Raw genomic sequence first — 55604 nt, 5'->3', positions numbered from 1 at the left:
CCGGGTGCATAAGCTGTATCAGGTGCTCCGGGGAGATAAACAGTGTCCTCCTTGACACTCGGAGTGTCGCAGGGGAAGGCCTTGCGCATATCCTTGAGCAGCTGCAGGCGCTCCTGCCTGGCTCGTTCATCCTTGGCGGCCTGCTCGCGGCGTTGTCGCTCCTGTTTGGCAGCTTTTTCTGCGGCGATCTGTTCTGATGTTTTACAGCTGGCGAACAGCACCAGCAAAAAGATTATCCATCTCATCTATATTTGTTTTTTGCTTTATGCGCGGCAATACGCCGCATCTGTTCAGAAAATGTTTCCTTCGTCAGCTGCGGGTGGCCATCGAGCGACAACACGGTCGCAGATTGTGTCCCGCGGATGACGATTTTACGCTTGCCGGAAAGCAGCCCATCGATGATCTGTGCGGCCTGCTCTTCGGTTATTTTCTCGCGGTAAGCCAGGCTTTTAATTGCACGGTCTTTTACTTCGTAGGGTCTCATGGTTGAACGTTTACGGTTACTGTGTCGGATACACTCACGCCGGCCACGTTGGTTCCCGTTACCCGGAAGACATATTCCCCCTCGATCAGGTTGCTTACCTGTGTTGTAGGCTGGCTCGGGTTTGCAATCTGGATGCCATCGGCAAGCTCAACCGGCCCCAACGGTTGCAACTTTCTGAAGCCCTGGGTGACTGAGCCGGAATTAGGCAGATAGAAGTTCGTTTTGTCCACGTCGGCCAGCGCTTCCGTGCGGAAGGTTGTATTTGCATCGGCGCCGGCCAGCGGGAAGGTGACTATGTTCTCGTACCCATAATCCTGTGGGTTTTCTGTGTAAACATAGTATGGTACGTAGTTATCGCCCGTGCCGCTATCGTTATGGATGGCCATCAGAATGTTTTTCTTCATGATGACCATCGGCAGGGGCACCGTAATCATTTCGCCCGGATTCTGTGGGTCCGGTACTTGCTGCGTAGGATTGGCGCCATTCTCGGCCGTCTTATTGTAATAGCCGTTCACCCTGACCAGCGAGCCCAGGTTTTTGCATCGAGAAACTGTGTTGCCCTCAAAAGTGATCTGCGCCGGGTTGTATTCGGAGCCTACATACCCTTTTCGACCGGCCAGGGTGATAAGATCGCCGCGTATGGCCGAGGCATCGATATTGTAGCACAGGTTGTTTTTGAAAATATGGCCCGGCCCTGTGCCGAAAAACTGGAACATCTCACCCCACGCGTCGTGAATCATATTGTCATGGACATTCGATAGCTCACAGCGGCCGCCAATTAGAATGCCTCCCATGTGGGCCTCCCGTGCAACATGCACAACTGTTGCCCAGTTTGTTACCTCATTGCTGGCAACTTCGATGTTTTTTGATGCCGCTATCTGGATACCATCCCTGCCGGTATTGCGAACTACATTATAGCAGACCTTGACGCCGTTCCACATGATGGGCGTTTTGAAGTCACCACCTGGTGCAGCGCCATAGGTTGTATCTCCTGATGGTGCATTGGTGATGGGGTTGTGAAAAGCAGACGAGTGGCCGATATATGCGCCTTCGCTATAGGTGCCATCGATAACGTTGTTGGAAAGAATGAAGCGTGAAAGCTCCCGATTAGGGAACCACGTTTGCGGATCGTCTATTTTGGGTTCAGTTTTCGCCACAACTCCGGTTCCGCCCTTACGAATCGTGGTGTAGCTAATTTGAATTTTTTCGGAAAAATCTTCCACTGACACATTACGGTATACCGCCCGAATCGGCTCGCTTCCGCCAGATGGTACCGTTTCGACCTCGGAGCCATTGATAACAAAGTCGGCAGGATGAGTGCCGGCAATCAGTATTCCCCGGCTGTTGCGTAGCCGGATGGCAAATGGAGGGGCGCCCCCGGTGTTATCGAATGCCGGATTCCCCACCGTAACAGAGGTGCCATGCGCATTTCGCAACACTATCGGAAGGTCGCTGCCGTCAACGTTTCCAACTACTCCGTTAAAGTCTATCGATCTGACATTTTGATTGATCAGCAGGAGGTCGCCCGGCAGATAGTTACTCCCGTTCAAAACAAGATCACCGGCGCCGTTGGGCGTAACGACGAATGTCCGATCAGGATTTGGCACGAATACACCGCCATCAAATCCGATTTCACCACCTGGAGGCTGCGGTCCCGTGATCAGCTGCCAAAGCCACACATTGACCAGCCCCCTAACGGTCGATGCGCTCAAATTCACGGAATTTGTCGGTAGGGTCACCACCAGGTTCCCGCCGGCGTCTACTTCCAATTGGGCGTTCTGCAGCGCTGATAGCTGTGACTGCAGACCCGCTACGATACTATCAATCTCCTGCTGCGAGTATACCTGGGTTTTGGTGTAAAATTGGGTAGTATCAACTATCCCTGGATCTCCTTGATCGCCCTTTGGGCCTTGTGTGCCGGCCGCGCCTGTATCGCCTGGGTCGCCCTTTGGACCGACAGGACCTTGCGGCCCCTGAGCTCCCTGCTGCCCCTGCGCTCCATTATCACCTTTGGCGCCCTTTATCGAAAGCAGGAAATCGGCTTCCGTGCCGGCATTCCCGGCTTCCTTCCAGATGTCGAAGGCGGATTTCCCATCCTTCCCGCCGATTCTGACCTCCAAGCCTACAATCTGGCTCATGTTAAACGGTTTTTATTGTGACACGATCTTTTACCACGTAGCTCCCGCCCACTGGGCATTGAGCAACTTCATTGGTGAACTGGACCAGCAGGTCCCAATGATAAACTCCGGGCGGCAAGTCCTTTCGGTTGGCGGGCTTCTCCATCACCAGCTCAGTTGGGACTCCTTCCTTTATTGTCAGGCCATCACCTGCGGTGAACGATGCAACTATGGTTCCGATTGAATTCATCACATCGGCCCGTATCTCCTGGGCGGTACTCCAGTCGATCAGATTCCCGTTTTCATTGTTGCAAGTGAACGTGAATGGAACCCAGGACGCGCCACGTTGATCGACGATGTTGAGCTCGCTCCGGATGTAATTATTGATTGTCGCCATTACTTTACCATTGTATTGATTCTCGCTTCTAAAAGAGCCGTTCGCACTTTCAGGTCAGCCAGATCGGCTTCAATCTTAGCCTTCCATATTTTGTTATCAGCGGCTTCCCGCTCCTGGTTGCGCTCAATTCTTGCGGTAGATTCGTTCACGCTGTCGATCTTCCCTGATTGCCGGCCAACGTACATCACAACAGCAACGGTCTGTACCACGACAACCGCCACCTGGATGATGTTAAGCCTGATGTTCTTTATATCCATGCTGGTTGTCATTTTTGCCCCCATTTAGGTTTTTCTTCTTGAATGCCTACCATCCGAGAAAGTGACCAGACCACGAGGTCGGCAGCCTTGAGATAAACGCCAATGCGTACTGCAATCTCTGCCGGGATGCCGGGGTCTGAGCCGATGATGAACGTCGCCGCCGTAGTGAGCAGGAACACAATCCGAAAAACCCAGGTCGCCCATTTGGGTGTAGGTTTTTCTATACTTATTACTGTTTTGTTTGCCATAATGCTCAGGTTTAAGGTGCGAGTGTCGTGTAGGAGATCGGATACCACGCCCCGGAGTATAGTACCGTAAGTGCCATGCCGGAGGTCATGTTTTTTACGGTGCCTCCGAGGTTATCATTTACGAAAGCGGGAGCACTATTCTGGTTGATGATCACATATACCCGACCGTTAATTGGAGAACCTGGGAGCGATACCCCAACTGGCCCCTGGCCTGCGTCGGGAATAGTGATAGAATAGTCGCCAGTAAGCACGCTTACAGAGGTTGCAGCACCGGTATTACGATTATTGGTTACTAACCCGGCTGTAGTAGTCACGCCCGCACTTTGGAAGTTTCCGCTAACATTAAGATTTCCATTCACGGAATTTTGCGAAAGAGGGCCGCCGCCAACTGACCCCAACACGAATTGTGCATCGACAACGAAACGAGTTTTGGTTAAACTTAAATTAGGCGTATATGGGTTACCGGGGCCACCTCTCTGCAAGTTAGATGTAAGTATTGTATCGGTAGCTGAAAGCGGAACGCTGTATTTGGTCGTGCCGTGGTTTACTTCAAATTTAGCCGTTGGGGTCGTTGTGTTGATGCCGACATTCCCATCCGTTCCGTTTATCCTCATTCGTTCTTCCCATCCACCGCCACTATTAGTGAGCCAAAAAGCCATACCGGGGGTAGCTCCGCCAGTTAACTGAAGGTTCATGCCTCGGTTCTGTGCGGCATTATATTGGATGAATCGCCCTGCTACTCCATCTGTACCGTCCGCAGTAACAGTATAAGTTAAAGGTGTTTGGAATCCTGAATTACCTACGGCTACACCGCCGCTAAATACGTGATTCGCACCATTTTCAGCAACATAATTCATGTTGGTCGCGTCACCGCCTATATATCCGAGCCTGACACCACTAGATAAATAGTACCCCGTCCATCCTGCCGCACCCACCGCAGTATTTAGATGGACGAAACCACTGCCTGGCAGGCCGCCAACTCTAAACTGCCCACTAAGCCACCCGTTACCGCTCTGCGGCGCGTCGAACTGATTCTGAATATAATTCGCAGAGCCTGAAGAAGGCGCCAGTGCCGCCGCAACGCCGTCCACATATGTTTTCACTGCGTTTTGCGTAGGATAAAGCGTATTGCTGGCACCCAGCGATGTAGACGTGCTTTTATTGGCCACATCCTCTTTCAGATCGAGCGCGGCCTGTTGTGCGGTGCTTACAGGCTTGTTTGCATCGCTTGTATTATCTGCGCTGGCCAATCCGACATCTGACTTAGTAAGTGTCACATTGCCCGTATAACCATTCACTGATTGAACCGGCGCGGGCCTATTGTTTAAACTATCCGTAACCTGCTGGCGCGTTACAAAATGGTTCGCAGCCGTTGCATTTGCCCCCTGCACAGTACCAGTAAACCGGCCAGTGCCACCAACCTGTAGGGTACTCGACCCATCATCAGCGGCATTCACCGTTGCGCGGCCGAAAAACTCGTGAATCGCTGCCCCCTGGGCACGGTAGTACATGTTGGTCTGGCTGTTTCCCAACCAGCCAAGTAATGAACCCCCAGGCGTATAAAACGCGGCCCAACCGGTCACGGTGGTCGTGCCCTTGTTGAGCTGGATGCGTCCGTTTGAACCGCCACCCACGTCGAGCTTTTCGGAGATAGTAACCGGCGTATTATTTAAGGAAAGCCCATTGCCAGTGCCCTCTAAAGTGCGAGGCCCGGTAAGGGTGCCGTCTGAATTGTAAATGTTAGCGAGAGTTGCGCCGGCAGGTATCCATTTTCCGGTCGTATCCGCCTTCCTAAGGTAGGGAGACAGCATTGCGGCGCTGTCTGTGTACTTCATGTAGGCGGTGAGGTCAGGCTCCTTGCCCAACTTCTGCCACTTTACGCCGTTCGAATGGTAATGGGAGGTATCCCCTGGCTGCTGTCGGAATACGATGGCGCCGGGATAAAGTGATGCGGCATAGTTTACAGTATCGGTAGTCTTAAGCCATAACAGGCTATCCACCTTCACCTCACCCAACCACGTTGGAATTTCGGTTTTCCCGACAAACTGGCTTTGTGCGGTGCTCGACAAAGCCACACAGCAAGCAATAAGAACGAGGGCTACAAACTTCTTAAACATTTAAAATAATTTGGGTTAACAATTACAAAAGTAATAGGCTATGTATTCCTGTCACGTGCCGATCAAGCCGAGGAAGCCCACGTTCTTCACAGTATTCTCAGGTGAGCCGAATGCTCCAGTATTGGCTATTATTCCTGAAGAACCAGGAGTAGTACCACCTGGCCCAACAGGCCCCGGTACGCCTTCGGTCAGAATCCTATTGTCCAGCGGGTGATCGTGTACTTTCACGTTGTCGCCCTGATAGCCACCGGGAACATTCATTGACCTGCCGTTTGTATCCAGCCCACGGCCTCTGTCAAGCCAGCGAGGCGAAAGGCCGCGGAGGTCTGGGACGCGGAAAGTGGTTGTCCCATTACCAACGGAAAAGCAGCTACGCTTTGCAACGGGGTCCGCCACCCAATCCTCTTCAGACAACAAACTGGCTCCGATGGTCTGCGCATACTCCCATAACCGTGGGTAAGAATCTCGGTTCAGCTCTTGCCCCTCAGCCACGATAGAATTCAGCTCAGTAGCATACCCGCTAAAGGGACGCCCCACCGTCTGATAACCACCGAACAATCCCATAGCATACCAACCGTCGTTACCTCGGGCAAGCTTGATGAGCTCGCCTACACCGAGGTATATTTTTTGTTTTGAGGTCCCGTTAATGTATATCATCTGGCCCCCCGTCGTCTGGATAGTGGTTTGCCAGTCGTTGTTCACCATGGTAATGAAAGACACGGTGGAGTTCTCCGTGATGTTGGCCACATCATCGAGGGTAATCACCAGCTTGTTACTACCACCCGACACGTTGATAAGCTTCTCCATGTCGATATTGAAAACGGTGGCATTCGTGGTAATTGATCTAAAGCCCTTCAGGCCAGATCCGCCGCCAGTTCCCCCTGGAATTGTCGAGTTGCCACCCTCATACTCGTAAATATGAGCAACAAACTTATCGTTGGCGTAAAACTTATCACCTGGTCGCTTTAACACAAAACCGCCTGTTGAGAGCACATCGAACCATGTTGACCAAAGCCGGGATGATGCAGTAGCGCCGATTCGCTCCAGCCAATAGCTCTTCCCAGCCAGCGCCGGTATATCAATCCGAGTTTGACCAATCAAAGCAGGAGGAACTTCAATTTCCATGTCGGCCCCGTTCACTACCGGCGCCTCCGGAGTTGAATCACCAACAAACTTTGCCCTTAGCTGGGCTGTTGTAGCAATCCTGGTGATGTTGTCGGAAATATCGACACCATAGAAAATATCATCGTCCGCGATGTCTGTAAAGGGTGGAAGCTCGGTAGCTCTCGCTGTTTCGAGATCAACAGTGATGGCCTGCCCTGTTTCCACAATTATGCCTGGTACTATTGCCATGGGTTAACAATTACATTTTTTTATAAAGCTTTCCTGATCCATCCACGAACACCTGGAACATTCCAGAAGTATCTGAAGCCACAGGTATATCGGCCATTATCACATTGCCAACGAAATTATTTTCGCTAGAACGATTGTTCAACCGACTGTTGATATCCGCAATTTCCCGGCTGTTGCCGCTAATGCCACCATACCAATCTTGGGTCGGGCTCGTGGTCAGGCCATCGGAAAGTGTTAACTGGTATTCGTATTCGTCCTGAAACGACCGTACAATCCCGATAACCCTGATTCTCTTGTTGATCTCCAGGTCAGGGTCGGTTATCCAAACCAGGTCGCCGATATCAATTTTCAGACTCTTTTTTCGGAAGTAAATGGGGTCAGATGTCACTGAAAATTCTATCAGTGGTTCAGAAATCGAGTTCACCAGGTTTTGGGCTTTGACCTTTAACTGCGCTTCTGCTGCCGTAACATAGCTCTCCGGCATAATGATATCCACCAGCACATATTCATCGCCAATGGCCGGACGAATGAGCGAACTGGGTACGTCAAGGGCTTTCTCATCTTTGTTTTTTAGAATGGTGAATTGCTTCAGTGAGTTATCGAACCGCTGGATATCGAATGTATACCCGGCCAGCTGCCCAGTGTTAAAAGTGATCTTGGCAGCCACCCCTGGCATTAGCTGGTTATTCACATCAAAATCAATGGCGGCATCTTTGAAGGAAAAAGGGTTGCCGGCATCCACGGCAGTTAACTTGCCTGTTCGATGTGGGTAAACATCTTCGAATACTTTTGATGCCTCAATGACTCCGTATTTTTCTACGTTCTTTTCAAGGTAGAGCTGCCCGTCCGTCATTCGCAGGCGATCAGCATAGTTCCTATAGTTGGGAGGCAAATTTTTGTCAGAGCCAAATGCATACAGCCGGGTAACAACAGACGAATCCCCTTGGGTCTTCGTGTCGATCTTCGTTAGACCTTTGTCCCGTCCATGGCGGAGAGTAATACCGCGGTCCTTCTGGCGTTTATCTATTGAAATCACCTTGCCGTTCACAAAATACTCAGTACCGAATTGCTGTGCCACACGAACCAATGCCGCGAGACAGGTTTCCGATTTGAAGGTCATATTCACGTAGGGCGTACTGATCGCAGCGCCTTTGGTCCAGCCGGCACCTACCCTATTTGCATTCTTTATGATCAAGTTCAGAAACTCGTCAGCATTCCCCATTAAGGAAAATTCGCCCTCCTTCAATTCATTGGCTGCATCATAAAACATGAACATGGCTTTCCCGAGATCGTAATACTCGGACTGCATGACCAAGGTATATTCATACAAATACGTGGAAACCTTATTGACAACCGGCATTTTGTTCAGAAAGTAGTTTTCACCGTAAACTGTGCACCAGTCCCCCAACTTAAAATCAATCTTTTGGTTCAGGTCGAACTGCAGATTGATCACATTATCCCCCATGACAGCCTTGCTCTGATTACTACTGCTATCAGGCTTGATGGTAACCACAAGGTCGGAACCCCGCAATATGTCAATGGCTATCATGTAATGATGAATTTATTATTTTGGGTTATAACATACACGTTGGAGGCATCCAGCCGCGGCTTTTGTTCAACGAAGGTTATACTGAACTTTGCACCTACTTTACCAGCATGGGGCCCCGTTTTTATTCTCGTAACCCGATCGTAAGATGGGCAGTCTTTATAGTACACGTAGAAAGAACTCGAAAGTTCAGTTATTTCGAGCCGGCGCAGACCCGGCTTTATCAACATGGCGAAGAACGAGTCATACTTTGTCCAAAAATCAATCTCGTTTGCTGCAAGGATTGCGCATTCAAGTGTGCACTCCTTTGATTTCAGGAACACGCGCGAAAGATCGATATCGATACCGTTTTCATCCAGCCAATCGTTGGTGATGCTTTCCTTCCTGTCAGGCAATCTCAGAAAGTCGTCGCTACCACTGGCGATGAGGATTCCATACACCAAATAAAGGTCTGCACCATCTATGTAATATTGCCCTATCGGATATGCCATTACTTTATGATTTTAACGCCTACAGTATTAATGTTTCTCAAGCTCGCTCGGATGTCACTCAAATTCGAGGTATCCTCTTTAATGCGGTTCAAGACGCCCAGGTTCTGGTTCATTATTTCCAGCTGTTGCATGTTGGTAAGCCGCAGCCCACCGAACTGACCTGCCAACAATTCCGCCTGCTGTTCGGTTATGCCCCTAATAGCCCCCTTCAGGCTATTGTCGTCTTTCGAGCCATTTGACAGGTCAATTCCCGTTATGTCTTCGATTTGCTTGAATTGGAGGCCCGCTGCCTTTATGATCGCGTTATACTTGTCCTGGAGTGTCTTCATTTCGGATTGAGTCAACACGTTGTCGCTTTCCGCGGCCTTGGCAAACTCTTCGTAGAACGCCTGTAGCGGTTCTTCCAGGTACTGGAATTTAAGTGCATTCAGAGCGGCCTGCCGCATCAGGTCCTCGAAGTCTCCCGCGAAGTCCTGCGCCGCGAATTTTCCGTTGGCAAATCCGTCTACAATGGAATCAGTAATGCTCTCGGCTGTCGTCCCGGTGAACACCTCCTTTGTCTGCTGTTCCAGATCGGCCAGCATCTGCTGAATGTTCTGACCCTCTGACTGAAGGCGTTGGAGCTGCTCAAACAGAGCCTTCGCGCGGCCATCTAGCTGGCCGCTCGCGTACAGTTTTTCGATATCTGACACGGTCATCCCCAGCAACGAAGAGTATTGATCGACTGACTCCTTCTTCCTCCACAGTCCGAGAAATCCACCTCGTTTTCGAGTACCTACACCAGAATTGAAGCTTTCAGCCTGTAGTAGCTGGAGTATTCTTTCTTGCTCTGACTTATTTTGCTTCAGAGTCTCCGCCGCGGCTTCTTTTTGTGCCTTAAGAGCTTGGAGCGTCAGTTTGATCTCTTGAGCCTTAAGTAAGACACGCTGCCGGATAACCTCATTTATCCTGTATTCCCCCAGCTCCTGATTAACGATAAATTCGTATTGAGCAGCGAAAGTCTTTTGAAGCGACTCCCTTACTTTCTTTCCTCCTTTAAATGCTGCAGCAACCCCTCCGACTACAGCGCCAACTACGGCACCAACCACACCGCCGACAGCCGTACCCAGGGCTGGAATGATTGACCCTACAGCTGCGCCGATGGACGCGCCGGCGCCAATAAATCCGCCGATGTTCGTCGCTTTGCCGCTGGCCGCCTTGGCGTCGAACTTGCCATTTTTAAAGCTTCCCCCTAATGAGGCACCAAGCTGAACAATACCTCCAAACCCGTCGATCATGTCCGATAGGGTTTCCAGGGTATCGGCAAGTCCGTCATTGATGCCCTTTAGGTCACCTGCGAAGCTTCGCAATGAGCCGCTTGCTGTGGCCAGCGTTTCACCAATTTGGCCAACAATACTCAGGAACTTCTCGACATTATTCAACTCAATCGCATCGTTAGTTTCCCGTAACTCTGCGTTGAGCTTGTTCAGCAGTTTATTCAGTTCGTCAACGTTCCCGCTCCCTGATTTTGCAAATCGCTCAACCAGGGAGATCATATCTTTTAATGCCTTTCGGTTGTTCTCCAGTATCTGCCTTTGGGCTTCAAACTTCTCATTAGCAGTAGAGGTGGGGTTGTTGAGAACCTTTTCGAGCCCCTGATTTATGCCATCAGTGTCCCGCTTGATTTTATCCATCCATGAGGAAAGAACGCGATCGGCATAATCTTCGTCCAATTTCTTCCGGTCGGCTATGGACTTGGTATGAATTTCCTTTAAGCGGATCGCAAGATTTTGTTCATTCAGAATTGTCGCTTTTGCCTTGGCGATCTCCAGCGACTGCTGCTGAATAATTGCATCCCTTTTCAGCTCCACTTCCTCGGCCGAACCAGATCGAACAACTGCCAGTCGCTCGTTGATGTTGGAAATCTCGCGGGCAATGTCCGTCTCAGAACGGTCAAACGTGTATTTACGGTTCAATTCTGCAATCTCCCGCAGTTCTTCGGCTTTAATCTCCCGGATTTTAGCAGAGGTCACCCCTTCTTGGTCTTGTTTGGCTCTCGCCTCCAGTTGAATGAGGGATAGTTTCGCGTTAAATTCCTCGATGGAGCCCTCTTTGGCCAATGCTAGAGTGGCTTTGATCAAAGACTGTTCATCAGTCAGTCGGCGCTGCCTGATCTCACGTCGAAGATTTTCGATGTCCTTCTCCGCCTGTGCGTTTATTTTAGCACGTTCGCCCGAAGTTATATTCACGTCTGCCAGTTCCTGCCGGCGCCGGGCATTGATCGCATTGATTTGTAGCTCGAGTTCTTCCTTGGAGCCTTTCCGTGCGGCGATGGCTCTCGCCTCCGCCTCCGCAGTCACAGAGGTGATCGCCCTTTCCCGGTTCTCTTTTGCCTGTTGCGCCCGCAACTCTTTGTCCTTTTCATTCGCGGCCTGAATTGCATTGAAGTAGCCAACCGCAGAATCAAACAACGACTTGACCACAGCTTCCTGTGACTTCAGATTGTCGAGTTGCTGCTTCTGCTCCTTTGAAATCCTATCGTTTGGGATGGATTCGAGGTACATCCGTTGTTGGATGATGCTTTCCAGTTTAGCGCGTTCAATCCCGATGCGCTGCCGGTCATATCCCAACGATTCCAGTTTATAAACCGCCTCTAGTCTGGCTGCCTGGTTCGCTTTTATTTGCAATTCCAGTATCTCCCGGTTTGACTTTCCCTCTGCCTGTGCGAGGCTGGCAGTTTCGTTGGCTACCCGAGAACGATCTGAATAAACCTGCGCCTGCAGTTCCACCAACTCACCATAAAGCTTATTGGCCGCAGCTAACGCCTCATTCATTTTTGTTTGAACCTCCAGCGCGCTGTCCGTGTTCGCGATGTACAGTGCGATTGCGCCGGCGACAGCTGAAAGAGCTACCAGCATCGCACCAACCGGATTGGCTGCCATGGCAGCGTTAAGATTCCATTGGGCAACAGCAGCACCCTCCGCTGCAACCGCCTGGGCTCCCTCTGCGGCAGCCAGGGTAGTTGCAGCGGCAGTTTGTCCCACTGTGGTAACAAACCCCGCCTTTTTTGCCAGATTCAGTGCATATTGAACTACCGCACTTTCCTTGTTTACTGTGGTCAGAAACTGCTCCGCGCCGGCTACTACCTGAATAACCAGGAATAGTTTGGTCATGGTCTGCTGCATCCGGTCTTCTTCGCCACTGAAAAGCGCCATAGCCGACGCCGCGGCACCGAACCCTCCAACGAGGCCGTTAATACCCTGTTTAAGAGCCTGAACACCGGCAGTGTTTGAGCCGAGCAGGGCAACAGTCCGGTTGACGTTTTTGAACCGGTTTTCGAGCTGTATGGCTTCGTCCAGGAGCTTTTGATAACCTTCATCGCTGGGCTTCATGCTGGCCAGCAAGTTCCGAACGAGTTCGAGGCGTGTTGAAACCTTCACGACCTTCTCATCAGTTTGCCCAAGTCGGGCATTCACCTCATCGATTCTGGCTTTTGTATCAGCCAGAGCCTTGTTGTACTTTTGAGTTGCGGCGTCGGTATCACTGAAGCTTAAAGCCTGCTTCAGCTTTTCAGCATAGGCAGTAAGTTCCTGCAGGTTGCCTTTGAGTTCCTTTTTGCTGGCGGTGTCGAGGTTAATGGCGGCAGGAGCGGCGCCTACCTTGCCAAAATTGCTGTCCCGCAACGACTGGAAGCGGGCTTTCATGGAGTCCAGTTGGGCGTTCAATTCCCTGGACTGATCATTTAGTTTGGATAGTTCGGTCTTATCGTTGCTCGCTTCCATCAGACGCTCGATCTCCACGATCTCATTCTCCAGATTTTGAATTTGGCCGTACAATGTGCCGGCTGTAGCCGTTGCGCTCTCGAACTTCTCATCGAACTGCTCTACGGCAGCGCTTGCTCCCTGGACTGACTCCCGGATGGCATTAATGGACTGCTCTACCTGGGCGGTAGCTTCTGGGTCACCAACAGACAAGTCCTTGGCGTTCTCCTGAATGAAATTTAGAATGACCCCGAATTCTTCGGCATGATTGGTTGCCTTTTGGAGTTCTTCGTCCAGCTTCTCTAACTTCTCAGCGCCGAACGTATCTTGTAAGAGCTCAGCAGCCCTGGACAGGCTCTTGACCGCGGCCTCAGCAGCTGACCCGAACTGCTGAATGTTAGCAGGGTTGAAAATGGCATCGACTTTCTTGCCAGTACCGGCAAATGCTTCACTGGCAGATTTGTTGACTGCCAACAACCGGTTTTCAAGCGCAGCAATCTCTTTCTCAATGTCGCTGAAATCGAGGTTTGCAGTCCACGCTAATGAGCCATCTATTTCAACCGACATAGTAAAGTTTTAGAAGCCGAAGAAATTGGTTACATCTTTTGGGTTAATTGCCTCAACTGGTCCATCGCTTAATTCTGAATCTTTTTCATACGATGGTATTGCAGCCGAAAGCATAAGCAGATTGGGCCAACTGATCTCCCACAATATGGTTTGAAGCGGGTTTAACTTCCCAGAGAGTCGGAAATACTTTATCAGGCCGCCGATTGTCCCCCAGAGGCTATTGACTCCTCTGGTTTTAGCAGGCTCACCCCTCTCATCAAGGTGATAGTGCTTAAGAAATTTGAAACATTTAACTGCTTCATAACTACAATGGTCACGGTTAGAATCTCGCTACCAGTCATGTTTTCACGGATGAAGCGTACAAGGCTTTTGGAGGGGCCGGCTTCCGTGTTGGTGATTGCCTGACCAATAACCTCCGCCAAGCGTTCCCCGTGCTGACTGAGTAGCTGATAGTTCGCCGCAATGGGAGATGTGCCGTCCTTGACCGGTTCAATCTCCAGCATAAGCCGGGATATCTTCATCACAGAACCCAAAGTAGCAGGGCGGATCTCAAACTTTCGCTTGGCCTTTAACCAGCCAAGTTTGATTGCGATCTTTTCCCACCACTTTGGGTTTAATCTATCAACGATCAGGAGTACCGGCTTCTCCAGGATAGTATCGGCTGTACCTGCAAGTATTTCCTTTTCTTCTTTTGTCATACCGGGTTAGAATTACGCCGCCAGGTCAGGGTTAACGATCTTAAGCGGCGAGGTCGCTGCTTTGGTCGGGATGAGAATGGTAGCGGTCAGATCGACCTGGGCCAGCTTGGTCTTCTGGAAGTTCCACTGAAGCACAGCATCGATTTTCGCGCGTACGATGGAGATCACCCAGCCGTCCTTCGTGGTTAACTCGATAGACTGCTCAATGGTGGGCGTTGATGCAGGAGCCTCCCACGAAGCACCGACAAGTGCCGTAGCCGGTGTATAGGTGCCGCCAAATACACGTTCCAGCGTTGCGGGGTCAACATCATAGGTGCTCCAGGTCAGCGTACGCTTGCCGGGTGTGGACTGCGAGAAGAAAGGGTCATCCTGCTCTTCTACCAGGAAGTCAGTAACAGAGGCTGCTTCATTGGCCAGCACCGCCGTGTCGGAAACAGTGGCGCCGAGCGCGGAAAGCGCGGCGCCCATACCGCCATCTGCGGCAATATCGCCCATCTTTAATGATGCGAGACCGATTGACTTTTTAGCCATTTTTATGAAAATTTAAAGGTTAACAGAAATGAATGAAAGACGAATATTCACGTAGTGCTCATTGTTGTCTGGCTCAGGAAATACCATCTGGTTCTGAACGGTAAAATTCACCTCGGCGCTCTCTACCCATATGTCGGTGAGCGATTCAACCGCAATACTTGCCAGCTCTTTTAATCGAGGGTGATTCGCCTGGCTCTGATCTTGGGTGCCGTTGCTGTTGAGAATTGGGTTGGGAACATGGATATTCACATTCACTACGCCTTCTTGAACCTGTTCGCCGGTGATCGGGAGGCTATTGATCACAACATCTTCTGATGTTGAATTTTGAGGGCGATATTTGTAAATACCGCCAGTAATGGCCGCTTTTAAGGGACTCGCATTGAGCCATTGCCAAACAATATCAACTACATCTAATGTTGTTCTCATAGCTTCTGAAGTTTCTTCCAGAGTTCTTCCACCGCTTTCCGCAGCTCGTTTTTAGCCAAAGTGCTCGATGACGATATGACGTCCTTTCCTTTACTTTCAACGGCAGCCGCGTAATCCATACCGGCAACACAGATCAGAACCAATCCGGACGGAAACTTTTGGGCGACTTCCAGGGCCTTCTCTCGTCCAACACTGGTCCCAGATGCGTCCCCTTTGGTGCTCACCTTTCGTTCTTTGCCATTTTTATCGATTACGGCCTTGTTGACCTTCGCCGACCTGCTGAAGTTTTCGATCAGTTGCTTACCATCTTTCAGGATAACATACCCGATTGAGTTTCGAAGGTTCCCGGTCTGGTCTTGGTAGTTGCCATTGGTTCGCGCATTTTTAACGAAGGTTTCCCCGATGAATTTCAGGCGCTCGATGTAGGCCTTCTGCACAACCTCAAGCTTACCTTGAAGCATCTTTTGAATTTGCTCCTTGGAAAACTTTGGTTTGATCTTTATAACCATAATCGAGCATCTAACTGGCCTTTTGAAAATCGCAGCACTTGCCCCTTCGCAATCTGCCGACCGTCTTGGGTAATGGAGACCTTCGCTCCATCGGCAAGGACCGCAGCCCCTTTTGGCATGTACACTATCCAGTTATACACAATGTTTTGACCATTTGCCAGCTGAATCATACGGCCGGAGCCATTGGGTTCAGCCCTGCAGGTGAGTTCGATGGTTTCAGTAGCTCCCGGAACTGGATTGCCGTTCGTGTCCTGGATTGACCCAGTAACGATATTTGCCATCAACTTGTGCGGGTACTGTATGATCACCATGGCTTTACACCGGTTACTGTTGGAACGGGGGTTAACAGGTCAGGAAGGCCGAGTTCACCGGCCAGCGCCGAATACCATGCTTTGATACCATCCAGGTTCCATTTAATGGAGTACCCGCCCTCGGAAACATCCTGAACACCGGCGAGCATTAATGGTAGCTGCGCATGGATGGCTGTTTTAAGGACCACCGTGTCAGCTTTCCCCGATATGGGGGAGTTCGGGTCTATGCCCTGCTCGATCATGATCAGAATAATCTCCTGGTCGGATACTCCGAATTTTCCTAGGATGGTAGTGAGGTATTCCTGGTTACTCATCGGTTCAACGAACTTTACGCGGTTGCCACATCAGTTTTCAACAGGTAAATGCCGTCGATTGCTTCCAGTGCAGGAAATGCATTGAGCTCAACCTCTGTGAATTCAGTCCACGGGCTGTTGTCACGGTACTTCTTAACCAGAGTACGGTCATACTTGGCATAAGTTATACCTTCAACCGGTTCCATTTCCTCGACCGTGAGAGCATTATGTACCAACCCGAGTTTACCGGCGGGTACAAACACCACATTTTCCTTTTTGAACGGATTGAGAATCTGCGGCTTGCCGTCTTTCTCTACCATACTTCGCACATTCACGATTTTCAGGACAGGGAGTTGGTTGGCCGACAGATACTCGTTCACCATATTGAGGGTGACAACAAAATTTTTGTTGCTCCCCGGATTCAGGTAACCAGAAATTGCCGACTTCACTTTGTCAAGATTCTTGATGTTCAACCAGGTTTCGCTTTCGATCCAGATTTCAGCAAACTTGCGGCCCTTTGCAGCGGCGTAGTTTACAACTTCGTTGATGTCCTTGAAAGGGTCTGCGGCGGCGTCAGACCACACAACAGCGACAGTCCGGGACTGGTCTTCTGCAGCCAGCAAATCAACTTCTCCGAACGCAACACCATCAGGATTGTTTGTCAGATTGATGTCGATCTTGAAATTGGAAATGCCCTGCCAGAACATCATGTCGAGCCGGCGGTCGGTTGACGTGGCGGCGTTTGTCACGTCATCATACAGCTTTTTGATCAGCTGATTCTTCTTTTCTGCGTCTGAAATCGGTAAGGCTTCCAGCATACGCAATGCCCTGTAGTCCTTCTGATTCAGTTTAAAAGATTCCTTCATGGTCGGTATCTTCCCCTCCAGGAGTTCGAGCTTTCCGCGGCTTCTCAACGGCGCCGGAGAGTCCGGATCAACAATTGAGGCAGCAGCTTCGATTCTGGAGCGTCCGATAACGGTATCGAACGTAAGTTCGATTTGCGGCAGGCCCCAATCCAGATACTGGCGCCATACCGACTGGCCAAACAGCACATCTTGTGAGTTGTCCAGCAAGGCCTGCAAATTTTGTTGGCTGGCCAGGTTGCCAAATATTGATGCTACTATAGCCATGTTAAAAGGATTGTGAGTAAATAATTAAGGGCAACGCCGCAGCGAGATCTGCAGAATACGGCACCCTGCGGGCGTATACGGTGCCTCGAATGACAACTGAAACACTTTCGCCGCTTTCTACCGTTGTTTCGGCAAACAGCAACCCTTTGGGCGGGAAAGCGAATGCGGCTGCATTTGCGCCAGTTGCAGAGGACTTGAACACCAAAGCGCCAGCAGCGACTGCGCCGATGGTTGTCCCCACCGTGATCATGTCGTATGCGGCATTTGATGTATCAATGACTGTAATAGGATATGCATCGTCCCCAACGACGGCACCGAAATTGTCGCCAACCTTAAAGCTGTGGCCTTTCTCGACCTTGTAAGAAGTAGCGGCCGCACCGGCGTTCTCGTAGACAACACCGGTAATGATCACTTTGGCAATTCTCGTGCTTTCGTCGAAACTCATAGGTGTTCCTGCCTTAATGACACTGGAGGCCGGGAGACCTGTGATGTCCAACAGAAAACCACCCTGGGCAAGTTGAATATCCTTGCCATCGCCCTGGAAAACGGGAATGTCGCCGGTAGTGAGAGTTCTTTTAAAACCTACTCCCATTTGGATTAATTTTTAGTGGGTAATGACTTTTCGTTTTGTTTTTTGGAGAAAGCAGCGATGTCAGGATCCACCTTGTCGGTGCCTGCCTGCTTACCTCCCAGTGGTTTTGTTATCTGGGAAAAACCCTGATCGGCCAACTCCTGTTTGTAGGCGGCGTGGTCAGTTTCAATCTCAGTAACAACTGCGTCGATGTCTTCTTCCTTCTCTACTGTACGGCCTTTTGCAAAGACAGCAGGTATTCCCTTTTCCTTCAGCCTTTCGTGAAGCTGCTGGCTCAGTGTTTTCTGCTGTTCGCCTTTTTTGATTGCCGCAATCTCTCCTGTGAGAGTTTGCACCATACCCATCAATTTCGTGAGTGGGTCATCGGCACCTTTTTCTTTGCCCTTTCTGGCTGACGGTTGAGCCGGTTTTTCGTCATCTTCCTCCGTTTCAGGATCTGCTTCAACAGGTTTTTGAACTGCCGCTACGCGACGGTCGCCTTCCTGCTGCAGAAGTTTTGCCAGTTCGGAAACGGGGATAAGTGAATCATCAAGTTCGGTGATAGCGCCCTCGATTTCTGATTCTTCTGTTACTTTGGCAGCTAGTTTATCGGCCAACAGTCCCAGTAAGTGTTTGGACAACCCTTTATGTTTAACAGAAAGTTTTGCCAAAATTTGCGGTCTGAACTTCATTTGAGAAGAACTTAGGTTAACAATGATCATTCTATGCGGACTGAACCCATTGAGGGAGAGAAGAAAGTGGGTTAACAAACAATGTTTTCAATCCGAATACAATCACAAAATTATTGTCCGTTGTATTCCTGTGCTTTTTTTGGAAGATTTTTTTGGGGAAATAAAAAAGGCGGGACATTGCCCGCCTAATGCATGATATCTTCAGTGCAAACTATCTTTTCACTAACTCTTCGCCGGTTAGGGCGTGGTACAGGTTCTGCAGCTGGTGGACGTAGTGAATGCGCCGCTTCCCGTGAAGGGCTTCACCATTATGAAAATGCAGGCAAAAACCTTCGTCCTGGGATATCCAATGAGAATCGCCAGTTGTTAATTGACCTGCCGCGTCGATGTAATCGGGAACCACAGCAAGGATGAACTCGAATTTCCGCAACCATTCTTCTGAAAGAGGGATGCCCGCCAATTCCCCCTCATCATAGACGAACGAAGCAACAGGGTAACCGAGCATAACCCTTTCAATCTGGTTTACTTCCTTGGAGTCTATGCACTCCACTGGAGATATCTTCCCCTTGTGAGAAAGAAGGTTACCTATCCTGATGTCAGTTGCTTTTAACATGGCGTGAATGTAATATATATCCTTTAACCAGCCAACGCCGTAACATATTTTGCGTTGTCCTTTACCCAGTAGGGCACTGACTTCAATCTACCTAGGTCGGCGGCCCTCTCTTCCACGTATTTATAGAACGCCGGCGGGGCATCGTTCACCTGGTTAACGCTCTTCCCATCCCATTTACCTATACCAAGTATCTGATCTTCGTATAGGCTCATTTCCTCGCTTGTAATAAGTATAGGCACTTGGTAGCATATGCACTGCGGATGCCATCCCACCCATTTAAAGTCCTTCGGGTACTTCCCGGCCAGTGGGTCGCAAATATCTGTTCGGGGATGGGCCTCGGAAAGCCTGATTTCAATCCCTACCACGAAAGGCTGTGTAAGCCAACGGTCATGGTCCGCGGTGCGGTATGCCATGTTGGTTTCGGTTCGGGTGAGCCTAAGTGCGTTTTTGTAGCTCGACCTGTAGACACCTTGTCCGGGCTGGTAGTTCAGGGCGGCCTTTGACAGCTTTAGTTGGCTTTTAGGATCATCACTTTTTGCCCGCACTCTGCGGAAAAGCTTGTCAGGGTCGTTCAGCTCCTTCTTCATTCTGCTGGCCATCCGAACGGCACTCTCGCCGGTTGAAATGCCCTCCGCCAGACCGAGCTCCACCTGGTTCTTAAACGGCTCAAGGGTTTTCCAGACGCGCTTCGAAAGGCCAAGCCCCTTTGTACGCCGAGTTTTAAAGGCTGTTTTTGCCTGATGATTGGTATCGTAATAGATTTTCCGGGCTTTGCCACTTACCTTGAAGTTCTTCAGCTTCCGGTCCAGAAAAACCCGATTCTTCTCATCAGAAAGCTGCCAAGCCTGGTCAACGCCGTTTACGATTGTGACCTCCAGCTTTTTCGCCATTCCAGCCAGTACATAGTCCACTCTACGCTTCAACAGCGGATAGTTGGCCAATGTGAAAATGGTTTGCTTATATGGCAGCGTTGAAGCCAACAGGGAAAGATCTACTATCGCATCATAGTAGATCTTTTTTATTTCGCGCTCCTTCTGATTCTGAAGGCTGATGAGCTTTTTACCGTATTCCTGCGCCTCGTCCATAGATATTATGCGGTTTCAATGTCAGCGCCGTACGAACCCTCTTCGATCATCTTCTTTTTCTCCGCCTCAACATCCTGCACCAGGGGATTTTGAGCAATGGCGCTATCCTGGCTCATTATCGCTTTACCGCCGCCAATAGCGGTGGACAATATATCAATCGCCTCTTGTTCATTTTTGGGGAGGTAGTATTCAAATTTCGGCGATATCATCAGGCGTTGCGCCGACTCAAACTTGTTGTTTATTTTAGCCAATGCCGCTTTGAGGTAGTTTATTCGGCGTTGAATACCTTCACCGAAAATGCCTTCCTTCCTGGCGGATTTCAAGTGGGCTCCGAGGAATAACATCTTCAAAGCAATACCCGAGAACGTGCCCAGGCTTTTCATTTCCTGGAGGCTTATTTTGGGCGTATCCGTAGTGTCAAAAATGAACTGAAGAAGATTCTCGATTTCCAGTTTAACCGATTCAGGCGATTGGTCCCATGTCAGGTATTCCGCGGTTGCACCATTTTTCCCCTGTACAACTTTGCCTGATTCTCCCTTATCGGCAAAGCCAGCTATTTCACCCGAGATAAATACCATCGGGCTGCCGAAGTAGTCGTTCGTATCTGCGTGGTTGCTAATAACGGTTTCAAGCCGTTCGATCATCTCCTGCACATCTGACCATTCCGGGAGGGGTTGATGGTAATAAATCACCGGTATCTTTCCTGAAGGATTCGGCTCTTGGGCCAATACCCACCCGACATCGGACTTTGTGCCCTTGATTGTTTTTTCTGGTTGGTAAAGGTCAAAGTGTTCGACATTCTGATCTCCGACTTTTACTTTGTAGCCCCTGCCAAACCCTATCATATCCCCTGCTGCGTCGAATACCGGATATAAATCATCGCCTAACGATTTTGCAAGAATGCGAAGACGAAGCTTCTGTTTTGAACCCTCTGAGCTGGTCCCCGCCCAATATTCCTTTTCAGCAGGTTGGGTATACCAGAGCTCCGCGCATTCCGTTTCGGACATCATCATTTCTGCAAGGGCCATGGACTTGTAGTCCAGCTTGTTGTCGTCCCAAACCTTTTTTATAATTGACAGAAAATCATCCTCGATCGGCAATGTAGGCTGCGCAAAAAGCTGTATCGGATTGCCACAAAGGAAAGCGGCCGCACGGGAGACTATCAGCTTTTGTAATGGAATGGATAGGCGGGCGACCTTCACGGGCGATTCTCTCCCGCCCTTGTCTTTCTTTATTTTATCAGGACGCTCCGTAGGGCTATGTACTTTATGTTTTTTCGGATCCAGCTGCTCCAAAAAGGATTTCACGTCAATGTTCTCTTTCTCCTTTTGAATTGTATTAACAATAGCCGCGAAATTTTCTTCGTTGATTTGCTGCAGTTCGGGCACTTCCATGATTTAACAAATTATAATGTAAAGTTAGAAACGGTTGTATTCCCGCTAGAAAAACACACCTGACAGGTCCTGCGCCACGGCTTCCTGTGAAGATGGATAAAACGTATTGGCCAGGGCATCGAACCGATCTGGCGACCGACCGAGCCGCTTCTTGATGTCATCTTTCGGCTCAATGATTATTTTCCCGTTGCTCTGAAACTTCCAACGGGCCTCAGTGGCCTCCTGTAAAAGATCATCATCAGGCGGCAGCATGGCCTTGGAGCCCTTGGAGGGGTCAAGCCAATCCCTTACCGCCCAGAATAGGTAAGCCCGCAGGTTCGCGAATTCGTATTGCCCTGTAAGGTCTGTAAGCGGGTTTCCTCCGCTATCCGTCGCGGCCTCGGAGAACTTGCAGGAATACACGTTTGTCATTCCCTGCTCCGCGAGTATCGGAACGATTGCGGCACCCTCTCCGATGGTGTCCACGAATGCCATGGCCTTTTTCCCCGTGTACTTATCGGCGTGGGTGTTAAGTGTGACTTTGGTGATGCCGGCGATTTCCGTGTGATTGGCCTTGCCTCCAGAGTGCACCATCTTCAGTGTGTCCACAAAGTCGGCATATCGAGGGCAGAAACAAGAGCTATCCCGTCCCATGCCGGCAACATCCACGCCCAGGCGAAGAACATCGTGCCTGGGAAACCCTTCTTTGACAAACTCCTGCCAACGCTGGTTAGCGAGCTCGATCCAGTAGCGGGGAATGAGAGTGTCCGCGCTTTCTTTGGGGCCGAGTCCGAGCACTTTAATGCGGAAAAGGTCGTTAGGGCGGTAACAACTCCCCTCCCATCGGAAATCGCCTTCGCCCTCATTGAAATCGCTTTCCTGAATGAGTGTGCACCAGGTACTCACCTTATCATTCACCCATTCGTAGTCCACCTGGCCGGGGATGACTGTCTTTTTCTCCAGGACATTCGGCGCATTCATAGAGTTCAGCCGGAACTTTTTCCAGCGACTCGATGACTGTGACTTGGCGGCATAACCGGTGGTGCGGTTGAAGTTGAACACGAGCAGGATTCGGGAATTACCCTGCAGGTTACCTTCGATAGCGTCGTAGATAGTTTCCGCGACCCCCGAGGCCTCGGTAACGGCAAACATGGTATTCACCGCGTGGAAGCCGGACCAGGCCTCGTGGTTGTGCTCATCGGCTTTAAACCCGGTAAGAAACCACTCTTCGTGCCCCGTTTTAATCCCATACGACTGCAGTTCCCCGGCCATAAAGCCGAATCCCTTTGATACCATTCGCCGGTGAATTCTGGCTATCTCTGGCATCATAATGTCCTTCACCTGCCGGTCTGTTGGCGCCGTGAGCGCGACCTTGGTGTTGGAGATGAGGTCTCCGTTTTTAAACCGCGGAGTAGTGTAGAGGAAGCACAACGAGGATACCGCGGTAACGAAGTCTTTGCCGCGGGCGGTACCGGATGTTACGGAGGTCATTTTCTCATGCTGGACGGATAGGAGTATCTTCTCCTGCTCGCTGTCCAGTTTCACGCCCATGATGTCCCTGGCGCAATATGCCCAGTCTTCCCGGCTCCGTTTGAGCATGCCCGCCAGCTTTTCCATAAACGCCGGGGAAAGTCCTTTACTCGCCACCCATTACCGTTTTAAACAGGTTCTTCAATTCGTCGTCGGTGCTGACCTGCAGTTTGTCGTTCCACATGGCCAAGTGCCTGCCCAGCAACTCCAGACACTTGGTCTTGTCATGTAGTTTTATTTCTATTCCGTTCCTCCCCTGCTTGATGCTGGCCACGGCTGCCATCTTCTCTGGGGCAATGCCATCTGTAGGGAACACGTCAACGATCTTGTACGTGGTTTTGCTGTCCTTCCTTTTGGGCTGTGGCTCATCGTCTTCCTCTGGCGCATTGAATCCAATGGGGCCGGTGGGGTCTTCCTCTACGGCCTCCACCTTTACGAAGTCCGTAACACGTGCAAAGGCGATATAGGCGATCTCTTCCAGTACCCGGTCAGCTTTGATCTCGGTGCGCTGTTCCCTGGCGCCCATCAGCTGGCGGACAAAGTGTTGAATATTGGCTTTTTTCAGGAGGTCGGACGCTTGGGAGCCTGCGCTATTCTCACTGTATCCCGCCCGAATGGCCGCTGCTGTTGCGTTTAGGTCAATTATGTATTCCTCACAAAACCGCTTTTGCTGTGGCTCCAAAGGGGTTAAAGTGATGGTGTTTGCGGTATTTTCTGGGTCTGGTGCGGGGATAACTATTGGCGGTTGCTGAAGGCGCTCAATTTCCGCAGCAATGGCGGCATGTTTCAACCACCTTTTGCCGCTTGAGGCCGCTAATTTGCGGTCTGCCTTCGGAAAAACTTTTAGGTAAGATTCAATGTGGTCGCCGTTCTGCACGTAATGTTTGGCGAATTTCTTCTGTTGTGGCTTTAATGCCATGGGTTAACGCGTTGTTTCCACAAAAATACAGTTGGTTGTGTTTCTGCACTCCTTTTAGGCTACACAACACAGTTGCCGATTTGTTTTAATATGAAAAGCATGTATAAGAATGTGCAAAAGGCGGAAATACACGCCCAGTTTAGCTAACGAAATTCTTTCTTTCTTCTATCCACATAGGGGGATAACTTGTGTGTTATTGTAACGATGGAACGAGGTAAATTTGTAGGGAAATGCAAAAAGCATAAAAATAAACGATCGGATAATTTGAGCTCGACAAATCTGCACAACCCAATGTGCGGATTAACTTCAAATCTTTCCTTTCATTGGTCAGGGTCCAAACCTGGCCTTTTTTATTTTTATGCTTTATGGTACAAAGATACGATTGTTCGTTTTGACGAAAATTTAAAGTTCCGCACAACACCCTACACTCTGATATTCAATTTATTAACATGATTTGTAACACCAAATAAATACTCCCCATGTGGAAAAATGGCCAACACATTTTAATTTTAATAATACCACACTAACTATTTGCAACCTCAAGCAGCACATCCCCATGACACGGCTCACCAACCTTGCACCAACATGCGAGGTTTTTACCGGCTAGTTCGGCCCGGATGGCCTCTGCTGAAGGCGGACGGCCAGCGTGAATATTCAGTACCGGGTTACCGGCAAGCCATGTTTTGAAATTGGCTGCAGCTGCGACTCCAGTGAATGGGTTCCCCCATTTCCCCGGCCGGGTTACGCTGACGGTGTTCGGCGGCATGCGCCAGCCTTTGGTTCTCTTACGTTGGATTCGTTGTGGTGTCATGGCTTTTCGATTGGTTGGCTATCAGGCCAGGTGAGTAACTGGGCACTATAAGGCAGGTAAAGTGGGTGCCTGGGATAACCACCTTTGGTCAGTCCTAAACAGTAAAACGGGACATCCCCTAGGATGGTTTTGTATTCCAATGGCTCTTTGCTTGCTGACGAATAGATGTGAGCGCCCCAGGCTGCAACGCAGAATGCCACGTTGGCCGCCATGTGTTTTACTTCATTCTGATTTCGGACAGCCATTTCTATCCGTTCACCCTGCGTGCATCCTGTTTCAAGAAACTTCATGAGTTCTGACGGAGAGGATGTCCGGTATGGATTTAAATTTCCTACGAAGAACCCACCTGCGCCCCACCGATGGCAAAACCCAATCAGGCGGCGTATTGTTGGGTCGTCCTGATCAGAATCCGCTGTACTTGGGTTCAGCATAATGAAAAGTACCAGCGGCTTTGTTTCATCCCATATGCGCCACAGCTGGTAACGGAACTGTCCGCAGGTTGATATTTTTGCTCCTTTCCTCATGTTATACTTTTTTGTTTATCCTCATGGTGGAGAAATGAGAGTTCTTGTTTAGATTGTATTGCTTTTGTGCTTCAGGCCGTACGCGAAAGCCAATTCCACAATCTGCCGAGGCCGCGGCAGTGGTGTGCAGAGCTGCAGTCCTACCTTGCGGGCGAACCAAAGCGCCGATTCCAGATCGCGGCTATGCTGTGGGCACAGGAACGAGCGCGCTATCTTTCCTTTAGGGGGAAGTGTAAACCCTGATTTGAATAACCTTTCCAGGCTCTCTTTGCTCTCAATCAGAATCATGCTTCTTGTATCTGGGTCGCCACTGCCGTCGGCTGGCGTCTGCCATTCTACCCAGCCGAGTAGCTTTTCGCAGATCTCGGCGTCCAGCTCCCGGTCGGAAAGTGAGGCCCACTGGCGCGAAGGAATCCCCCCTCTGTAATTCCATATACCCAGCTGCCCCTTGGCGGGAATCGGCGCGGCGAATTCTTCAACATCGCCCAGTACCCAACCGAACCGCCCAGGGGTATAATCCCCGAACTTCAGCTCATGGGTGCCGTACATGCCGGGGTATTGGTCAAACTCTTGTACCAGCTTCTCCACAGGTACTACATCTTTCAATACCGCGCGGCCCAGAATCGAGCCATGGTGGAAAATGCCGATGTGCTTACCGTATGAAAGAAATGGCTCCGTAGCACACAATTCCCGGTTCAATTTCGGCATGCCGGCGCTAGAGTGGATCAGGATTGGGCCGCGGTATCTGGTTGCCCAGGAGCGGGTTTCTACTCTTTTCGCCCCTGTAATGATCAGGGAAGCCCAGGGCTGTTGAATGGAGATGGCTTTCATGATTTCAATTTTTCGAGGGAACTTTTGATTTGTTTGTCGGTGAAGCCTTGGTAAGAAAGCCATCCCCGCAGGGTGTCCTGGGCCAATCCGTTGTTGACACTATTTGCTTGCGACCATACCCCTATTTCAGCTGCCTTGTCGCAGATTAGCTGGGCAATCCTTTCAGCTGCCTGGTTGTCGTCAAACTCAACTTCCGCAACTTCATCATCCCTTTCGGTACTCCAGCGCCAGTTTGTTTCCTGGCATGACTGCAATATTTTCATAATTGTATCTTTCATATCCTGCTTGCCGGTTTCCTCCGGCTGGTTTAACTTTTTGATAACCGCCCGCAGGCGTTTGTTTTCCTGCTTCAGCTTCTTTACCTGGCTGATCTTTCGCAGCTTCCGCGGTGTGTCATAGCAGGTGCAGAAATACTTTCTATCTTCCGGGTCACGGTGTAGCATGCCGTAACAACCAGGTATGAATATTCTCTGCCCTCCGTATTGAGTCCATTGGCACCTCATTAACCCCCAGTTTCTTTTACTGCATAATACTTCCCATCCCGGAATTCAATACCAGGGATCACCCCCGATTTTACATGATTGAATACACAGGATTTGAAGGAAGAAAGACTACCATAATGGCGGGGAAGTGAGTCAAAGAGCTGCTTAATGTCCATTCCTGGCCTGCGACGGACCTGCTTAATCATTTCCTCCCGGAAATACTTAAAGGCCGTCATCCGGTCATTCTGGCTACCTGCTGTTGATCGTTTCATCCAGTCCTCAAGTGTTACCTTGTATACCTGCCGGTTCAGCCGCGGCGCAAGAACCTCCTGAACCCTGCTTACCTCACCGTAAGTTCTTTCGGAGTGTGCGAGTATTCCGACGCCCAACCGCTTGCAGATATCAATCTGGATTCCGTTTTGGTACTGTAGAGATTTCGACATTGGCACCGCCACATACGAGTAGTTGAAATATCCGGTGTTCTTTCGGGCCTGCTCGATCACATCGAAGTTGAGGGACTTCTTTACCTCCAGTGCTACCCGTATGGGCTTCCGTTCCGCCACGATATCGACGATGCCACCGGCGGGCACTTCCTGGTAGACGTCCCAATCACTGAAGTAGTCGATAAAGTGTACCGCGAGCTCTGCTTCCGTCATTGTTTCGGTTGGTTTGGTGAAGGAATGAGGCCCAAAGATTTTAGCATTGTAGCCAAACGAGCTCGGGAATACGGGTCATTTTTCATATCCCGACCAAGAGAATAACCAGATGTGTACGCCTCCGCTTCCCATTGGACGGCAAGGCGGGCGGCAGGCATGTGCTCAATAATTAGCTGTTCATAATGCTCTGGATCTTTATGCTTAATATACTCCTTCTCCCAGGCCCTCGCCATTTCCTCCGCCCTTTGCCTTACACGTTCTTCGTATTTGTTCATTTTATTCTGTTTTATCTTTTAATTCGATTGTATTACAGCTCCAACAATGTATACTCCACCCTTGGTTATTTTTGAAATCGGATGTCAGGAACCTGCCTACAGCCTCTTCCTTCGATCTAACTTCATTATCTGTATAAGCCATTTGTTTGATCATGCTAGATCGCTTGCCGCCCTCATCCTTTACCCACAAAAAAGAAACATTGTATACATTCATATAATTATTTATTATAGCATTTGTCGTTTTGTTCCATCGTGTTAAATTTTAGGTGGTTCAGGAAATGGCATCCAATGTGTAATGAGAGAGTCCTCACTAATGCCGGAGCCTTCCCATTCTCCGCCGGTATGATGGCATACTGTTTGGAAAAATTCCCCATCATCGTCGAAAGAACCGGCATACACCTCTGTGTAAGGTTCTGGCAAACAGGCCTCCACACTTATCCACTGGCTGGCCGGCTTCGTTTCTCCGGAGGATAGGCGGCGCATTTCCAGAACCACCTGGTGCGAATTGAGGTCAGCGCCTGAAATTCGTCCAGGGTAAGGACAGTCTTAAATTCCAGCGGTTTTGCATCATGGTTGCTCATTACTCTGTGATTTTAAATTTTGCTTCGTCCGCTGCACCACGCAGCATGTCCCACAAATCGAGTTTATCGATGGGAGAACGGTTCATTTCCCTGAGCTCCCCCAGCTCGAACCTAACCCATTCTTTTACCTGCTTTTTTGTATGGGGCAGGTAGTCGGGAATTTCGAATTCAAATGATATCTTAACTCTCATTGGTCAATTTTTGCAGTGAACGAATTGCAGGTACCTTGCTTTTTGATTGCGAAACCACCAATACCACACCGCACCTCTGACTCCCTGGTGTAGGTACCTACGGACCACGCTGACTTTACCTGTTCTACCTTGCTCGTGAAGTGCTGGCAGTTAATGCAGAACGGCATAACCGGCTTCGCCTGATAGCCCTGTGTTTCTTTAGCTTTTTGTTGTTTGCTCATATTTTAGTTTTTTTATTTTGATTCTTCATCTACCACCGCGTCCGGCGGCACGAGCCCCAACTCTTTCAGCTGGTTCAGGATGAGCCACCGCTCCTTTGGGTATGGTGTGTAGCCATCTTCTACGGCGCTGGTGTTGTATCCATCTGCCCAAGCCTCGGACAGTTCGAACATGATGATGACGGCCAGTTCTTCCGGCGCCATGGCCGCAATCTTCCGCACCCACTGGTCAAGGTGCTGCTTGTAGGTTTTGTACATGGCCTTAAGGTCGCGCAGGGCTGATCGGGAAAAAACCGGTACCGGTGGGGATTTTCCCCCTTTTTAGCATCTGTATTTTCGGAAATACTGTAAAAAGTTCACCCAGAACCGGTTGCCGCGCTCTTGTTTTTCCCAGAATCCCCACATCCTCCTTCTCTTGCCCATCCAGACTAGGGTAACCGCTTTCTTCCCATTTAGCAATTCCACCCGGTGAACGTGTTCCGCGCGGCGGATGAGCACAGCACCCGGATAATACCGCCGCCGGCTGTCCGGGGTTTCTTCGATGTACCCCCGCCACAGAAGAAGGGAAACAAAGTCCCACGGGTGATCATGCAGGTCGTCGGTCCAGTCCGACCGGTGGAAGATGTGCAGGCACAGTTGCCAGCGGCTTGTTTCGATGAGCGTGTACCTGGTCAGGTAGGGTATCATGTGATCACCGCGGAGCTCACAGCCGTATATAACCTTTCTTGTTTGGAAGAGTTTCATTGCTCCCCCGTGTCCGTAGCGGGTGCGGCTGAAGGTTTAACAATTAGGTTGTCGTCCTCGTCAATTTCGTGACACCCAGGGCAGTAGTGGACGTCTTCATCAACATGCCAACCATTATCTTCCGGATGCGCACTGTTGTTGTCGGGAAACACTGAAAACCCGTTCCCGTCTTCGTAAATGTCATTGCACACATTGCACTCGATAACGATGCACTCAACTTTTGTTATCATTTCTTTCCGGTGTCCGTAGCCGGTTCGGTTAAAAAAGCTTCAGTTTCGTTTTTTATTCGCAAATACCCCAGGTTCCCATACAGGCCGGGACATCTTCGCGTACTCCCGGTTGATCTTCTCCCGCTTGTCGCTGTATGGTTTGGTCCTATGGATCTTCTTATCCTTTGGGGGAAGTCCTTCGTTTTTTAACTTAAGACGGTATTCGAGGTATGTGCTCATCAGAACATTTTCAGCTGTGATTGATATAATTCCATTCTTTTGGTTGCCGCTGCATGGTAGTCCGGGTCCAATTCAAATCCTACGAACTCAAACCCCATATCAATACAGGCAATCAACGAACTGGCGCTTCCTACATGGGTGTCCAGAATTTTGTCGCCTGGCTTAGCGAACTTTGAAAGGATCTGTTTGTAAAGCACGATGGGTTTCTGAGTCGGGTGGATTTTTGCTGTCGATTTTGCTATTCTTTTATTATTAGACGTGGTATTTTGTATCAGCGACCTAGATATAGTAATATTAATTATGCTTTTGTTAAAAGAAGTCCAAAACAATTCAGACATCGCGAATGACACTCCCTCCGGTTGTGGCTTGATCCAAACAACCCACCCCCTTGATGGAGGGAGTAAGTCAGCAAAGTAGTTTCCCCCGGAAATTATTTGATTATTTGAAACTCTAAAAAGCTCTTCAAAATACTCCATTGGGGGACGGCTGGCGTCCCATTTTTTTGCACCAGGATACTGAGTCAGACCCCCTTGACTTTTTCTCATGCCTATTGTACCTGATCTATTCGCAATATCGATCCCATAAGGCGGATCAACAATGGCCAGCTCAAAGTACTTGTCCGGAAATTGCTTCATTCCCTCCATGCAATCCATGTTATATAATCTGTTCAGTTCCATGGTGAATTAGTTAAGAATTTCAAGAATCTGGCCAACCAGCCACTCCATTACCGGAGGGGTTACGGCGTTCCCCAGCTGCTTCACTTGGTCTTTCGATGACCCCAGGACCACGTAATCTCGACCAAAGGCCATAGCTAACTTTACTTCGTGAGCTTTTAACATGCGGTAGTAACAATCCTCCACCCGAGGTGTCTGGTAGTTTACCAAGGCTGCCCTATCGTTGGTGGTGATGGTGCCGGTGGGCTCGGTGAAATGCTGCACGCAGTTGCTACCGTTGTAATAGGAAGCCAGGAATGACTGCCAGGCTTCCGTTGCGTTACCACCATGGTAACCCACGGTGGTAACACAGCCGGCGGGTGCCGTTATGCTCTTTGCGAATGAAGTCCCCTTATTTTCAACCATCACCGGTGGTGGCGCAATGAGCGCCATGCTCTGTCGCGTTGTTTGCGTCTGGAAGGCCTGAGCGGTAGATCTGGCGTTTTGCTCGTTCTTACTGTGCTCCTGCTTGATCACGAAAGGGAATACCACTTTAAAATGTGGCTGGGTGGTCACAGCGGGGATACACTCAGCCGCAGCCCGAACACGATGCCCGATGCCGGTGGAGTGCTGATCGTTTATAATAAACGGCTGCACAATTCCATGATGATCTGTTGTAGTGACCGTGCCGGTGGGCTCACTCAATGACCTGGCGTACCCTGGGGAGTAATTAACAACCTGAAATGGCTCTTTCCCGTAGCGGTCCAGTCCGTACTGAATTCGCTTAGCCGTGTTGGGGCTGAGCGGCTTCTCCCGGTCCCCGATTCGCCTGCCAGGGTCCGACCAGTCGATGCAGTTGAACGCGGCGTAATAATAGGGCTCGACCACCGATCCATCCACGGGGCAGCAATACACGTACTGTTGCCGGTATTTCCCAAACCTGACATCCGAACGTTTCCAGGTCTGAACTGCCGCCACGTCCTTACCGCATTTCGGACAGTGAGCGGCCGGCGTGTAGTCGAGGTTGGGCTCTTTCAGCCACTTTTTCCAGAAAACTACGTACATGCGGTCGCGGCTCTGCGGCGTCGGGTGGTGGTGCATGCTGTTGTGGTATACGCAGCGGTGCTTATAGTCCAGTGCATGCATGGCGTGGAGCCAGCTCTCGAACATAACCCACTTGCGGGCGTCCACCACGTTCTCTACGATAATGGCGAGATAGCCGTGGTATTCGGCGAATCGGGGAACATCCCACATGGTCGCGCGGGACCGTTCGGCGGCGGCATCCAGTTTCCCAGCGGCGAACATGTCGAGCTGCTGCTTCACTACTTTTTGGCCCTTGGCCAGGGAGTGGTTCGTACATTCCGGTGAGGTAATCAGAATATGAGTGGACGGGTACCTGCGTGGGTCGCTGGCGCTGATATCAGTGCAGTCATGTAAAGTATCCGGGAAATTGGTATTGTGCGTTTCAATGGCCAGTTGCCAGTGATTGAGGGCCAGCTTAACCTCTACGCCGCCGCCCAGCTTTTCCCCGGCGCTTGTCGCACCTTGCGAGCTGCCGCCGGCGCCGCAAAACTGATCTGTAATGGTGATATGTGAATTCTTCTTTGGCATCCTTACTTCCTCCCGGTACCGCCGGGGCGTTTAAAAAAGTGTTTGTTGAATTGGAGCGGTCTGTTTTCCGGCCCCCATACATGCCATGCCTATCATTCCGCTTTGCAGGGTCAGAACTGGGTTGATATTACAGGGGAGCTCCGCGAGCTTGCACCAGTCCTTATCACGGTGGACGCAGCCGGCACATGACTCGTCGATATTGTCCTTTGCCCAGTAGTCCACTACTTCACTATCCCCGGCCTTTCTTGCCATCGCCTTCCATTCTTCCCATCTTGCCCTCCTTTCCTTGTCAGACATGGCTTCTCGGTTTACTCCGAGCAGCTCAGCCCATGAGGTTTCCCGCTTTACGGGTTCGATTTCAGGAGGATCAACGGTCATGTCATCCACCAGGTAAGATTCCACTTCCGCTACTTCTACGGTTGGGGCCGCGCCTTTCCAATCACCTTTATAGAAATCGCAGTCTATACCCATGCTTGGGCCAAGGACGATTCCGGTTTCGCGGTTAAACTTCAGGTACTTTTCAGTTGACCGGTTCCGGTATCCGCCGGGGTCGGAAAGCGTAAAGGGCAAACTCCCTTGAGGAAGAATGAAAGCGGCCATCGGCGCCAGGTATCCGGCAATCTCAACCACTTTGAGATCGAAATCGTTCCCCTTATACTTTAGCCATTTCGATGACCTGTCGGATTTTATGTTACCAAAAGGCGGGTTGCTCACCGCCATATCAAAACGGCCTAAAGACTTGATCAGTTCCTCATCCAGCACATCACCGTGAATCCATTCTGCTTCAGGGAAAAGCTTCTTACCCACCTCGATGAATCCGTAATTGCGTTCAACACAAACCACACGCACCTCAGTTTCCTCCCAGGTAATCATCCTGTGGTAGTACAGGAACGAAAGCATGCCAATCCCAGCGCAAAGGTCTACGACTGACTTACCGCCTACCATTAACTGAAAGTCTCTGGCAAGCCCAACCGGAGTAAAAAACGAGGCGATCGTTCCAATTTGATTATCATACGCCGGATACCAGTTCTCATAAACGAACAGTTTTTCGTCGTAGGTCATCTCCTCCTGGTTGAGCAGATCGACACATTTCTGATGCTGCTTTATTTGTTGCTTTGAAAGTTTCATGTTTAGGAAATTTTCGTTTGCTGGTCATCAACAATCTCATACCCGATATCGAGGAAGTTGTTCGCCCAATCTTTTGCGGCTTCTTCCGCCTGGAATTCTATTTCCTCCTGTGTGGCATCTTCGTCTACTTCGATGTAAACGTGGCCCTTTCGGTTGGCGCCCGCTATTCCTACACTTAGTGAAACATCTACCTGAATTGTTTTCATCTTTTTTATTTTAATTAAACGTCGGTTTAAACTTGAACGGTCGATGCCATTCTTCTTTTTCAGCGAACTGCGCCAATTCTTTACACGTGTATCTCATGCACCACACAAGCCACTCCGCGCACCCTTCATCTTTGCTCCAGATTTCCAGGTCCAGCTGAATCGGGTAATCCTTTCCGTCTCGCTGTGTATATCCGGTTATTATCTTGAATTGCTGTCCGCGGTCGATCATTTCAATCACATTAAAACCCCGGATAATTCGGCCGCGGCCCTGGATACCTCGTTGTCGGTGATCGACAGCAGCGCCTCATAGTTCACATGGGGGTTAAATACCACCTTCCCGTCGAACTTGAATCCTTCCATGACCTCGTGCTTCACCGCGGCCTCGAATGCCGCGTAGGCGGTTTTCACGATCTCATCGTAGGTCATGTGTTCGGATAGGTACCACTTGCGACCGTGCCAGGTCTGTATGTCCCCGGTTTTTGTACACGGCGCCTCGTAGGTCACCTGCAGGAAGATTCGCCCGTTGATGGTGTCCTTACAGTCTCGCTCGATGCGAAGCTGAAAGGCGGCGCCGAAAACGGACATGGTGATGTAGCTGCAGAATGCTTTGACTGTTTCGATTTTCATAAATGCTTTTTAAGTTCAGTTAAAACAGTTTTGTAGTTTTTTACGGTGAACCTGATCACCCGCCAGCCGAGCGCCTGGGCCTCATTGTATTTTTCCGCGTCGCCCGTGTACCCAAGAAGAGTTGTATGTCCTGATTTTTCGCTGTTCAGGCCCTCGTACTCGATTCCTATCTTGTAGGCCGGTAGCGCGAAGTCGAATCGCCAGCGGCGGACTTGATGAAACCGGTGCTCGCGAACGACATCTATATTCTCCGTAATGGCAAACCACGCCAGCTGCCCCCACATCCACCGGACTTGCTCGCAGTCGCCGGGTGGAAGCGGCTTTTTCTTTCCGGGCTTTTTGCCCTCCAGTTCCTGCAGGAGATTCTGGTTTAAGTCCGCGGCCTTACTGGCTTTCAGGTCTGATATGGTGAAACGTGACTTCATGCTGGTTGTTCTTCTATGAGTGGTTGGCGCAGCAGGTCATCTACCTTTACTCCGAACAGGTCTGATAGCTGCAGGAGATATTCCGATTTCTGCGGCAACACGCGGCCGCGTTCCCAGTGCTGGTACCTTGACAATGCGATGCCTATCTTCTTGGCAACGTGCTGCTGTGTCATTTCTGATTTCTCCCGAAGGAAGAGCAGGTTTGATGCGAATCGTTGTTTGATGGTCATTTCTCTGATTTTGAATTTTAAAACGGGAGGTCCTCGGGTTTATCTTCCAGGCTGATGTGAGTATGCGTCGGAATTGGGTCGATATTTACTCGCTTCATGCCGGTAAGTGAAGCCTCATAATCATATCCGTCATCGATGGTCATCCAGCTTTGAATTTCATTGTACACTCGGAAATCAATATCCCCCAGCTGGCCGTTTCGATACTTCCGGATAAGTACCTGGCCGGTGTTCCGCAGTCGGGCGTCGTTCTTAACTTCGTCTTCTTCCGGCCGGTAGACGAATAGTACCATATCGGCATCCTGCTCGATGGCGCCGGATTCACGTAAGTCGCTCAACTGTGGCTTTCCTTTCCTTTTCTCTACGTCGCGGCTCAGCTGCGACAGGGCCAGAATCGGTATTTTCAACTCCAGGGCCAGTACTTTCAGTTGCCTAGAAATAGCACTGATCTCCTGTTCCCGGTTTCCTTTGTTGGTGCTGCTTCCGCTCATCAGCTGCAGGTAGTCTACAATGATGAACCGTACCCCTTCACGTTGATAAAGTAGTCGTGCTTTTGCCTTTAGCTGCTGTATGTTCAGCCCTGGGCTGTCATCAATGAAGATGGGGGCTGTGTACAGTCCCGGTAATGATAGCCGGGTGATGTTGTCAATGCCTTTGTCGCTGATCGTGCCGCGAGTAATAGCGGCCAGCGGCACCTGGGAGCTGGCGGAAAGTATACGCGGCGTCAGCTGCTCTCCACTCATTTCCAGCGAAAAGTAGGCGGCAGGAGTGGGTTTTTCCTCAGATTGCGCTGCATGCATGAGCAGGTTTAGCGCAAACTGTGTTTTGCCCTTACCTGGCCGGCCGGCCAGTATTATCAGGTCGCCGGGCTGCCAGCCGTTGGTGTGTTCATCAAGGTGGCTGAAACCGGTCGGTACCCCCGTGAGTTTTGTTTTCCGGTTCCGGATCACGTCGATTTGCTTCATCGCCTGCGTGGCCAGGGTCGAAATGTGCTTGTAGCCGGTTGTCTGCAGGCGGGAACTTAACCGCATTACCTTCATTTCTGCCGATTCCAGCAAGTCGAAGACGTCCGTGGTATCCTCGTAGGCTTCGTTCAATATCTCACCGGCGGCTCGGATTAATTCCCGCTGCAGGTGTTTCTGCAGGATGATACGAGCATGCGCTTCGACGTTCGCGGATGATACTACGGTGTTCGTGAGCTGTACGAGTGCATAGGGGCCGCCGACCAGCTCCAGGTTCCCGTTTTGCCTCAACCGCTCCGTTACGGTCATGATATCGATGGGCAATGCCTTTTCTGCCAGCTGAACCATGGCGCCGTAGACATGTTGATGCGCTTCGAGGTAAAACGCCTCGCCGGTTAGAATTCCTGAAACCATCGTGAAAACGGGCTCCAGCATACAGGCGCCCAGCACCATTTCCTCAAGGCCTTTGCTCTGCGGCGGCACCTTCCCGTAAACCATCGTGGCGATATCAATCGACTGGCGTGTGTCGCGTGCGCGCTGCCTGTTCATGTATTTTCGCGATTCGTTCATTGATTTCATCTTGCGTTGAGTCTGTAAAAAGTTGATTCCCTGCTATGTTTGGCTGCTCCCGTCGTCGCTTGCACCAGTTATTGGCGGTGAGGTAGGCCGACCGGTACTTTTTCAGCAAATCCTTCTTGTTGTGCATCGCGGATAGCACTTCAGCCACGATCTTAGCACTGTAAGCCTCTTGCAGCTTTAGGATTTGCTCTTCGGTGAATGGCTCTTCCATTTTGTTTACCAGTGGTGCCTCTTTGCCTACCCATTCACGAAACTTTGTGATTGCAGGATCGGCGGCAGCCGTATCCGTCAGCGGATGCGAAGCATCCAAATCTTCCTTTACTTTGCTTTCTTTACTCTCTTTTACTTTACTTTTCTTTACTTTACTTGCATTCTGACCGGCATTCGATTTGCTTTGCTCCGGCAATGCATTTGCATTGCTTTTGGATAAATTCCATCGTTTGTCCGCCGCCTTTCGCGCGCGCTCCGATTTATCCAAGTACGGCTGGAGGTATTCTATCAGCTTTGGCGAGTGGAACATACCTTCTTCGTCGATTTCGAACAGCTCATACTGATGCACTATTTTGTGCATTACCTCATCCGAGGTGCCGAACTCGTCCGCCAACAGGTCCAGGTCAGCAATCGGATACCGGAAATCGGACTGGTCGCGCAATACTTCCAGCAGCATGAAGTAAATCCCGTACCCCTCAAATGACAGGTCTTTAATCAGTCTTTTTACTTTTCGGTCGCTTCGGGCATTGGAAAAGTGTGGGAAATAATATGCGTCTTTCTTCATCGCCATGTCCTTCTAAAATTGGATTGTTACTGTTCGAATAGCTGCTGCTGCGGGTTCCTTTTTCGGTATTCTTCGATCATCCGGTCCACGATCTGCTCACACTTTTTTGCGTTTTCGAGTGATTCCCGGTCCCTGGTGTGAACATTGAAGTACCGGCGCTGGGCGTCACGCATCATGTGAACGGCTTCCGCCAACTGATGAAATCGTTCTTCAGTTATCATTTTGTCAACAGTTTAATCAGGTCTTTAAGAATCGACACCTCGACGTCCTGGCCACCTCCTTGTATCTGGTTGATCATCTTACGTTTCTCGTCAATCAGGTTGTAGATGTCCTCATCAATGGTGCCCTCACCGATCAGGTAGCCACAGTTAACGGCATTTTTCTGACCGATACGGTGGCAGCGGTCCTCTGCTTGGTCCTGGTCCTTCGGATTCCAGCCCATTTCTATGCACCCCCAGTGGGAAGCGGCGGTAAGCGTATGCCCGACGCCCCCAGCAGCGTATGTGCAAATGATCAGCTGACATCCAGGATCTTCCTGGAAGCGGTTTTTATTCGCTTGCCGCAGCTCCACCGGGTCATCGCCAGTGATTGTTACGGAGCCAGGGAATTCCCGTTTAATAGCCAGTACGATTTCCTTGTGATGGGCGAAGAAGACCATTTTCTGACCAGACTCGAGAACGGTACCAATCCACTCTACGGCTGCCTTCAGTTTTCCCTGTGCGGATAACTTCTTCAGCACGCCGATGCGAACCATGGCTTCTCCGTTCATCGAGCGCTGTACTTCTTCGGAACTCTTACCCATCTCATATAGGTAGGATACAAGGCTGTTTTCAGCGCGGGCATACTCTTCTTTGTTGGTAATCGGTATTGTAACCACCTGCCTGGTTTTATCAGGAAGGTCTTTTGCAACCTCTTTTTTGAACCGCTGGTAGAAACCGTGTTTCTTCAGCATGTAGCTGAGTTCCGCCAGGTTCTGGGCGCCCCTGCCACCAGGGCAGTATCGGTCCTGGAATGCCTTCACACCGCCGAATACGCTGTTCAATACCCCCATGATCGCCAGCAGCGGTACCAAGTCTTTCGGATTGTTTACAACCGGTGTGCCTGTGAGCAAACCGCGATACTTGGGCCCAAAGGACAGACCTACGCCGAATTTTGCCTGCTGGGTACTCATATCTTTCAACTTGTGCGCTTCATCGAAAATGATGGTATTGAACAGCTTCGAGTGCTCAGTAAAGACGATGTTCTTTACCAGTAATTGGCCAGCAGGCGGCATCTTCTGAACAAAAAAGGATTTCAGGCTTTCGTAGTTCACGATGAAGAAGGGGACATTCATTACCCGCCAGAAATTCGGCCAAGTGCGTTTTACTGTGTCAGTGAGAATTATTGAATCAAACCCTGTATTCACCTTGATTTCTGCCTGCCAGTTGAGCTTCAGTGACGCCGGACAAACGATCAGGGCCGGGAAAGCATCGCCGTACAACTTCTGGCGGGCAATAGTGGCGGCGATGGCCTGTGTTGTTTTACCCAGCCCCATGTCATCCCCACAGAGTGTTCCTGCGTACTTCAGCCAGAAAGAGACACCATCGGTTTGAAAGGGGAAAAGGTCACGTTTAAGCAACTTCCCGAAGTCCAGCCCATAGCTTTCAACCGCTGGGGGTACTTCCACCTTCGTATAATCGATGGCCGGGGCAACATTTTTCACGACGCTGAAGCCTCGCCTTTGCGCAAAAGCCGTCACTTTTGGGCCTTCAGTACTTTGGATGACATACACTTTCCGAGCCGCATCGAAAACGCGTACGTTCGCCGGGAAATGGTGCTTGATCAGGTCGTTCAGCACCGTGCGAGAGGGGCGTGGTATTTCGTAATGAGTACCTTTGTCTATAATCTGCATCGTCTATAATTTGTCTTTGTCCAGTGCTTCGATGAACCGCAAACACATGGCTGCGGTCTGAATGGCTTCCTTCCTCATCTCGGCGCGCATACCCTCGTTATCGAGGAAGAGCAAAGGCTCGTACTTATACTGCAGCGATGCCCGGAGTAACTCCCCAGCCTCTTCGGCCACCATTGCGGCCCGCGCAACGATGTGATCAGGCCAGGTTGGCTGTTTCCGCTTGGCGGCGCGGAGTTCCAGCAGGATGTCGGTGATGATGGTGTTGTTTCCTCTCATTTGGGAATGTTTGGCCGGGAACAGCTCCCCAGCCGGTGGTTAAATTGCTTCCTCAGTTGCGACTTCATCGGGAAAGTCAATGGCCGTCTGGGCGTCCGGTGCCTTCTTGCCGTCCAGGTACAGCAGGGTTTCGCTCTTCAGCTGCTCTACTGCTTCAGCCAGGTCGCCTTCGAATAAGTAAGGCTTTTTGTCACCCCACTTGATGGTCGGAGATGCCAGGGAAAGGCTACCTTTTGATAACTTCCGGCTACCGGCGATGCTCACGCCCTCATCGTCGCCACTGATGGATACCTGCTTTACGCGGAACAGTTCTCTGATCATATCCAAGTCGGCACTCTCGATGTCATCCACCTGGTCGGCCGGCAGGTATTCGCTGATGATGGCTAGGTGGATGTCCATCCGGCGGAATGCGTCGATCAGGTCATCGTGCGCCGGCGCACCGCAATCTTTAGTGACGCCAGAGTAGGTGCCGTCTTTCTCCCGGATGGTATACTCAACTTTCAGGGCGCCTCCAGTTACAAGCGCAACTTTTTTAATCTTAATTTTCTCCATTGTGATATGTGGTTTAGAATTTGTAATGGTTCACCTCGCTCATAGACAGAGCGACGCGGCAAATTCAACTGCCGAAAGAATTTCATTTAAAGCGTTCAAAGTCCATATAGCTTAGATTTAAACTTTAAAGGCTGTATCGAGGAATTCTCTTCCCAACGGCCGCAGTTATAATGCTCGCCGAATCTGTCAACATCAAACAATTCTTCTGACGGCTCCTGAGCTTCTCCCTTTGGAACACGTTTTTTGAAATCCCCTTTATCTCCGTAAGAAAACGTAAAGCCTTTGTGTGGAGCCCCTGTTTTGATACACTCTATCAGGACTTTATGCGACACTCTCTCGTTCCGCATAGCCACCAGAGTGCTTTCGTAGGTTTCAATAACTTTCCCCTCAGCATCTTTTTTCTGGATCTTGAACCCCGAATACTTTTTTTCTTTCCGTTTTTTCATTGTATCCCCGAATTACAATTTATTGCGCAGGCTATCGGCCACCAGCGCGGCGCTTGTTAACGCCTTGGAAACCCTTTTTTGGCCGAACAAGGATTTGCCCTTTCCTTGGCAGAAATTGCTGATCTATTTCATCGGCAATTCCTGTATACTGTTCCTTAGTGTCCGGGTCTTCCATCAGGTAGATACGCCGGCCGTGCTGATACTCTTCGCCAGTGATCAGGCGCCTGTGGGTTACCCCTTTGCTATCACGGTATGAGAATTTTTGTTCCATGGTTATTCGTTTGGCGATGGGATGCTGATACCCAGATATTCAGCGGCCCACTGTTGAATTTGTTCGATGTAAATGCTGAACTCAGCAGTCGTTAGTTCTGTGGTGCTCTTTGTCCCCTCAAGAGCCTCGCCGGTTTGAAAATTGATGATGTTCTTTTTCAGGAATAGCCCTTTCATGACGTCATGCGCATCTTCCGACGTTGATACCTCCGCAAAACCAGCATACCTTAGTCCGTCCTTCACCATATCACAGACCACTCCCCAGTAGAATGCATTCTGCTTCAGGCTGCGAACTTTACGAGGCGATACCTTCACGAGATAGGTGCCATCATTCAGACCCTCAAATTGTTTCCGGATATCAGCCGGATTCCTAATCTTTCCGTTTTCAATATGGCAAAGACGTTCGGACATCATATCGCTGTTTTGTTGAATGGAATTGAAAGGCCGGCAGTAGCTATGTGTATATCTTTTCCTGTGAGCTCCTGTACCTCCCTTTGGAACCTCCGTTCATCGCTGTTGCTGTCGCTGAGGTGAATCAGGACAATATTATTGACGCTGGTCAGGTCATTGGCAGCCAGCAGGCCCTTGCAGGTTTCCAGGTTCATGTGTGACTGAATAATACGATCACGGAGGAATCCCGGCGTACCGTTCGAGTCGATGATATCCAGAGCATGGTTGCACTCAACAATGATGTTATTAAGGCCGGGAAACGTATAATCACAGAAGTATGTGTCAGTCAGGAACAATGCCAGCCCACACTCTGCATGCTGAATTAGGAAACCGAAGCATGGCACATCGTGGTTTACTGAGAATGGTTTTACCTTGAATCCACCTATCTGGTACGACACGCCAGGCCGAACTGGAACAGCCCTATGGTGCTTATCTACACCAGCAGCTTTGAAGGTTTCTAGGCCAGCGTATACCGGTATGCCTGCATTCATCACATCCTTGAGGGATTTGGCGTGGTCACCGTGGGAGTGCGAAACAATACAGTTTACTCCCCGCACATTAAATCCCAAGGCTTCCTTGATCTTCCGGAAGTGGACACCGCACTCAATGAGTAGGGTGTCCTTTTCTCCCTGAAGAATGTAGGCATTTCCAGAACTATTGCTTCCTATGACGTGTAGCTGCATCAGATGGGATTTTGTTCTTTTTCGTCATCATCTACAACTTCGGCGTCATCGAATGTCATTTCCTGTTTGTTTGCCTTATCGTTGATGGTCTGGCTCACTTCAGACCCTACCTGGTCGGACTCGATATCTGCATTCATAGCCCCCATCATCTCAACCGACAGGTACCCATAGTGAGATAGCAGGTTGCGGAGCACTGTTTTAAGCGCCATAGCATCGAATTCAGTATGCCAGGGAGATGTTTCCTTACCGAAGGATTTGCTGTATTTCTTTGCATGCGCCGCAACCTTTTCTTTCGTCATATAGAGGGTTTTGGCAAAACCATTCAGCATTTCGATATGAGCAAAATAGCCTACTACCGTCTCGCTTGTTGCTGTACCACTGAGGTCGAATTCACCGGTCAGTTTGTTCTTCGTTCGATATTCGCCTTCATATACCTTGTCGGCATTTATGATCCGATACTGTCCGGTTCGCATAGCCAATTGGATATATCCCTTGTACCCGATTTGGAATTGGGGAATCTGTTTCCCGTTCGATTTATAAGGAACAACGTATGCAAAGCCAAGATTTTTATTTATGGGAAGCTTCAGCGTTGCTGCTTTCAGGCATTCCATAACAACCTGCTTTGGTTCGCAGTTTTGCAGATATGTATCCGAATTGAACAGGTCAATCACTGATGCAACGAACACACCGCTGTTCTCCCGCAAGGCATTCTGGAATTGCTCCTGAACGCTGGGCGCATTCATGATATCCTTCAGGACTTCAATCTTTGATTTTACCGGCGCTGCCGGAGCATTAACATTTGACATTTCACAGATATTTTAGGCTGCTTCCACCCGGAGTGTGGTGTCGGCGGGTGAAACAAAAAGGCTGATCAACTGAGAACTGCACTCAGGGATGAAGCTCACCGATTCCCGATTATCGCAGAATACGGGGGCGAGTATCTGGTAGTGCTTTGAGAAGGTTTCGAGTACATCCAGCCCGGCCAGCATCTTGGCGGCGGTGTTCAACGTAGGGTATGGTACGCCTTTGTACTCACAAACGCAGGTTTCTGCAATGCCTCCGTTCACCTGGGTTTCAAACAACCGGAATGACACGTAACGGAACATCCTGTTCACTCTCTGTTCCAGAATATCCATTTTGGCCCTTGTGTAGGCCTCAACCTCAAACTGCTGCTGCTCAATGCTGGCGATCTCTTGCGCATTCGCGCTTTCCTCCTGCTCAAGCTGGGCAATGCGGGCATCGGCCTTTTCGATGGTTTCCCGGATGGCTAAATCCTTCTGAAGCGCTTCAAGCTCTTTCGTAAGTCTAACTTTTTCAATCTTTTCAACCTCGAAAGTCATTGGCTGACCCAACGCTGCGGTGGCAATCTCAATCTGCGTTCTGAGCTCTATAATCTCGTCCTGCAGGTTCAAGGCATCACCATTTTTACTCAGCAGGACTTCAACTGCTGCGTCAATGTCAGGGATAGACTTGGCTTTATTCTCCTTCTGAAGATGTTCCAGCTTCTGCTGCAGGTAAGGAAGCCGGGCATTATCGGCATCGATGGTTGCCTGGAGTTCTGCAATTGAGCTCTGAAGGGCAATAACAGCATCCATCTGACGGGCCCTTTCAGCCTTGCTCTGCTCGGACTTCCTCACCTCGTTGGCTTTGCGGGTGGCTACATCATCATTAAAATTTTTCAGCAGGTCGGCTTTCGTTTTTTCTACCTGTCCCTCCGGCAGCTGCTGCTTACAGGTTGGGCACGTACAAGAGGCTTCGTCGAATTGGAACTTTTCGGCATTAATCGCTGACCAGTTCGCCCTGTTGGCCTCAATCAGCTGATCAAGGCGCTCCACCTCCTTCTGGCAATTCTCGATAGCCTGCTCGCGGCGTTTGATATCTTCTACTGCCCGGTTGATGTCCTCGCCAATAGCTTTTATGTGCTTCTCCAGCGAAGCCATCTCGCCGGCGCCATCAGACTGCTTTTCGACGAGCCCTGTTCTGATTCGATTGCGGATTTCGGAGAGGTTTACATCTTTTCCAAAGACCTGGTTACGCAATTCGGTAATGCCTTTCTGTTTTTCCAGCTGGGCCTTTGAAGCATCGGCAATCTGCTCGTCAATTTCTGCGATCTTACCGCGTGTATAGGCGATCTGCTTTTCGATAACCTTCCAGTTAAGTGGTTCCGGCCTGTTACGTTTTGCCTCGTCTATGCGCGGTGCATATTCTTCAGCAGCCTTTTTCAGCAGCAAGCGTTTAGCCGCGAGCTCCTTCTTGTACTCATCCAGGTTCTTATACCTTCCGCTGGCGACTACTTCTTTGAGGTGAGAAAAGTTATTTTCCGGGGTAGTGATTTGAGTGAAAATGTCAGCCTCGGATATTTCGCCGGCTATCCCGATCAGCCCGCGGCGCTGGTCGTCCCATTTCATGGAGTTGAAGAACATGGGATTGGTTACCAGCTTGATAAGGGAGCCCGGAATCATTTCATCCACCTTCGATTGATACTCAGTCGCCGAGCAAGGCACGTCGTTTATGTAATAGTCTGTGTGGTGGCCCTTGAAAACCTTTTGAGATTGGCCTTTGGGTTTCTGCCAGTCCTCCAGGTAAGCCCGTTTCAGTTTTACCTTCCGGTCACCGACCAGAAACACTGCCTCTACTTCATGTGATTGAGAATTGAGTTCTTTTCGGTGGGTGTTTTTGATCTCAAAGTCCTTGCGGTCGAACTCGTCTTTACCGGTGAGCAGCCAGTAGAAGGCTGCGAGTATTGTAGACTTCCCGGTTTCGTTGGCGCCCATGATTTTAGTAGTGTCCGAAAAGTTGACTGCCAGTTCCAGCACTCCTTTAAAATTTCGGAGCGTGAGTGTTTGTAAAGAAATTCTTTTCATAAATTCGTGATTATTTACTTTTTAGCCTGATGGGTCGGTACTCTTGCCGGCCCTTTTTGGTGAAATGAAGGCCCGCCCTGTCGCGGGCCTTCTTACCCATTCGAGAACTTGTTACTTTACTGCGCCGGTTCGGTCACAGTTTTTTCATTTGAATTTTCTGCCGGAACTTCAGTAGTTGCGTTTGCTTCCTGTTCCTGCTGCGCCTGTTCAGGCGGATCATTTTGCACGTACATGTGTTTTGTTTTATGGTGAAAAAATAAATGACTCAAAAAGAGCCCGCTACTTTCCCGGGCTGGTCAGGCTGTACTTTCTCTCCTGGTGCAGTGCTGGATTTACAGTCCAGCGCCATGTGCTTCGACCGCTTTGCTATCCCCGCCCATTGGCAGGGCCCACGAATCGCGTCCCGTCCTGTCGGTATCACTATGCTCTGTCCAGGATGTCAAGCGTCTATCTTTGTGCAACCCAGATTAAACCAGGGTACTCATACAGCCGATCTTTCCTCATTGGTGCGTTGTGGAGGCTGGGGAATCGAACCCCAGGCCAAACAGAGGGAAACATTCAAAAACCTCTGCTTACCGCCCCCAGGTGCGGCACACTCTCCGCCCGGTGAGAAGGTTCCTGACTGGCACGTCACCTACAACCGAAGGATCTTTAGTAAACACCAGCCATAGACATGGCCGGTTGGCTTTCTATAAATTCCACGTTATGAAAAACGAGGTATGCGATGCCTGTAGACCAGCTTTATCTTTCTTTACCGACATGGCGCGGAGGGCGGCCATCTGCCAGACATCGCAATATTTTGATTCAAAGAACTTTTGATTGATTCAGGCAGTAGATACTGCCCGACGCAAGAATGCACATTAACTGTTCGATATACACCATATTGCCAGCAATACCAGTAATATGGTGAACACGGCGCCGCATACTTCCAGGCGCGCAGTATGACGGCGATTCATTGCTCAGGCTCTTTTAAAAGCTGACAGCCTACGCCCGACACCACCGCTATCACCAGGCCGATGATTATGATCTCATAGTCCTGCAGAATCACCGCAATTGCGACCGTCACAAAGAAGAATGCGATCAGAAGGAGTATAGTTGCCCTCATAGTTTACTTTTTACCGTATTTGATGAAATGCTTTAACAACCCGGCGCCGAAAAGGCGAATACCTATGAACGTAAGTGAGCCAACCGACACAGCAACGAAAGCCGCTGCTGCAGGCGCTTCCTGAATAAAAGTTATGATCTGTTGCATCTGAAAAAGTTTAGGTGTTAATGTTTAGTTTGAGAACCCGGTGCCGAGACCAACACCGGCGGAACCTGTATTTTGTTACAACCCCAAAATATCTTGCAGGTCAATCAGCCCGTGAGCCGACACCATTATTTGTGAATTAGTTTGAACGCGGATTTTGTTTTCTATTTCGAGATGCTTATCCAGGTGTGCCTGCGCCGTCTGGCGAAGAAAATCAGCATGCCCGCTATGGATTGCTTTGAACACTTTCCAGGTAGACTCATTAGCAAGCCTGTCGGCTTTTTTAGACAACTCCATGTATTCGCCGTAGCACTTTACCTGGAAGTCGGAATTCTCCATGAGGTTGAATAAAATGTCGTTTTGCATATAAAGTGGATTTTAAAGATTCGGGGGTACGGGGACGCCCAGCTTATTAATGCGATCAATATTCTTTCTGATTGCTTCAGCCCTGTCTCTAGCCCGCCATTTCCTCTCTAACACCAGTGACCATCGAGCAATCATTTCTTTTCGAGAAGGAGGCTTACGCCGAACTGCTTCTTGTTCGTCTCCTTTTCTATAGGCTACATACATCGCGTAACAATTTCAGGTTGGGGAATACCTTCTGACTCGTTTCGGGATCGGATATACTCCTTGGCTGCATCGATCACTCTCGGCATGAACAACGGCTGATTTTCGTTCAGGGACTTATATACAGAATGGATCGGAACGCCAGCGAGTGCTGCGATTTTTTCAAATTCACCTTCGTTGATTGCCAGCTGGGCGCGTAGTGCCCGCTTGATCTGCCGGCGCTTCCGGTTGCGTGTTTCTACGTATGCCTTATTTCCCTTATTTTTACTCTTGTTTTGCATCGTCTTTAGCTGTTGTTTTGCATTGACAATACAAATCTAACTTAGATTTTCTAAGTAGCAAAGTAAAATACTTGGATTTTCTAATTTTTCGAAGTTGATTAAAATTAGAAATCATTATTAGATGAATCTCAAAGAAGAGTACCAAGAATTAGTAAAAAAGCTAAAGGAGGTTGCGGCTGAGGGAGGTGTTAAATTGAGGAATGCCGACATAGCGCAGAAACTGGGGTATAATCCAGACTACTTTTCCTCCTTGAATGGGAAAAGTGGATCTGTTACCCAAGATCACATTAATCAATTCAAAAATGTGTTTGGCGATCAGCTGGCCGGAAAGCCTATTCTTATTGCGCCGCCGGGGGCGCCACTGAATCCTCAGACTGCGTTGATGCTGGCAATTCTTGAGGACTACGCGGAATGGAAAGCGGAGATGACACACCAGACGTTTGAGAGCGTGAAGGATGGCATAAAGAAAAGAGGGCGTCGAATATTAGGAGGTTTAGATTCCTGGCTTCCTCAGCAGTAAGCGTGTCCTGGTGATTCGTAGAATTATTCATAAGTAAACAGTTGCGAGGTTGAACATTCACAATACTAAAATATTTAGCAAATATACTGCGTAGTGCGCAGGTATTCTGCGTAGTGATTAGATTGTCCACAGTTAACAAATAAAAATCATTGCGCAGTTACAGTGCGCAGCGCAATTTATGTAAACTCCAAATTCAACACTATGAAATATCTCACACTGCTCATGGCATTTTTACTCACCTTCTCAGTTTCCAGTGCTCAGAAAACGTATGCGTGGTGCGCTGATGAAATAAGAACAAAACCTCGGATTGGCTTTCTACAGGGTGATACCATCGACGTTGTAATATTCGATGGCAGGAACCTCGAAGCTCTGAAAAGGAACGGATGTGAGGAAGGACAGCTAGCCAAAAATCTGCAGCGAGCAATTTCGCAGACGTATCCACAAGCTGTGTTCAATATTTTAACGAGCGAGAAATACCCCCTTGATGCTGCGCCAGACCGGATTACCATAAAGGTTGGAATTGTGGGCTACCATGCGGCTTACGGAACCGATATCACAACTGGCTTTGGGACATTTGGAGGAAATTTTTCCTACGGAGTTTTCCCTAGCAGTTCCTGGAATGCCATTACTGCTTATTCGTTAAAAGTATACGACAAGAGAAACGGGACAGATCTCAAGAAGACAAAAGACATCAGCAAGACAGAGAGTACCGGCGAATCATTCGGATTCAAATCAGCAAAAAAAATTCTTGACAAATCATTTACGGCTGCCAATCAGGAATTATTCTTCTTCATTGACGAGTGCTTTATGAAGTAGCAATAACACAGGCAGTTTACAGTATCAATTTGGGGCCACATCGGGGCCAAAGATCGCCAAAAAATACGGTTTCGAGTAGCCAATTAAGTGCATAAGTAATTGAAAATGAATAATAACTTTTTTCAGAAAGCGGGTGTGCCGAATCCAGTTCTGGGCACTCCAGGCAAAACCCGCTCCTAGAGCGGGTTTTGCTATTTTGGCGAGTACTACCCCGGCGCCAACGATCATGATAAACTTTCACATCGGTTTGAACCTGATTCTGACAAAACACACCACCCACCGTTTATTTCAAACCTGGAAAGATTTGTTAAAATTTACGGGAACACTTAAAAAGACCGCTTTTAAAAAATAAATTAGCATTGTAACCCTTTAAATACCTTGGAAAAACATTTTTCCCTCTTCCTATCCATCCTCTTATTTTTGTGCTGCTTGCGCGGATACGCACAAAACAGTAACCGCATTAACGGCCAGGTGGTCGATAGCGCCCAAAATGCCATTCAACACGCCCATGTGTTGCTGGTGGCCGATAAAGACACCCTGAGCACCACCACCAATGAAAAAGGGCACTTCACTTTCACAACAATAAAATCCACATCATTTTCATTAAAAATCAGCGCTGCCGGGCATGAAGCCTTTAAAGGCAATTATACCTTCGACCGGAAAAATGTACTGGCGCTCGGGACCATACAACTGAAACCCGACGTACACATGCTCAGGGAAGTGGTCATAAAGGCCAAACCTGTTCCCGTACGGGTTGTGCAGGATACGATCGAGTACAATGCCGCAGCCTACCAGGTGCTGGAGGGCGATAATGTGGCAGACCTGCTGAAACAGCTGCCAGGCCTTGAAGTGGATGGCGACTACAACGTTACAACAATGGGCAGGGAGATGGTCAAACTACGTGTAAACGGGAAAGACTTCTTTACCAGTAATGTCAAGGATTTTATCGACAAGCTGCCTGCCGCCATTGTATCAAAGATCCAGGTTATCGATGATTTTGGCGACCTGGCCAATTTTACAGGAATAAAGACGGGCGAGCCCATTAAAATGCTGAACATTGTAACCAAGCCGGACATGAACCATGCCGCCTTTGGAGGCATAGTGGTAAACGGCGGAACCAACGATATGTTTGGAGGCAGCGGAAACGTCAACCTATGGAAAGACACCAGGCAAAGCAGCGGCGGCTTTCACTACAATACTTCAGACAACGGGGCCGGAACAGCACAATCAATGAGCGTCAATGCATCGCATGGCCAGGAGATAAATAAAAACATGCGCTACAACGTTCACTATAATCATCAACGTAACGGAAACGCCTACACCAGCGAACAGCGCATTGAAACCCTGAACCCATTGGGCACTTTCTATAATAAGACCGTTAGCGATGGTGAAAACCAGAACAACAACCATAGCCTCAATACCGGTATCAACTACAAGAACAAAAAAGTTTTTGTCGAAGGCAATGTAAATGTTTCTTACACTGATGGCGAAAACAACAACACTTCGTCGAACAACCAATGGGGAGTGATCAAACAGGACATTGACAATATCAACGGTTCTACTGTAAAATCGCCTTCGATCAATGCCCGGCTGATTTTTTCGAAGATATTAAAAGACAAGAAAAGTAACCTTTCGACGGAATTCGGCATCACCAATTCTTCCAACCATGCCGATCAATATATCAGCACCCACATGCGGTATTATGATAAAACAACGGAGCTTTTGGTGAAGGATTCCCTGCTAAACAGGAACCTCATTACCGATAATAACAGCCAGCGGTTCCATTTCAGGGTCAACTACAGCCTGGGCCTGAAAAAACCTAAGGATACCCTGGCCAGGCAAAGTTTAAACTTAACCTATGGCCTGTCTGCCGGCAAAAGCACCAGCTCGGTACAGACGTATGTCATCGATCAGCAGAGCAGCAAACCCGCTTTTGTCGACTCCTTAAGTACAGACTACACCTCTGTGCTCATTAACCAGGGCCTCGGCTTAAGTTATGGGTATTCCGGCAGGCGGATGCGCTACAATATGGGCATTAACGCCAATCCATCCATGTTGAGCAACTACCACGTTCATCTGGGCCAAAAAATCAGGAACAGCACCTTCAACTATTCGCCCAGCATTAACCTGAACAGGACCATCGCGGAAGGCAAAACCATTTCGTTCGACTACAATGGCAGCAATATCAATCCGACAATCAACCAGCTGCAACCCATTCGAAACACCGAGAACTTACAAGACATCGTGATCGGGAACCCCAACCTGAAACCGTCGTTTTCCCACAATATCACATCGAACTACAACTTTGCGAATCCCAAAACAGGCGTATCGCTGCAAGCCGGGTTACATTTCAATACTACCCGGAACGAAATCGTCAAAAACATGGTATTGATACCGGATACTTTAAACAGCTACAGGCAGGAAACCCGATTCGAAAACACCAATGGAAACTATGGAATCAGCAGCCACTACATGTTAAATATACCCGTCAAAAAAAACAAATATGCCATTTTCTATTCTGGTAAAATCGGGACTTCAAACAAGGTAGTTTTCATCAATAATAACAAGCGGCATAGTAAAGGCATCGATGTATCCCAGCAATTGAGGGGAATGCTTATATCTAAAAAAATGACGACCGACGCAAAGTTAGGTTACAACTACAACGGCAACAATAATGTGCTGAACCAGAATCCGCTCGTTGATGTACTGCAACAGGTAAACGGCACGGCTTTTTTCCGCACGCATAATTACCTGGCCGACCTGAGCAGTATGCTCAGGGTAAACAAATTCACCTTCGACGCCAAAATGAACTACAGCCTCACCATGAACAGGGGCGACGGAGTTACCGGTCAATTCAACAACGTTCAAAGACTTGTTTTGTCTTTCTCTGCCAGGGGAACGATCAAAAAGACCTACCTGCTGGGTATCAATGCAGCAAAAACCTTCAATACCGGTTATGCGATGGCCAATACCAACCCCTTCATCGTTAATGCCAATTTCAGCAAAAAGTTCCTGAAAGATCAGTCGCTAAGCTTTAATGTCAGCGCCAACGATCTGTTAAACCAGCGAAACAACCTGACCCGGTACATTTCAGGCAGTTCGATTGTAGACAGGCGTAGCAACCAGGCGGGAAGGGTGTTGACCATCGGGTTAAGCTATAACATCTCGAAATTCGGCGGCCAGCACCTCTATGTTGAGCCGGATTAAGCCGTCGCCGGCCAGTGAATGCCTTCCCGGCGACCGGTAAATTTTAAAATGTAGTTTCCCGCAGCTATATTAGCGATCAGCCAACGCTATATTCCACTTAAGAAAAATTAAAAGATGAAACGGACAGTAAAGATTTTAACCGGGGCTTCCCTCCTGCTATTATGCCTGCACACGACCGGCTTGTTTGCACAATCCTCAACCGGGCGCACTTACCAGAATCCCCTGCCGGTGGAATTTGGCGACCCGTATGTGCTGCATGTGAAAGGCGACAAATATTATATGTACGGGACCGGCGGCATCGCCAGGAATGGATTTGCCGCTTATTCCTCGAGCGATCTCGTAAACTGGAAAGACGAAGGCCAGGTATATTATGCAGGCAACCCAAACGGCTGGAGCGACTCCACGGCCGCATGGCACGGCGCGTACTGGGCGCCTGAAGTGTACGCATACAAAGGAAAGTTTTACATGTTCTACAGCGCACAATGGAAAGAGAATCCCACGAAGGAACTCGAGAACTTCCGTATCGGAGTGGCTGTGGCGGACCGTCCCACAGGGCCATTCACCGACATCAGCAACAAGCCGGTTTTTGATCCCGGCTACCCGGTCATTGATGCCAACGTCCTTTTTGACAAAAACGGCAAAGTCTACCTTTATTATTCCCGTTGCTGCTATAAACATCCCGTAGAAAGCGAAGTGGCCGCCTGGGCCAAACAAAAGGGATGGTTCGATATAATTGAGGAAAGCTGGGTGTATGGCGTTGAGCTGAAACCGGATTTCAGCGGTGTGGCGGGAGAACCCGTCATGTTATTACGCCCGCCTGTAAAAATGGACGACAAGCAGGCTGAATGGGAAAGCCGCTCCGTGACGTCCAAAGAAGTCAACCGCCGGTGGACGGAAGGGTCCGTTGCATTCAAAAAAGGAGATACCTACTATATGATGTATTCCGCCAATTATTTCGGCGGGAAGAACTACGCGGTTGGATACGCGACTTCAAAAAACCCGCTGGGGCCGTTCACCAAAGCAGCCAATAATCCCGTTTTGCAGAAAAACGTTGAAAAGGGAGGCGTTGTGACCGGAACAGGGCATAACAGCATTACTTATTCACCGGATGGCAAACAGATGTTTTGTGTGTATCACGCCAGAACGTCGTCTACAGGTGAAAAACGGGTGGTTTTTATCGACCGGATGAAGATACTCAAAGACGGGATGCTTGTTGTAGAAGGGCCCACTACCGCCCCGCAGGCCATACCGGCCGGCAAATAACGGCCCAAAAAGTTTCCGGGGGCGGGCACGCTTTGAATAAACTGGTAGCGAAACTTCCTCTAAATGATATCAAACCGAAGGCCTGCCTCCGGAGCGGGCCTTTCGTTTAACACAACAGTCCGGTTTAGGTGCCCGATCTCTATCCCGCAACAACCGGATTGCTGTCCCGTGCCCTGAAAATGAACGGGAAACCTTAGAATGCTTGCCTGTGGGAACCAGGGTCGACCGGGTAACAGTATCCCCTATCCGGGAACACCTCCACCAAATGAAAGTTTTCGAAATAATTTTAAACTTTTTGTAATTTCCCCCTTCACCTCATTGTATCACCGTATAACCTGGTCAATTTTTTACATCCATGATTGCAAAAAGACAGATTCACCGACTCATTTGCCTGGGCATATTCACCAGTATTTCCGCGGCCGCCTTTTCCCAGCAGCCGCAATGGGATAAAGGACAGACTTTTACAGAGGCGCCGGACCCCGTGGCATCCGACGGGAAAAGCTGGCTGCCGGTAAAACCCGGTCTCCACACCTCCTTCGTTTCGATCGACAAACGTTTCGCCAAATCCGAAGCACCCGGTATTACCACCGAAAAGGCCGTGCATCTGAAAGGATGGAAAGGAGAACGCCTGTCTGCACAGCTCCTGCTCTGGACCACCGATTCCATTGCCGGTGTAAAAGTGCTGGTATCCGAACCGACCGCCTCCAACGGCAAAAAACTCGGCCCTGTGGCCTACGCCCGTTTTGAACGATACATTATTACAGACACCTACGGGCCCGGATGCGGCTGGCGCAAGCCGGGCGACTTCCCGGCGTCGTTATCGCCGGACCTGCTCGACGACCTTTCTTCCTTCAACCTTGAAAAGAAAAAGGTACGTCCCGTCTGGATAACGGTCGACATACCCCGCACCGCCGAAAAAGGCACTTATGCCGCGAAAGTGCAGGTCATCACACCGAAAGGCAAAAAACAGGAACTTGACCTGACCCTCGACGTGATCGATCTTACCCTCCCGGAGCCGACAGCCTGGACATTCCATCTCGACCAGTGGCAGCACCCTTCGGCCATTGCCCGCGTCAACAAGGTACCTGTATGGAGCGACGAGCATTTCAGGGCTATGGAGCCGCAAATGCGCATGCTGGCAAAACTGGGCCAGAAAGTGATCACGGCCACCCTCAATAAGGATCCCTGGCACGTGCAGACGTTGGATCCTTACGAGGACATGATCATCTGGACGAAAGAAAAAGACGGCAAATGGTCGTACGACTACCAGGTGTTCGATAAATGGGTTTCTTTCATGATGGGCCTGGGGATTAAGAAGATGATCAACTGTTACTCCATCGTGCCCTGGAACAACGAGATCCATTACAAAGATGCCGCCACCGGCAAATTCGTGAACGTGGTGGCCAAACCCGGCACGCCCGCGTTCAACGACATGTGGGAGCCCTTCCTGAAAGACTTCGTGAACCACCTCCGGCAGAAAGGCTGGCTGGAGATCACCAACATTGCCCTCGATGAGCGGAACAAGGAAGAAATGGGACTGGCTTTTGCGCTGATCGAAAAGGCATCGCCTGCGCTGAGCGTATCCTACGCCGACAACCAGAAAACTTACCAGCGTTATCCTGACAGCCGTGATGTAAGTACCGCCGTGCAGCATCCTATCGACTCGAAAGATCTGGCAGACCGCACCGCCAGAGGATTGAACACCACATTTTATGTGTATTGCGGCAACAATTTCCCCAACCAGTTTACCTTTTCAGACCCCGGGGAATCCGCCTACATGGGCTGGTATGCAACAGCCGCCGGCTACAACGGCGTGCTGCGCTGGGCATTCAATTCCTGGGTGGAAAATCCGCTCGTAGACTCCCGTTTCCGGACATGGCCGGCAGGCGATACCTACATCGTGTACCCGCAGGCGCGTAGCTCCATCCGTTACGAGCGGCTGCTGGAAGGCATCCAGGACTACGAGAAAGTACGGGCACTGAAGAAACTGCTGGAGCAAAAGCAGGATAAAACCCAACTGAACGCACTGAATGCCGCCATTGCGAAACTCAACAACAATAAACGCCACGATGGCTGGAACGACGATCTGAATGCAGCCAAAAAACTGTTGAACGATATTTCAGCGTCGCTGAAGAATTAAACAACCGTTTCGTATTTTCGATAAAAAAGAAGGAGCCATGCGCTCCTTCTTTTTTATTTGCCGCGGAACATGGCAACAGGCGTCTGTATCAACAATACGGAGAAGATGCTCCATCGCGCCATTTTTACCGGTTTTAAGCTTACCTTCACCGCAATACGGATAATGCTGTCCATATAATTCTCTGCTCTTTGCAAACCATCTTCGACACCCTCATCAACAGTTTTGTTGAAAACAGGGTCGGCATCGCCGAAAACTTTCTAAGCCCTCAACTGGCAGGCGATCTTAAAAACAACCTGATCCAGCTGTTTGAAAACCGGCAGATGCAGTCCGCCGGCACCGGCAACAGTGAACAGGTTTCACACGATAAAGCCGTGCGAAGCGACGTCATTTACTGGCTGGACAAAAAACATAACGACGTTCATGAAAACGCCTTTTTTGCACTGATGGACGCCTTCATCCTCCACCTGAATAATTCCTGCTACACCGGTATCAATGGGTATGAGTTCCATTACGCTTTATACAAAACGGGAAGTTTTTACAAAAAACACATCGACCAGTTCCGCAATAATTCCAGCAGGCAATACTCCATGATCATATACCTGAACACAGACTGGGTTGCCGGCGATGGCGGGCAGTTATCCATTCAACATGCCGGGCAGGCCGCCCAGGAAATTGACCCCACCGGCGGCAAAACGGTATTCTTCAAAAGCAGCGAGCTGGAGCATGAAGTGCTGGTGGCGAACAAACCCAGGATGAGCATCACCGGCTGGCTGAAAAGGGATTAGAACAGTCCGCAGGCGGTCCACAAGAACCGGCCTTCCTATCACTTTCTTTCGTACAAAGGAGTGTCTCTCCATGCAACGGACAGAATGCTGGGAATCCCCGCAAATTCGCCCTATATTGTCTGCTCGTATAATAAACTGTACTGATGAAAAATTTCCTACTCTTTGTTGCGTTTGTACTAACGTCGCTGGTTTCCGTTTGCCAGGAACCTTTCACCATCACGCACGGCCCTTACCTCCAGGCTTTGGGAGAAAACGGCGTCAACATCGTATGGACCACCAACAAAAAAGCGATCGCCTGGGTGGAGCTCGCGCCTGCCGACAGCTCTCATTTTTACGCCACGGAACGCCCGAAATACTTTGCGGCCGAGCATGGAAGTAAAACGGAATCCAC

Annotated in this window: 66 protein-coding genes (2 of these 66 cut by a window edge); 7 read left to right on the top strand and 59 right to left on the bottom strand. The window is 49.7% G+C overall.

What is annotated here, in order from left to right; translation table 11 throughout:
* The 59 genes from EGT74_RS24250 to EGT74_RS23970 all read right to left on the bottom strand — a co-directional run.
* Window positions 1-245 carry the 5' portion of a hypothetical protein gene (locus tag EGT74_RS24250; RefSeq protein ID WP_123849209.1) on the bottom strand. Its footprint begins 328 nt before the window's first position, so the window shows 245 of its 573 coding nt (coding positions 1-245); its start codon is at window positions 243-245; its stop codon lies off the left edge, out of view.
* Entirely contained in the window at window positions 242-484 is a 243-nt protein-coding gene (locus tag EGT74_RS24245; protein ID WP_123849208.1) for a hypothetical protein, read from the bottom strand. Before EGT74_RS24245 ends, EGT74_RS24250 begins: the two co-directional genes overlap by 4 nt.
* The gene (locus EGT74_RS26985; RefSeq protein WP_158618289.1) at window positions 481-2622 is read right to left on the bottom strand and encodes a hypothetical protein; all 2142 of its coding nucleotides are present in this window, start codon (window positions 2620-2622) and stop codon (window positions 481-483) included. Before EGT74_RS26985 ends, EGT74_RS24245 begins: the two co-directional genes overlap by 4 nt.
* 1 nt (window position 2623) lies before the next feature.
* The gene (locus EGT74_RS24235; protein ID WP_123849207.1) at window positions 2624-2998 is read right to left on the bottom strand and encodes a hypothetical protein; all 375 of its coding nucleotides are present in this window, start codon (window positions 2996-2998) and stop codon (window positions 2624-2626) included.
* Complete coding sequence (locus EGT74_RS24230) at window positions 2998-3255, bottom strand: hypothetical protein (protein WP_123849206.1); 258 nt, start codon at window positions 3253-3255, stop codon at window positions 2998-3000. Before EGT74_RS24230 ends, EGT74_RS24235 begins: the two co-directional genes overlap by 1 nt.
* Before the next feature lie 8 nt (window positions 3256-3263).
* A complete protein-coding gene (locus EGT74_RS24225) occupies window positions 3264-3503 on the bottom strand; it encodes a hypothetical protein (RefSeq protein ID WP_123849205.1) in 240 nt (79 codons plus the stop codon).
* A gap of 11 nt (window positions 3504-3514) precedes the next feature.
* Window positions 3515-5620 (bottom strand): hypothetical protein, encoded by a 2106-nt coding sequence (locus tag EGT74_RS24220; protein ID WP_123849204.1) that lies wholly within the window; start codon window positions 5618-5620, stop codon window positions 3515-3517.
* A 51-nt stretch (window positions 5621-5671) separates the two neighbouring features.
* A complete protein-coding gene (locus EGT74_RS24215; protein ID WP_123849203.1) occupies window positions 5672-6973 on the bottom strand; it encodes a phage tail protein in 1302 nt (433 codons plus the stop codon).
* 10 nt (window positions 6974-6983) lie between these two features.
* Entirely contained in the window at window positions 6984-8522 is a 1539-nt protein-coding gene (locus EGT74_RS24210; protein ID WP_123849202.1) for a phage tail protein, read from the bottom strand.
* Window positions 8519-9010, bottom strand: coding sequence for a hypothetical protein (locus EGT74_RS24205; protein WP_123849201.1), 492 nt, complete (start codon window positions 9008-9010; stop codon window positions 8519-8521). Before EGT74_RS24205 ends, EGT74_RS24210 begins: the two co-directional genes overlap by 4 nt.
* Entirely contained in the window at window positions 9010-13317 is a 4308-nt protein-coding gene (locus EGT74_RS24200) for a coiled-coil domain-containing protein (protein WP_123849200.1), read from the bottom strand. The genes EGT74_RS24205 and EGT74_RS24200 overlap by 1 nt, the downstream gene beginning before the upstream one ends.
* 191 nt (window positions 13318-13508) lie before the next feature.
* Window positions 13509-14015, bottom strand: coding sequence for a hypothetical protein (locus EGT74_RS24195; RefSeq protein ID WP_123849199.1), 507 nt, complete (start codon window positions 14013-14015; stop codon window positions 13509-13511).
* 12 nt (window positions 14016-14027) lie between these two features.
* Window positions 14028-14546, bottom strand: coding sequence for a hypothetical protein (locus tag EGT74_RS24190; protein WP_123849198.1), 519 nt, complete (start codon window positions 14544-14546; stop codon window positions 14028-14030).
* Window positions 14547-14558: 12 nt separating this feature from the next.
* On the bottom strand, window positions 14559-14972 hold the full coding sequence (locus EGT74_RS24185) for a hypothetical protein (protein WP_123849197.1): 414 nt from the start codon (window positions 14970-14972) through the stop codon (window positions 14559-14561).
* Window positions 14969-15481, bottom strand: a complete 513-nt coding sequence (locus EGT74_RS24180) for a hypothetical protein (protein WP_123849196.1) — start codon at window positions 15479-15481, stop codon at window positions 14969-14971. The genes EGT74_RS24185 and EGT74_RS24180 overlap by 4 nt, the downstream gene beginning before the upstream one ends.
* Entirely contained in the window at window positions 15472-15792 is a 321-nt protein-coding gene (locus tag EGT74_RS24175; RefSeq protein ID WP_123849195.1) for a hypothetical protein, read from the bottom strand. Before EGT74_RS24175 ends, EGT74_RS24180 begins: the two co-directional genes overlap by 10 nt.
* Entirely contained in the window at window positions 15786-16106 is a 321-nt protein-coding gene (locus tag EGT74_RS24170) for a DUF6706 family protein (RefSeq protein ID WP_123849194.1), read from the bottom strand. Before EGT74_RS24170 ends, EGT74_RS24175 begins: the two co-directional genes overlap by 7 nt.
* Window positions 16107-16120: 14 nt before the next feature.
* Window positions 16121-17215 (bottom strand): major capsid protein, encoded by a 1095-nt coding sequence (locus EGT74_RS24165; RefSeq protein ID WP_123849193.1) that lies wholly within the window; start codon window positions 17213-17215, stop codon window positions 16121-16123.
* A 1-nt stretch (window position 17216) separates the two neighbouring features.
* Window positions 17217-17807 carry a hypothetical protein gene (locus EGT74_RS24160; RefSeq protein ID WP_123849192.1) on the bottom strand — a complete coding sequence of 197 codons (591 nt, stop codon included), beginning with the start codon at window positions 17805-17807 and terminating at the stop codon, window positions 17217-17219.
* 5 nt (window positions 17808-17812) lie between these two features.
* A complete protein-coding gene (locus tag EGT74_RS24155) occupies window positions 17813-18478 on the bottom strand; it encodes a hypothetical protein (protein WP_123849191.1) in 666 nt (221 codons plus the stop codon).
* Between the two features lie 211 nt (window positions 18479-18689).
* On the bottom strand, window positions 18690-19091 hold the full coding sequence (locus EGT74_RS24150) for a hypothetical protein (protein ID WP_123849190.1): 402 nt from the start codon (window positions 19089-19091) through the stop codon (window positions 18690-18692).
* Between the two features lie 23 nt (window positions 19092-19114).
* On the bottom strand, window positions 19115-20176 hold the full coding sequence (locus EGT74_RS24145; protein ID WP_123849189.1) for a hypothetical protein: 1062 nt from the start codon (window positions 20174-20176) through the stop codon (window positions 19115-19117).
* A gap of 5 nt (window positions 20177-20181) precedes the next feature.
* Complete coding sequence (locus EGT74_RS24140; protein WP_123849188.1) at window positions 20182-21570, bottom strand: phage portal protein; 1389 nt, start codon at window positions 21568-21570, stop codon at window positions 20182-20184.
* Window positions 21571-21615: 45 nt separating this feature from the next.
* On the bottom strand, window positions 21616-23166 hold the full coding sequence (locus EGT74_RS24135) for a hypothetical protein (protein WP_123849187.1): 1551 nt from the start codon (window positions 23164-23166) through the stop codon (window positions 21616-21618).
* Between the two features lie 19 nt (window positions 23167-23185).
* Complete coding sequence (locus EGT74_RS24130) at window positions 23186-23998, bottom strand: terminase small subunit (protein WP_123849186.1); 813 nt, start codon at window positions 23996-23998, stop codon at window positions 23186-23188.
* A gap of 523 nt (window positions 23999-24521) precedes the next feature.
* Window positions 24522-24809 carry a DUF4326 domain-containing protein gene (locus EGT74_RS27415; protein ID WP_123849185.1) on the bottom strand — a complete coding sequence of 96 codons (288 nt, stop codon included), beginning with the start codon at window positions 24807-24809 and terminating at the stop codon, window positions 24522-24524.
* Window positions 24806-25333 (bottom strand): DUF1643 domain-containing protein, encoded by a 528-nt coding sequence (locus EGT74_RS24120; protein WP_123849184.1) that lies wholly within the window; start codon window positions 25331-25333, stop codon window positions 24806-24808. Before EGT74_RS24120 ends, EGT74_RS27415 begins: the two co-directional genes overlap by 4 nt.
* A gap of 48 nt (window positions 25334-25381) precedes the next feature.
* Complete coding sequence (locus EGT74_RS24115) at window positions 25382-26164, bottom strand: ASCH domain-containing protein (protein WP_158618288.1); 783 nt, start codon at window positions 26162-26164, stop codon at window positions 25382-25384.
* On the bottom strand, window positions 26161-26607 hold the full coding sequence (locus EGT74_RS24110) for a hypothetical protein (protein ID WP_123849182.1): 447 nt from the start codon (window positions 26605-26607) through the stop codon (window positions 26161-26163). Before EGT74_RS24110 ends, EGT74_RS24115 begins: the two co-directional genes overlap by 4 nt.
* A gap of 59 nt (window positions 26608-26666) precedes the next feature.
* Window positions 26667-27302: a hypothetical protein gene (locus EGT74_RS24105; RefSeq protein ID WP_123849181.1), complete on the bottom strand. Its 636-nt coding sequence runs from the start codon at window positions 27300-27302 to the stop codon at window positions 26667-26669.
* Window positions 27299-27577: a hypothetical protein gene (locus EGT74_RS24100; protein WP_123849180.1), complete on the bottom strand. Its 279-nt coding sequence runs from the start codon at window positions 27575-27577 to the stop codon at window positions 27299-27301. Before EGT74_RS24100 ends, EGT74_RS24105 begins: the two co-directional genes overlap by 4 nt.
* Before the next feature lie 255 nt (window positions 27578-27832).
* Complete coding sequence (locus EGT74_RS27410) at window positions 27833-28060, bottom strand: DUF551 domain-containing protein (RefSeq protein WP_394338039.1); 228 nt, start codon at window positions 28058-28060, stop codon at window positions 27833-27835.
* 97 nt (window positions 28061-28157) lie between these two features.
* Complete coding sequence (locus EGT74_RS24090; protein ID WP_123849178.1) at window positions 28158-28349, bottom strand: hypothetical protein; 192 nt, start codon at window positions 28347-28349, stop codon at window positions 28158-28160.
* On the bottom strand, window positions 28346-28570 hold the full coding sequence (locus EGT74_RS24085; protein WP_123849177.1) for a hypothetical protein: 225 nt from the start codon (window positions 28568-28570) through the stop codon (window positions 28346-28348). Before EGT74_RS24085 ends, EGT74_RS24090 begins: the two co-directional genes overlap by 4 nt.
* A 12-nt stretch (window positions 28571-28582) precedes the next feature.
* Complete coding sequence (locus tag EGT74_RS24080) at window positions 28583-28825, bottom strand: hypothetical protein (RefSeq protein WP_123849176.1); 243 nt, start codon at window positions 28823-28825, stop codon at window positions 28583-28585.
* 63 nt (window positions 28826-28888) lie between these two features.
* Complete coding sequence (locus tag EGT74_RS24075; RefSeq protein ID WP_123849175.1) at window positions 28889-29254, bottom strand: hypothetical protein; 366 nt, start codon at window positions 29252-29254, stop codon at window positions 28889-28891.
* Between the two features lie 505 nt (window positions 29255-29759).
* Window positions 29760-30437, bottom strand: a complete 678-nt coding sequence (locus EGT74_RS24070) for a DNA methyltransferase (protein ID WP_123849174.1) — start codon at window positions 30435-30437, stop codon at window positions 29760-29762.
* Window positions 30438-30443: 6 nt separating this feature from the next.
* The gene (locus EGT74_RS24065; RefSeq protein ID WP_123849173.1) at window positions 30444-32024 is read right to left on the bottom strand and encodes a DNA cytosine methyltransferase; all 1581 of its coding nucleotides are present in this window, start codon (window positions 32022-32024) and stop codon (window positions 30444-30446) included.
* Between the two features lie 30 nt (window positions 32025-32054).
* Window positions 32055-33152, bottom strand: coding sequence for a methyltransferase (locus tag EGT74_RS24060; RefSeq protein WP_123849172.1), 1098 nt, complete (start codon window positions 33150-33152; stop codon window positions 32055-32057).
* Between the two features lie 2 nt (window positions 33153-33154).
* Entirely contained in the window at window positions 33155-33358 is a 204-nt protein-coding gene (locus tag EGT74_RS24055) for a DUF7167 family protein (protein WP_123849171.1), read from the bottom strand.
* 234 nt (window positions 33359-33592) lie between these two features.
* Window positions 33593-33985 carry a hypothetical protein gene (locus EGT74_RS24050; protein ID WP_123849170.1) on the bottom strand — a complete coding sequence of 131 codons (393 nt, stop codon included), beginning with the start codon at window positions 33983-33985 and terminating at the stop codon, window positions 33593-33595.
* On the bottom strand, window positions 33982-34410 hold the full coding sequence (locus EGT74_RS24045) for an endonuclease domain-containing protein (RefSeq protein ID WP_220392962.1): 429 nt from the start codon (window positions 34408-34410) through the stop codon (window positions 33982-33984). Before EGT74_RS24045 ends, EGT74_RS24050 begins: the two co-directional genes overlap by 4 nt.
* The gene (locus EGT74_RS24040) at window positions 34407-34640 is read right to left on the bottom strand and encodes a helix-turn-helix domain-containing protein (RefSeq protein WP_123849169.1); all 234 of its coding nucleotides are present in this window, start codon (window positions 34638-34640) and stop codon (window positions 34407-34409) included. Before EGT74_RS24040 ends, EGT74_RS24045 begins: the two co-directional genes overlap by 4 nt.
* Before the next feature lie 17 nt (window positions 34641-34657).
* Window positions 34658-36148 (bottom strand): replicative DNA helicase, encoded by a 1491-nt coding sequence (gene dnaB, locus EGT74_RS24035; RefSeq protein WP_158618287.1) that lies wholly within the window; start codon window positions 36146-36148, stop codon window positions 34658-34660.
* The gene (locus EGT74_RS24030; RefSeq protein ID WP_123849167.1) at window positions 36108-36959 is read right to left on the bottom strand and encodes a Lin1244/Lin1753 domain-containing protein; all 852 of its coding nucleotides are present in this window, start codon (window positions 36957-36959) and stop codon (window positions 36108-36110) included. The genes dnaB and EGT74_RS24030 overlap by 41 nt, the downstream gene beginning before the upstream one ends.
* Before the next feature lie 20 nt (window positions 36960-36979).
* On the bottom strand, window positions 36980-37174 hold the full coding sequence (locus EGT74_RS24025; protein WP_123849166.1) for a hypothetical protein: 195 nt from the start codon (window positions 37172-37174) through the stop codon (window positions 36980-36982).
* Complete coding sequence (locus EGT74_RS24020; RefSeq protein ID WP_123849165.1) at window positions 37171-38844, bottom strand: DEAD/DEAH box helicase; 1674 nt, start codon at window positions 38842-38844, stop codon at window positions 37171-37173. Before EGT74_RS24020 ends, EGT74_RS24025 begins: the two co-directional genes overlap by 4 nt.
* A gap of 3 nt (window positions 38845-38847) precedes the next feature.
* Window positions 38848-39120, bottom strand: coding sequence for a hypothetical protein (locus EGT74_RS24015; RefSeq protein WP_123849164.1), 273 nt, complete (start codon window positions 39118-39120; stop codon window positions 38848-38850).
* Window positions 39121-39159: 39 nt separating this feature from the next.
* Window positions 39160-39672, bottom strand: coding sequence for a hypothetical protein (locus EGT74_RS24010; RefSeq protein WP_123849163.1), 513 nt, complete (start codon window positions 39670-39672; stop codon window positions 39160-39162).
* Window positions 39673-39767: 95 nt separating this feature from the next.
* On the bottom strand, window positions 39768-40118 hold the full coding sequence (locus EGT74_RS24005; RefSeq protein ID WP_123849162.1) for a hypothetical protein: 351 nt from the start codon (window positions 40116-40118) through the stop codon (window positions 39768-39770).
* Window positions 40119-40149: 31 nt separating this feature from the next.
* Window positions 40150-40389, bottom strand: a complete 240-nt coding sequence (locus tag EGT74_RS24000) for a hypothetical protein (protein WP_123849161.1) — start codon at window positions 40387-40389, stop codon at window positions 40150-40152.
* Window positions 40390-40391: 2 nt separating this feature from the next.
* On the bottom strand, window positions 40392-40802 hold the full coding sequence (locus EGT74_RS23995) for a hypothetical protein (protein WP_123849160.1): 411 nt from the start codon (window positions 40800-40802) through the stop codon (window positions 40392-40394).
* Window positions 40799-41521, bottom strand: coding sequence for an MBL fold metallo-hydrolase (locus EGT74_RS23990; RefSeq protein ID WP_123849159.1), 723 nt, complete (start codon window positions 41519-41521; stop codon window positions 40799-40801). Before EGT74_RS23990 ends, EGT74_RS23995 begins: the two co-directional genes overlap by 4 nt.
* On the bottom strand, window positions 41521-42327 hold the full coding sequence (locus tag EGT74_RS23985) for a recombinase RecT (protein ID WP_123849158.1): 807 nt from the start codon (window positions 42325-42327) through the stop codon (window positions 41521-41523). The genes EGT74_RS23990 and EGT74_RS23985 overlap by 1 nt, the downstream gene beginning before the upstream one ends.
* Window positions 42328-42339: 12 nt before the next feature.
* Window positions 42340-44385: an AAA family ATPase gene (locus tag EGT74_RS23980; RefSeq protein WP_123849157.1), complete on the bottom strand. Its 2046-nt coding sequence runs from the start codon at window positions 44383-44385 to the stop codon at window positions 42340-42342.
* A gap of 952 nt (window positions 44386-45337) precedes the next feature.
* Window positions 45338-45490, bottom strand: a complete 153-nt coding sequence (locus tag EGT74_RS27110) for a hypothetical protein (protein ID WP_220392961.1) — start codon at window positions 45488-45490, stop codon at window positions 45338-45340.
* A gap of 3 nt (window positions 45491-45493) precedes the next feature.
* Window positions 45494-45637, bottom strand: coding sequence for a hypothetical protein (locus EGT74_RS26980; protein ID WP_158618286.1), 144 nt, complete (start codon window positions 45635-45637; stop codon window positions 45494-45496).
* Between the two features lie 75 nt (window positions 45638-45712).
* Complete coding sequence (locus EGT74_RS23975) at window positions 45713-46000, bottom strand: hypothetical protein (RefSeq protein WP_123849156.1); 288 nt, start codon at window positions 45998-46000, stop codon at window positions 45713-45715.
* A gap of 194 nt (window positions 46001-46194) precedes the next feature.
* Entirely contained in the window at window positions 46195-46482 is a 288-nt protein-coding gene (locus EGT74_RS23970) for a hypothetical protein (protein ID WP_123849155.1), read from the bottom strand.
* Window positions 46483-46603: 121 nt separating this feature from the next.
* Here EGT74_RS23970 and EGT74_RS23965 point away from each other — a divergent pair, with 121 nt between their 5' ends.
* The 7 genes from EGT74_RS23965 to EGT74_RS23935 form a co-directional block, all read left to right on the top strand.
* On the top strand, window positions 46604-47002 hold the full coding sequence (locus tag EGT74_RS23965) for a hypothetical protein (protein ID WP_123849154.1): 399 nt from the start codon (window positions 46604-46606) through the stop codon (window positions 47000-47002).
* A gap of 201 nt (window positions 47003-47203) precedes the next feature.
* The gene (locus EGT74_RS23960; protein ID WP_123849153.1) at window positions 47204-47818 is read left to right on the top strand and encodes a hypothetical protein; all 615 of its coding nucleotides are present in this window, start codon (window positions 47204-47206) and stop codon (window positions 47816-47818) included.
* A 429-nt stretch (window positions 47819-48247) separates the two neighbouring features.
* Window positions 48248-51025 (top strand): TonB-dependent receptor, encoded by a 2778-nt coding sequence (locus EGT74_RS23955; RefSeq protein WP_158618285.1) that lies wholly within the window; start codon window positions 48248-48250, stop codon window positions 51023-51025.
* 114 nt (window positions 51026-51139) lie between these two features.
* The gene (locus tag EGT74_RS23950) at window positions 51140-52288 is read left to right on the top strand and encodes a glycoside hydrolase family 43 protein (protein ID WP_123849151.1); all 1149 of its coding nucleotides are present in this window, start codon (window positions 51140-51142) and stop codon (window positions 52286-52288) included.
* A 355-nt stretch (window positions 52289-52643) separates the two neighbouring features.
* Window positions 52644-54428, top strand: coding sequence for a DUF4091 domain-containing protein (locus tag EGT74_RS23945; protein ID WP_123849150.1), 1785 nt, complete (start codon window positions 52644-52646; stop codon window positions 54426-54428).
* A gap of 188 nt (window positions 54429-54616) precedes the next feature.
* Entirely contained in the window at window positions 54617-55213 is a 597-nt protein-coding gene (locus EGT74_RS23940) for a 2OG-Fe(II) oxygenase (RefSeq protein ID WP_123849149.1), read from the top strand.
* 143 nt (window positions 55214-55356) lie between these two features.
* Window positions 55357-55604, top strand: partial view of an FN3 domain-containing metallophosphoesterase family protein gene (locus tag EGT74_RS23935; RefSeq protein WP_123849148.1) — the beginning only. Its footprint extends 922 nt past the window's final position; 248 of the gene's 1170 nt are visible here — the first part of the coding sequence; the start codon lies at window positions 55357-55359; the stop codon falls past the right edge of the window.

The sequence above is a fragment of the Chitinophaga lutea genome, assembly GCF_003813775.1.
GTDB classification, from domain to species: domain Bacteria; phylum Bacteroidota; class Bacteroidia; order Chitinophagales; family Chitinophagaceae; genus Chitinophaga; species Chitinophaga lutea.
The sequence above is the reverse complement of the archived record's forward strand: the minus strand, read 5'-3'. Positions and strand labels throughout refer to the sequence as shown.

Excerpts from the sequence above, each read along its gene's own strand:
- EGT74_RS24245 (WP_123849208.1), bottom strand. The coding sequence starts at position 484 with ATGAGACCCTACGAAGTAAAAGACCGTGCAATTAAAAGCCTGGCTTAC.
- EGT74_RS26985 (WP_158618289.1), bottom strand. The coding sequence starts at position 2,622 with ATGAGCCAGATTGTAGGCTTGGAGGTCAGAATCGGCGGGAAGGATGGG.
- EGT74_RS24235 (WP_123849207.1), bottom strand. The coding sequence starts at position 2,998 with ATGGCGACAATCAATAATTACATCCGGAGCGAGCTCAACATCGTCGAT.
- EGT74_RS24230 (WP_123849206.1), bottom strand. The coding sequence starts at position 3,255 with ATGGATATAAAGAACATCAGGCTTAACATCATCCAGGTGGCGGTTGTC.
- EGT74_RS24225 (WP_123849205.1), bottom strand. The coding sequence starts at position 3,503 with ATGGCAAACAAAACAGTAATAAGTATAGAAAAACCTACACCCAAATGG.
- EGT74_RS24220 (WP_123849204.1), bottom strand. The coding sequence starts at position 5,620 with ATGTTTAAGAAGTTTGTAGCCCTCGTTCTTATTGCTTGCTGTGTGGCT.
- EGT74_RS24215 (WP_123849203.1), bottom strand. The coding sequence starts at position 6,973 with ATGGCAATAGTACCAGGCATAATTGTGGAAACAGGGCAGGCCATCACT.
- EGT74_RS24210 (WP_123849202.1), bottom strand. The coding sequence starts at position 8,522 with ATGATAGCCATTGACATATTGCGGGGTTCCGACCTTGTGGTTACCATC.
- EGT74_RS24205 (WP_123849201.1), bottom strand. The coding sequence starts at position 9,010 with ATGGCATATCCGATAGGGCAATATTACATAGATGGTGCAGACCTTTAT.
- EGT74_RS24200 (WP_123849200.1), bottom strand. The coding sequence starts at position 13,317 with ATGTCGGTTGAAATAGATGGCTCATTAGCGTGGACTGCAAACCTCGAT.
- EGT74_RS24195 (WP_123849199.1), bottom strand. The coding sequence starts at position 14,015 with ATGACAAAAGAAGAAAAGGAAATACTTGCAGGTACAGCCGATACTATC.
- EGT74_RS24190 (WP_123849198.1), bottom strand. The coding sequence starts at position 14,546 with ATGGCTAAAAAGTCAATCGGTCTCGCATCATTAAAGATGGGCGATATT.
- EGT74_RS24185 (WP_123849197.1), bottom strand. The coding sequence starts at position 14,972 with ATGAGAACAACATTAGATGTAGTTGATATTGTTTGGCAATGGCTCAAT.
- EGT74_RS24180 (WP_123849196.1), bottom strand. The coding sequence starts at position 15,481 with ATGGTTATAAAGATCAAACCAAAGTTTTCCAAGGAGCAAATTCAAAAG.
- EGT74_RS24175 (WP_123849195.1), bottom strand. The coding sequence starts at position 15,792 with ATGGTGATCATACAGTACCCGCACAAGTTGATGGCAAATATCGTTACT.
- EGT74_RS24170 (WP_123849194.1), bottom strand. The coding sequence starts at position 16,106 with ATGAGTAACCAGGAATACCTCACTACCATCCTAGGAAAATTCGGAGTA.
- EGT74_RS24165 (WP_123849193.1), bottom strand. The coding sequence starts at position 17,215 with ATGGCTATAGTAGCATCAATATTTGGCAACCTGGCCAGCCAACAAAAT.
- EGT74_RS24160 (WP_123849192.1), bottom strand. The coding sequence starts at position 17,807 with ATGGGAGTAGGTTTTAAAAGAACTCTCACTACCGGCGACATTCCCGTT.
- EGT74_RS24155 (WP_123849191.1), bottom strand. The coding sequence starts at position 18,478 with ATGAAGTTCAGACCGCAAATTTTGGCAAAACTTTCTGTTAAACATAAA.
- EGT74_RS24150 (WP_123849190.1), bottom strand. The coding sequence starts at position 19,091 with ATGTTAAAAGCAACTGACATCAGGATAGGTAACCTTCTTTCTCACAAG.
- EGT74_RS24145 (WP_123849189.1), bottom strand. The coding sequence starts at position 20,176 with ATGGACGAGGCGCAGGAATACGGTAAAAAGCTCATCAGCCTTCAGAAT.
- EGT74_RS24140 (WP_123849188.1), bottom strand. The coding sequence starts at position 21,570 with ATGGAAGTGCCCGAACTGCAGCAAATCAACGAAGAAAATTTCGCGGCT.
- EGT74_RS24135 (WP_123849187.1), bottom strand. The coding sequence starts at position 23,166 with ATGGAAAAGCTGGCGGGCATGCTCAAACGGAGCCGGGAAGACTGGGCA.
- EGT74_RS24130 (WP_123849186.1), bottom strand. The coding sequence starts at position 23,998 with ATGGCATTAAAGCCACAACAGAAGAAATTCGCCAAACATTACGTGCAG.
- EGT74_RS27415 (WP_123849185.1), bottom strand. The coding sequence starts at position 24,809 with ATGACACCACAACGAATCCAACGTAAGAGAACCAAAGGCTGGCGCATG.
- EGT74_RS24120 (WP_123849184.1), bottom strand. The coding sequence starts at position 25,333 with ATGAGGAAAGGAGCAAAAATATCAACCTGCGGACAGTTCCGTTACCAG.
- EGT74_RS24115 (WP_158618288.1), bottom strand. The coding sequence starts at position 26,164 with ATGAAAGCCATCTCCATTCAACAGCCCTGGGCTTCCCTGATCATTACA.
- EGT74_RS24110 (WP_123849182.1), bottom strand. The coding sequence starts at position 26,607 with ATGCTACACCGTGACCCGGAAGATAGAAAGTATTTCTGCACCTGCTAT.
- EGT74_RS24105 (WP_123849181.1), bottom strand. The coding sequence starts at position 27,302 with ATGACGGAAGCAGAGCTCGCGGTACACTTTATCGACTACTTCAGTGAT.
- EGT74_RS24100 (WP_123849180.1), bottom strand. The coding sequence starts at position 27,577 with ATGAACAAATACGAAGAACGTGTAAGGCAAAGGGCGGAGGAAATGGCG.
- EGT74_RS27410 (WP_394338039.1), bottom strand. The coding sequence starts at position 28,060 with ATGCGCCGCCTATCCTCCGGAGAAACGAAGCCGGCCAGCCAGTGGATA.
- EGT74_RS24090 (WP_123849178.1), bottom strand. The coding sequence starts at position 28,349 with ATGAGAGTTAAGATATCATTTGAATTCGAAATTCCCGACTACCTGCCC.
- EGT74_RS24085 (WP_123849177.1), bottom strand. The coding sequence starts at position 28,570 with ATGAGCAAACAACAAAAAGCTAAAGAAACACAGGGCTATCAGGCGAAG.
- EGT74_RS24080 (WP_123849176.1), bottom strand. The coding sequence starts at position 28,825 with ATGTACAAAACCTACAAGCAGCACCTTGACCAGTGGGTGCGGAAGATT.
- EGT74_RS24075 (WP_123849175.1), bottom strand. The coding sequence starts at position 29,254 with ATGATACCCTACCTGACCAGGTACACGCTCATCGAAACAAGCCGCTGG.
- EGT74_RS24070 (WP_123849174.1), bottom strand. The coding sequence starts at position 30,437 with ATGGAACTGAACAGATTATATAACATGGATTGCATGGAGGGAATGAAG.
- EGT74_RS24065 (WP_123849173.1), bottom strand. The coding sequence starts at position 32,024 with ATGCCAAAGAAGAATTCACATATCACCATTACAGATCAGTTTTGCGGC.
- EGT74_RS24060 (WP_123849172.1), bottom strand. The coding sequence starts at position 33,152 with ATGAAACTTTCAAAGCAACAAATAAAGCAGCATCAGAAATGTGTCGAT.
- EGT74_RS24055 (WP_123849171.1), bottom strand. The coding sequence starts at position 33,358 with ATGAAAACAATTCAGGTAGATGTTTCACTAAGTGTAGGAATAGCGGGC.
- EGT74_RS24050 (WP_123849170.1), bottom strand. The coding sequence starts at position 33,985 with ATGAAAATCGAAACAGTCAAAGCATTCTGCAGCTACATCACCATGTCC.
- EGT74_RS24045 (WP_220392962.1), bottom strand. The coding sequence starts at position 34,410 with ATGAAGTCACGTTTCACCATATCAGACCTGAAAGCCAGTAAGGCCGCG.
- EGT74_RS24040 (WP_123849169.1), bottom strand. The coding sequence starts at position 34,640 with ATGACCATCAAACAACGATTCGCATCAAACCTGCTCTTCCTTCGGGAG.
- dnaB (WP_158618287.1), bottom strand. The coding sequence starts at position 36,148 with ATGAACAGGCAGCGCGCACGCGACACACGCCAGTCGATTGATATCGCC.
- EGT74_RS24030 (WP_123849167.1), bottom strand. The coding sequence starts at position 36,959 with ATGGCGATGAAGAAAGACGCATATTATTTCCCACACTTTTCCAATGCC.
- EGT74_RS24025 (WP_123849166.1), bottom strand. The coding sequence starts at position 37,174 with ATGATAACTGAAGAACGATTTCATCAGTTGGCGGAAGCCGTTCACATG.
- EGT74_RS24020 (WP_123849165.1), bottom strand. The coding sequence starts at position 38,844 with ATGCAGATTATAGACAAAGGTACTCATTACGAAATACCACGCCCCTCT.
- EGT74_RS24015 (WP_123849164.1), bottom strand. The coding sequence starts at position 39,120 with ATGAGAGGAAACAACACCATCATCACCGACATCCTGCTGGAACTCCGC.
- EGT74_RS24010 (WP_123849163.1), bottom strand. The coding sequence starts at position 39,672 with ATGGAGAAAATTAAGATTAAAAAAGTTGCGCTTGTAACTGGAGGCGCC.
- EGT74_RS24005 (WP_123849162.1), bottom strand. The coding sequence starts at position 40,118 with ATGAAAAAACGGAAAGAAAAAAAGTATTCGGGGTTCAAGATCCAGAAA.
- EGT74_RS24000 (WP_123849161.1), bottom strand. The coding sequence starts at position 40,389 with ATGGAACAAAAATTCTCATACCGTGATAGCAAAGGGGTAACCCACAGG.
- EGT74_RS23995 (WP_123849160.1), bottom strand. The coding sequence starts at position 40,802 with ATGATGTCCGAACGTCTTTGCCATATTGAAAACGGAAAGATTAGGAAT.
- EGT74_RS23990 (WP_123849159.1), bottom strand. The coding sequence starts at position 41,521 with ATGCAGCTACACGTCATAGGAAGCAATAGTTCTGGAAATGCCTACATT.
- EGT74_RS23985 (WP_123849158.1), bottom strand. The coding sequence starts at position 42,327 with ATGTCAAATGTTAATGCTCCGGCAGCGCCGGTAAAATCAAAGATTGAA.
- EGT74_RS23980 (WP_123849157.1), bottom strand. The coding sequence starts at position 44,385 with ATGAAAAGAATTTCTTTACAAACACTCACGCTCCGAAATTTTAAAGGA.
- EGT74_RS27110 (WP_220392961.1), bottom strand. The coding sequence starts at position 45,490 with ATGAGGGCAACTATACTCCTTCTGATCGCATTCTTCTTTGTGACGGTC.
- EGT74_RS26980 (WP_158618286.1), bottom strand. The coding sequence starts at position 45,637 with ATGCAACAGATCATAACTTTTATTCAGGAAGCGCCTGCAGCAGCGGCT.
- EGT74_RS23975 (WP_123849156.1), bottom strand. The coding sequence starts at position 46,000 with ATGCAAAACGACATTTTATTCAACCTCATGGAGAATTCCGACTTCCAG.
- EGT74_RS23970 (WP_123849155.1), bottom strand. The coding sequence starts at position 46,482 with ATGCAAAACAAGAGTAAAAATAAGGGAAATAAGGCATACGTAGAAACA.
- EGT74_RS23965 (WP_123849154.1), top strand. The coding sequence starts at position 46,604 with ATGAATCTCAAAGAAGAGTACCAAGAATTAGTAAAAAAGCTAAAGGAG.
- EGT74_RS23960 (WP_123849153.1), top strand. The coding sequence starts at position 47,204 with ATGAAATATCTCACACTGCTCATGGCATTTTTACTCACCTTCTCAGTT.
- EGT74_RS23950 (WP_123849151.1), top strand. The coding sequence starts at position 51,140 with ATGAAACGGACAGTAAAGATTTTAACCGGGGCTTCCCTCCTGCTATTA.
- EGT74_RS23945 (WP_123849150.1), top strand. The coding sequence starts at position 52,644 with ATGATTGCAAAAAGACAGATTCACCGACTCATTTGCCTGGGCATATTC.